The sequence below is a fragment of the Granulicoccus phenolivorans DSM 17626 = NBRC 107789 = JCM 15570 genome (assembly GCF_000423085.1).
GTDB classification, from domain to species: domain Bacteria; phylum Actinomycetota; class Actinomycetes; order Propionibacteriales; family Propionibacteriaceae; genus Granulicoccus; species Granulicoccus phenolivorans.
The window spans coordinates 1-55,375 of the sequence record NZ_AUHH01000021.1; the positions used below are offsets into that span (position 1 = coordinate 1).

The window sequence follows — 55,375 nt, forward strand, 5'->3', positions numbered from 1 at the left end:
GAGTTCGAGAACGCGTTCTATGCTGTCCCCAACGACCGCAACCTGCTGGTCGGAATCAAATAGCGCGAGTCTCCATCAGACCCAGGGCGCTTCACTTCCACGACACACGGCAGGCGTTGGGAGGATTCTTGGTGGAGGTCCGCAAGGCCGGCGCCCGGACGGCGGGCTCAGACGTCAACGTTGCCGATCGCTACACGCGCCCGGACGGGGCCAAGCCGTTCCCGGTCATCGGAGTCTCTCACTTCGGGGTGGTCATCAACGACCTGATGTCCACCTTGCCTGAGTACCACCGAATCCTGGGCTGCACCGACTTCCCGATCAGCCACTGGCAGGCGTGTCTGGGGAGCCTCGACGCGCCCTACTTTCGGGGTGAGAAGGTCGACCACGCGTACTTCACCGGGATGGGAACCTGCGGAGACTTCCAATTCGAGGTCATTCAGCCCACCCGCGGGCCCAGCGATTACAACGTGGGGTTTCGCGACCTGAAGGGGGGCCGGGCATCCACCACATGTTGCTGTTCGTCACCAATTCCGGATCAGACTGGGACGAGTCCGTCACGTCTATGACGAAGATGGGGCACCCTCAACACATGGGTTCGGACCTCCGCGGCGGGGTCGCCGAGTTCTGCTACTTCGATACCGCGAACGAGACAGGCTTCGTCGTGGAGAGCGTTGTCGCTCCCAAGTCGGACTTCATCGCCCCCGACCGGTTGCCTGTCGACCCCAGGGTCTTCGCGATTGATTTCACCCAACTCATCACGGTCGATTGAGAGTCGTTTCCGCTCAGTGAAATCCACTCGCGAAACGACGAGTTTCAGCACCGTAGCCTCAAGCATCAGAACACTACACCCTGGAGGAATTCCATGACCATCGCATCGGATGATATCCGACAACTGATCCGCCTGGACACCGGTGAGATCGATCGCCGAATCTTCGTGGACGAGGAAATTTTCGAACTCGAAATGCGCGAGATTTTCGGGCGGGCCTGGTTGTTCCTGTGCCACGAAACGCAGATCCCCAAGCCCGGCGACTTCTTTGAAGCCACGATGGGTCGCGACAACGTGCTGGTCGTGCGGCAGCGTGACCGATCCATCAAGGCGTTCCTCAACACCTGCACCCATCGCGGAAACGCGGTGTGCCGGGCCGAGGAGGGAAACACGCGCAATTTCATGTGCACCTACCACGGCTGGACCTTCGATCTGGCGGGCGACCTCGTCGGTGTCCCAGGAATGGAGACCTACTACGGAAATCGGCTGGACAAGTCGAAGCATGGCCTGAAGAAGGTGTCTCAGCTCGATTCCTACAAGGGCTTTGTGTTCGCGACGTTCGATCCTACGGCACCACCGCTGGAGGAGTTCTTGGGTGCCACGGGGCGCTTGAGCATCGACCTGCTGGCGGAGCGCGCCGACGAAATGGAGGTCATCCCAGGAGTCCAGAAGTTCATCGTTGACTGCAACTGGAAGCTGCCCACCGACAATATCCCTGACTGGTATCACCCGCAGATCACCCACATGTCGGCGGTGTCTTCTGACGTGCTGCCCGGCTTGCGAGTGCAGGAGGAGATCGTCGATGGGGGTGGCGCAAAGACCCCGGACGGGCAGCGGATCGAGCAGCTGCCCCAGGGGCGGTTCACCGTCACCGACTGTGTCACCGTCCTGGGCGAATACGGTCACTACATCGGGGGGCCTCGGAACGGCCCGCGAGACGAGGCGACGCCGCGGCCATGGCGCACTCGGCCGGGCTTCGTCGAAGCCGTTGGACCGGTCGGGATGGAGGCCAACGGCCACCCAAGCATCTTTCCTCACCTGTGGATCGTGACCTCATCGGGACAGGTCAGCGTGCGCATCCCGCGAGCCGCCAACAAGACAGAGATCTGGTGGTGGGGGTTCCGTCCCAAGAACGCCAGTGATGAGGAGAAGGCCATGCTCCTGGCCCATCAGACGCATGTGTTCGGGCCCGCAGGCATCTTGGAGCAAGAAGATGGTGAAAATTGGGCTCAGGGCACGATGCACTCCTACGGCGAGCACAGTTCCCAAATCCCCCATTTGCTCAAAATGAATATTGGCCACGGGCAGGTCATTCATGAGCACGGGCTGGCACGTATCGAGTCGGCCCTGAACGAACATCCGCAACTGTGGCAATACGCCTCGTGGCAGGCCTGGATTTCGGGCGCCAGTTGGGATGAGCTGCTGCGCCGAACCACCCCGGGCGACCGGATGTGAATCCCCTGAAAGACAAGGAGCAAAGCTATGACCATCACAGAGCGATCCGACATCAGAACCATCGAAACTCTTCTGTTGCAGCACGAGGTCGAGCAATTCTATTACGAGGAGGCGGCACTACTGGATGCTCACCAGTATGACCACTGGGTAGACCTGTTCACCGAAGACACCCACTATTTCATGCCGATTCGCCGCACGATGTCGCGGCGGCAGTTGGACAAGGAGTTCACCAAACCCGGCGAGATGGCGTTCTTCGACGACACGAAGGAGATTCTCAGAGGGCGGGCACGAAAGTTCAACTCGGGCACCGCCTGGGCAGAGGATCCGCCATCACGCACCCGACACCTGATTACCAATGTCCAGATCAAGCAGATCGAGGAGGATGAGTTGGAAGTCTCCTCGAATTTCCTCCTGTATCGCACCCGGCTCAAGTCTGAGGTGGATCAGTGGGTGGGCCGGCGTCAAGATCGCCTTCGCCAGACGGACGGAGGCTTGAGGATCGCACGACGGTACATCTTCCTCGATCAGACGGTTCTGTTGTCCCGGAACTTGAGCAACTTCTTTTGAGCGTCGCTCTCCTGACCTTCGGTTTCAGGGGGATCCCCTGTGCGGGGTGACGCCCTGAAACCGAAGGTGCCCGCTGGCGTTCCGCCAGGACTTGAATGCGAGCCCGGCCGCCGCACTTTCCCTGACATTGCTATACATAGGAGTCCACTGTGGCTGTGCAAAACATTGCAATCATCGGTGCCAGTGCCGCAGGCGTTGCCGCCGCGCTCGCGCTGCGTAAGGCTGACTTCCGCGGCACGATTACGCTCTATGACCGTGATCCGAATCTGCCGTACGAGCGCCCGCCTCTCTCGAAGGCCTTGGCCGATCGACCCGGTCTTCTGAAGCCGATCGCCGCCGCCGAGGTGTACTCCGATCTCGAGATCGACCTGTGTCTGGGAGCGGGAGTCAGGTCGTTGAGCACAGAGCGCGTCATCACCCTCGATGACGGTCAGCAGTCACGACATGATCAAGTACTTCTGACAACAGGAGTCTCGGCCCGGCGCCTTGACGTTCCAGGCCGAGACCTGGCGAACGTTGTGCACCTGCGGAATTCGGCCGACGCCTCGCGTCTGTCTTCCCGGCTCGAGGCTGGCGGGCCGCTGGTGATCGTCGGCGGTGGATTTATTGGGCTCGAATTGGCCGCCGTGGCGCGCAGCCTCGGACTCGACGTGACGGTGGTCGAACTGGCTCCGCTACCGCTCCAGGGAGTCGTTGGCCCCGCCGTCGCAAGACTGTTCACCTCGTTGCACCTCGATGCCGGAGTCAAATTCGTCACCGAGTCAAGTGTCTCTGCGTTCCTCGGCAGCGAGGAAGTCGAAGGGGTTGAGCTGATCGACGGGCGTCGCTTGCCGGCGGCCACCGTTGTCGTGGGGGTCGGGGTGGTCCCCAACACGCACCTCGCCCGAGGAGTCGGGCTGGAATGCCCCGGAGGAATCAGTGTGGACCCATTCGGGAGAACCTCCCTACCCTGGTTGTGGGCCGCTGGCGACGTCACAGTGCGCGATCAACGATTTGTTCGGCGTAGGGGTCGGATTGAGCATTGGGACTCTTCCCAGCGACACGGCGATGCGGTGGGTCGAAGCCTGGGCGGGATCCCGACCGAAGAGACTGCGGTGCCCTACGTCTGGTCCGACCAGTACAACCTGACCTACCAGGGATTCGGCCGCATTGAGCCCAGCGACCGGGTTGTATTCCGTAGGTCCGATGTCGCCTCGTTCCTGGTCTTCTTTTTGGACGAGACGTCGCGCGTACGTGCTGTGACCGGGATCGGCCATCCCCGCGAGGTGCGAGCCGGCAAGACTCTGATTGAAAAGGGCTCCATCGTCGACCCAGCTGCGCTTGCCGACCCCTGCACCGATATCAAACGTCTGGCGAAGGGCACATCTCCGAGTATGGCCAGTCCAGTGCGATGACGACGACAGACGAGAACTGCCCATCGCCGGGCCGAGCGACGAAGTCCGAGGCGAGCGCGCCACCGCGCACAGCTTCCCCACCAACAACCTCGTCGGAACGGGCCATTTTGGTCCTGGTCACGCTGAGTCTCGTCATGGTGTCCATGAGCGTCAACATCCTCTCCATTTCACTGCCGACGGTTGCCCGGGGTCTTGAACCCACACCACTGGAATCGACGTGGTTGCTGTTGATCTCCGTTCTGGTTTCGACCTGCCTGCTGGTGACCTTGGGGCGGGTAGCCGACATGGTGGGGCGTCGTGCCATGCTGCTCACCGGCTTGGCCCTGTTCACTGTCGGTGCCATTCTTGCGGGAGCCAGCGTTTCGGCCTCTATGCTGATCATCGTTCTCGCCTTCCAGGGTGTCGGTACTGCATGCGTGATGAGCAACACCGGCGCCATCATCGGGTCAGTCTTCGGAGGTAATCGACTGGCTTGGGCGATGGGCATCTATCTCGCCGGGATCTCGACGGCGCAGGTACTGGGACCCACCCTGGGCGGGCTGCTCTCGGCAACGATGGGATGGCGTTGGATCTTCTGGGCCCAGGTTCCACTGGGCGTGTTCTGCTGGTTCCTCGGGGCCCGTGCTCTCCGCGCATTGCCAACACGCCCAACGTCCTCGGCGCAGCGCCTGGATGTTCCGGGCGCGGTAATTGCGGCCTCAATGCTGGTGGCACTTCTCTGCGGAATCTCGTCTGTTCAGACGTACGGTCCCCTGAGTCTGCAGGTCGGTTTCGGGTTTGCCATGTTCATCGTGCTGGCACCCATCTTGGTGTTCATCGAACGGCGAACCGATCACCCCATTCTACGGCTGGACCTACTCCGTCGCCGCAGCTTCCTCATGGCCAATCTGAGTGGAGTTCTCAGCGTCCTCCCACGCTTTGCGACGATTGCGCTGATGGGTATGTACTTTCAGATCGTTCTCGGCGACAGTCCCTTGGTTGCGGGGTTGAAGGTTATTCCGATGCCGATCGGAGTCACGATTGGGTCCGTCCTGGCCAACCGCGTGATTATGCGGTTCGGACTGGTCGTCGCCGGTGCGGTGGGTAGTGTCGGGACGGCGATCGGTGCAGGATTTCTCGCCGTCTGTGTTGCCAGTGCCGCGCCCTTCTTCGCCATTGCCCTCACGTTGTTGCTGATTGGACTGGGTGGTGGACTCTTCGGGACCGCGAGCTCCACGCTGATCGTCCAGCACGCCGCGGAGGATGAGATCGGCGCGGTGAATGGGCTACGCATTACTCTGATGAACATCGGCGGCATGGTGGGCATAGCCGTGAGTCTTGCACTGGCCACCAGCCAACTCAGTCCCGCAGAGCGCAGCGCGTTTTATCGCGCCAGCACCGGTCCGGGCTTCAATCTTGCGGCCCTGCAACACGGCTTCCTGTTCGCGTTTCTGCTTCTCACTCTTGCCGCCTTGGGGAGCGCTATCGCACTCGTCGGCGCTCGCTCACATGAAGCTCGAAGGGAGCGGGTCCCGGGTTGATTGGGCATGAGGCGATATGTCCTCCGGCCCTCAGGACGCAGTCGGCTCGGAACGCCGGGCCAGGATCGCCGCGTGCGGGCGACTGCCCGGATCGGTGCGCGTTCGGCTCTCCACGATCTCGAAGCCGGCGCCTACCAGTTCGTGGGCCATCGCGTCGACCGGCCAGAAGTAGGCGGTGACCACCGCGTGGTCGAACGGTTCGCTGCGGGGCCCGGTGGCGAAGCCGAGCAGCAGGGTGCCACCCGGTCGCAGGCAGCGCGCGAACTCGCCGAGGATCCCCGGCACGCGCTCCGGCTCGGTGTGGATCACCGAGTACCAGCTCAGGATCCCGCCCAGTGCGTCGTCGGCGACCTCCAGGGCTTCCAGGTCCCCGACCCGGAACCGCAGGTGCGGAAAACGTGCGGTCGCGATCGCGACGAACTCCGGCACCAAGTCGACCCCGTCCACGGCCACGCCGTGCTCGGCGAGAAACGCCGTCCAGTGCCCCGGGCCGCACCCGGCATCGAGCGCCCGACCCCGAACGGTCGCCGCCCACGCAGTGATCAGCTGCCGGTCCTCGGCCGTCATCGCGTTGACCGAGCCCAGCAGCTCCGTGTACTCCGCTGCCCGTGCCCCGTAGCTGCGGCGCACTCGCTCGATCGCCATGGACTCCCCCGTGTTCGATGCGTCTCCGGCGGCGACCCTACGGCCCCACTCGTACGAGCCCCGCCCCGGGTCCGCCGACAAATCACTCTCCCTATCGCTTTCCCTATTGATAGACTATCGATAGACAGTCGATCGATCGGACGGGCGGGGACATGGCACAACGCAGCTGCACCGCGGACCGTGACCCGGTCGTGTCCGAGCAGGCTCCCGCAACCAGGTCCGCGCACCGGCCGGCGCGCATCTCCGCAGCCGCGGCTGCCGCGATCGCGATCCGCCCGATCCCCCGCGAGGCCGTCGAGGCCGGCTCCGCGGTCGCCGCCGCGATCGCCGCCCAGCGGGCCGGCATCATCACGCACCCCCTTCCGGTCCGGGCGGCGCAGGCACGCGCGGACCGCCACCGCGGGGACACCGCCTGAGCCGAGCCCGGGAGTTCCTGCGCCGGGCGCGGACCCCGGGTGCGGCACCGGTCACCACCGGCGAGCCCGGCCGGCCCTACGAGACCTCCTCGGTCGGCGGCTCCCCCTCGGTCGCCGTTCCCTCCTCGGACGGGTGCGGCCCGCTGACGCCGTGCTTGTTGCGGCGGTGGCTGGGCAGCCCGGGCAGCGGGAACTCCTCGCCGCACTCCGGGCAGGGCACCGGCTGCGGGTGCGCATAGTTCAGGTGGTGCCGCAGGTTGTTGTGGTAGCGGAAGGTGCGCGGTTCCTCGCACAGCGGACAGGTAAAGGCCCCGTTGGAGGGCCGCAGCGAATACCCCTCGCCGCAGCGCGGTTCCTGCTCGTCCCCGTCCCCCAGGAACCAGAAGCCGATCCGGTTCAGGTTGGTACCCTGCGAGCCGAACATGCCTTTCACCGCACCCCGTGGTCCGGGCAGGGGTCACAGGACCGCGGGGGCGGCTGCGTCTGCCTCGGCGCTCGGCATCTTGCCTCCGCTCGGAGCCGTGTCTCGTGGAGCGTGAACACTGCCATCCTGATGATGACGCGCCCCTATTCCCCACCCATCTGGAACTCGAAGGCCTGACGGACCAGTCCGAGGATGTAATTGAGGTCGGAGTCCTCATCCAGTCCGACCTCGGTCGGACCGTTGCCCCGATGGCCCTTGTCGCTGACATCCCACGCAAGTCGGCGTTCGTCGCGCAGCGCCTCAAGAGGGATGTTCAGGCTGAGTCGCAGGCTGGCCTTCTGCGGCACAACGTCGACAAAGTTCGTCTCGGCCTTGAAGGCGACGTAGACCTTGAGGAACTGACGGGTGATGCCTGGGTCAAGGGCCAGGACTTCTTCGCTGAACTTCTCGAACAGGGCTCGCCTGGGCTGGGTCAGGAGGTGGGGGTGGTCTTCGATGGTGAAGCCTGCGTTCCCCCGCTTCCCTTCGAACTCTGTCAGGGTCTCGGCCGGCAGGGTGGGGCGGATCCAGATTTTCAGGGCGTCTGCGGCCAAGCGCTCAGCACGGCCCAGAATCTCCTCGGCATTCCAGGTTTCCAGGTTTCCCAGCCCCCTGTTCAACCGAAGCGGGCTGTCTTTGAACCCACCCTCCATGTCCCGCTTCCTGGTGAACGCGGAGTCGGAGTACTCGGAGTTGTACCCGGTCAGGGTCAGATTGCCCAAGGTATGCAGGTACGTCGCCTGCACTTCCTGCCACTGGTTGCCGAGGGCCGTCCTCCAGGCCGGTGACAAGTTCTCGTTCTGCGGCATGATGTGCTCGATCGTGTAGTCCTCGATCGTGACATGCTCCTTACGGCCGTAGTTCTCCAGCATGCGGAAGAAGTACGAGCGACGGCGGAAATTGTAGAGGTCGGTGGTCTTGAGACCGGTCACGAACTCTGCATCGGTCGGGAATCTGCGGTAGCTCTTGAAGCTCAGAAATTTGGCCTCAACGCTTTCGACGTACCTGTCCTTGCGCACAGCTGCGCTGAACCCGGCGAAAGTCTTGTTCAACGAGTTGGTCGGGATCCGACAGACCGCGCGGCGCAAGATGTACGAGGTCACCAGCTGGACGATGTGGAGAACTTCCTCGCGGGTCAGGGTACCCAACTCGTAGTCGGTATAGACCTCGAGCAGAAAGGGGTACACGACGTCGGCCTTGACCTGGTCCAGGTCTGTGAAGGCCCGCCGCAGCCCGGGATCCGGCTCCTTGCCGAGGACCATCGCGCAGTACCGGCGTGCGTACTGCCGCAGTTCGACAACCAACGTCTCGATCGTCTCGTCCGCCTTGGTGAACGCTGCAGCGTAATCCTTGAACGCGTCGTAGATGTCATCGAGGCGCGGGATCTCTCCGGACCTGATGGTGAGGTAATGCCGGACGAATTCGTCGAACTGACTCTCCTGAGCACCGGCGAACTCAAGCTCCATCGGACGCCAGTAGGACCTATACAGCTTCTCCTGCTGCTTGGGAGGCAGGTCCATCAGCACGTAGTTGCGGATGAGGTCGGCCTGAGACAACTTCTTGCCGGTCGAGTTCATCGCCTCGAACACCAGCTGCGGATTGTCAACGCCGCGCTGCAGTTGAACGTCGACCACGACGAGCTTGTCGAGCCCCTTGCAGACGAGGGCAAGGTCGAGGTCTGGATCACTCAACTTCCGCACGAAGAACTCGTAGTTCTCGAGGACCCGAGTGCCAGCGTCTCGGGGCGGTTCAAGATCCGTGGGACGCTCCACGCGCTGAAGAATGTCGATCAGGGCGTCCTTGTCGCTCTGGGAGAGGATCAGCTTGAACTGGCGCTCCCCCTCCTCGTCGTCGTTGATCAGGAAGCGGTTTCGGATCTTCTTCGGCGAGAAGCCATCCAACGGCTCCCGCTGGCCGTCGGGGAGTGTCTCCAACCGGGCTGCCAGGGCCGCCAGGATGAGCGTCACTGTGGTCACCCGTTGCTGACCGTCGATGATCAGATCCGGCTCAGCCGAAGTTTTGGTCGATTGATCCTTAGCGACGTAGACGATGGAGCCCGTGAAATGGGAGCCGAGCTTCGAGGTCGCCCCTGCCCGAATGATGTCCGCCCACAGCTGGGCACACTCCGCCTCTCCCCAGGAGTACAACCGCTGGTAGATCGGCACAATGAACTGGTTACTGGCCCTCAAGAGTGTGAGCAGGTGCGCGTCAACAGCCTTCATCCCGTTCCTTCTCCCGTGCTCGTTGTCGACCCGCGGCCGCGGTGGCCCACCGCACCGAACCGAATGGCTCCGGACCACAGCCCGCACGAATCTTCAGGGATCCCAGCCCCTGTGCCCGAGACGGTACCGGAAGGGCAGTCACGGTCATGTCGGTTCGACCGTTCTCCAGCCATCCCGCTGGGGTGTGCTCGATGAGCGGCCACACGAGTCCCTGACCCCGAGTGCGTCGCGTCCTCGGGTTCAGGACGTCAGGGCGTCGGTGCGGGCGCAATCCGGCTGCGCCGTGGTAGCTCGAAGCTCGATATCCCCCACGACTCTCCACGATGCGCACGTGGGGGATTTTTCGGCAATCAGCCAATTATCGAGGCCCTACCCCCTGCTCGAAGGTCAGGTGACGTACGCGAGCTCGTTCTCCACGGCCGCCGCCCTGGTGGGGCAGAAGTACGCGACCGTCAGGCGAACGACGTCCGGACCGCCACCGGTGGCGGGCCCATCACGGCCGATACTCCGCACGGCAATGGCAAAGTCGATGCCGGTCTGCTGGCAGATGCCTTCTTTCAAATAGGACGTGTAGTACCCCATGTCGTCAGGGACGATTCCCAGTGCTTTGATGTCTGCTTCAAAGGAGCCGCTGGTCTTGACCGTCGAGGGTCTCGGCGTCGAGGAGGGGCTCTTCGCCGGCGTCGATGCTCGCGCGGGGGAAGGCGTCGGCGAAGCTGCCGACGCCTGGCGCATCGGGACCCTGTCTGCGGGCGGAGACGCGGCACAACCCGAAAGGGCCAGACCCAGAAGAATTCCTAGAGCCGACATCCGCTTGCAGCGCATCCCTCGGATGGCCTTGATGGAGTCGCGCAGCCGGTTCCGAGCCGACGACGCCCTTTCCGGCAGAGCGAAATCCTGTTGTCGGGACAGAGCAGGATGCAGCCCGGTGGGCGTGGGTGACGTGCTGGTCATGGGGGTTCTCTCTGAAGCTGGCGGCTGAATCAGTTGAAGCGGAAGTCGCGGTAGGACGACCGCACGTTGAAACGACGGCCGTCTTTACGGCGCTGCAGGAAACCCGCGATGGTGTCGACATCCTTGCCGCGCATCCCCAGCTCAAGGCACCTGGCTCGGACCTGCCCCACGGTGACCGACACCCAGCGACCGGGTCGGTTCATCATGTCGGCCTTGAGCTTGTCCTCCTCGTTCCACTTGAGGCCCGAGGAGTAGCCGGCCGCCATCGTTGCGACGTGCTTGAGGATGCCGTCGACGTCCTCAGGGAGCGGATCCACGGCAGAATGCTGCGCGGGCGACGGTGTGATGGTCTCCCCCGGGAAGAGCTGTACGGGGTTCAGGTGCGCGATCCATTCTGCGGTCACCTCGAGGTTCCACTCGATCACGGCGATCGCGTCGGCCTCGACATTCCACACATCATTCAGATGCGTGCGATCAGGCCACGCCTGAAGGACCCGCTGGCCGCCGTAGTGACCGCCGCGGTGTCCGCGCCAAGTGTGGTGCCGCACATCGGGTCGAGCGATCAGCTGGGCGATGCTCTCACTCCTCACGGACCGCCGTGGAGTCACGACGACCACGGGGCCTCCGGACTGAGCGAGCAGCCACGTAACTGCCCGCAGGTTCTGCGCTTCACGGGAGTCATCCTCACCGAGTCGCGAGATCGCGATGGGAATGTCGGGCACGGCTCTCCTCTTCCTGTTGCTGTCCTGATCACGCTAGGGAGAGGGTCTGACATTTCTGGCTGCCTGAGGTGACCGGGGTGACTGAGAGACCCGAAGCCGAGGCGCGAGGGCGGCATCGTGTCGTCCGCCCGCTGCCCCGGACAAGGATCCAAGAAAGCGCGTGAACAGCCTCTGACCATTCATTCGGTTGAGGACAGTCACCAGCGGTGAGCCGAGATCGGTCTGGTGCGCCCGGCCGCATCGGTGAGCCCCATCCTGAGTCGTACCTCCTTATGGCACGCCAGTCGATCCGTCCTATCCCTCGTCCTCGAGTCGGCGCTGTAGGCGTCGGACCTCGGCCTCAGCCTTCGCCAACTCCGCTGCAAGCTTCTCCCGCTGGGACAGCGGCGGGGCAACTGGCTTGGGCCGGGGTACGAGCCAGCCGATGCGTTGGTAGCCGATGACCTTCTTGGTGTGCGCGCAGGTCCAGCACTCCCGGGCCGGTTCGGGGCACGGGCACCGCAGGTCGAGCATCCGGCGCCGGTGGTCGCGCCGCGGACCCTCCGCCGGCCAAGCCGTGGGTCCCTCGCTCGCCCAGTACTCCTCGTACTCCTGACGCATCTCGTCCCGACGTTCGACCGAGACCAGTCGCGGTCCGTTCTCGCGAGTGAAGTCGACATCGGTTGGCACGTCGGTGACGTGTCCACACGCAAGTCTCACCTGCCAGGTGGCCCTGGAGTAGGGCTCGGTGTGTCTGATCATCGCCCAGATCTCCGCATTCATACCATCCAGCGGTTCCTCGGGATCGACGGGATACTCGCGGACCTCACGCTCGCCCCACTCCACGATGTCCCGGTAGGGCGGCTCGATCACATGCTCATGGCACCGGTACTCGCCGGCGGGCAACCGGCGCCGCGTGAATGGGTCGATGTCACTGTGTTGGTCCGGGTACGAGTCCTTGCCCGAGGTGAAGACCTCATGCACACAGCCGCACTCCAACTGCATGCGCCACCGGTACATCTTGGTGGCCTCCGGTACGAACAGCGGCCAGAATTCACGCCGGTAACGCTTCTTGAGGTCGGCGGTTGCCTCCTCGAACTCCTTGACCGCCTGAGCTCGCGGTCTCGCTCTACCCGGTATGCGGGTGAGCAGCGTGCCCTCTGCCGGACTGGGGGTGTCCATGGGCCTATTCTTTCAGGGCATGGCCAGAGCTGTCCTACCCGTGATCGACGATCCGGCGAACCCAGCCGGAACAAACATCAACGTAAAGCTGTCGCTTCCTTGACTCCGGTCAGCCCCCAAGGCTCTGGGCAAATTTCGATGTCCTCCGGAACGCGTGATCGGATGAACACCACCAAAGGCTCATCATCGTGAGAGGTAATCACCGCAGGCATGCGTCTGCCAGCCGCGAGCCCTGCCCCCACTGTGTCGGCATCTTGCAGGATGCCCCTGCGCATGACGAAGGTCAGTTCAGGCAGCCGGATACTGTGTTCCTCGAGGGGCAGCTCGATCTCCATCGTCGACATCAGCAGCACCTTCTCACCCGCGAGAAGCCGAGCCACGCCGGCATGCTCTGCATCGGAGGGCTGGAAGCTCGTCGTGAGCCGTTTTCGTTCGGGGCAGAAGCTCATCCTCCCCTGCAGCGCGAGTCGAAGGACTCGCAGCCAGATGCGGTCCATCGTCGCGAAGGTTTCCGGGATCGGGAAGTACGTGCTGGTTGCCTCTTGGACATGAGCAAGGTCCTCGACGACTTCCTCCCATTCCGGATTGTCGTCTGCGTGGCGGGCAATGCCCAGCTGGGACGGTTCAGTGAACTGTCCGCGCATGAACGGCTTTCCGTCGATCTGCAGCTCGATCGCCGCCGCCTGGGAGAGCTTGCGCGTCAGTTGTATGGCCTTCAGTAGTTCGCCAGCATCAACAGCTTTGTTCGAGTCGAACTCGATCCCGATACTGACAACCTCGGCCATGTCAGTCGGCAGACGCCAGGTCAACGTCAGTGCACCGTGCAGCTTCTGCTCCAAGGTCATGCCGCGGCTGCCGTGTGACATGCGGTTGTCTCTGCTGATGGTGGTGGCGAACTGGGCGTTGCCCTCGTCACGAAGCGCGAGAGCGATGGGCGTGGGTGGAATCCCTGTCGCTGGGTGGAGTTCGATTCTCTCGAGGGTGCGGTTCAGTTCCTCCCTCTCGACCAGCGGTGATCCGGTGATCTCGAGCTCGCTGACGAACTCACCCGGTAGTGCCACAGCGGTGAACGACCCGAAGTCGACCGCCTGTCTGAAAGCCGCAAGGTGTGGGTCATCGTCATCGCAGTGCACCATGGCCTTGAGGTGAATTGGATTGGTTTGCCCGGCGGCCGAGTGCTTGGGCCTCAACGTCTGGATGGTCGTGTCGCCCATGCGCGCAAAATCCCAGGTCCAGGCGGGGTCGATGTCGTCCACGACGCTGCCAAGCGCTTGCAGCCGCTCGCTCAGATCATTGGGGCCGGCGAGGACATCGCGTTCCCGGTTGGCGATCTGCATCTTGGCCAACATCTCGTCACGGGTCATCTGGGAGCGCACCACGTCCTGATGCCCGGCGCACCACTTCGGTCCGTCCAGTTGGGCCCGCCCGACGAACGTGATCTTGACCCGGTTCGCGTAAGTCCTTTTAAGCTCCTCGATCCATGCGCACCCGCTGACCGTCGGATTGCAGGGTGCAACCAAGATCCATTCGTCGGGCTGGTGCTCGAGGGCGCGCTCCAGTGAACCCCATTGGCTGGGGCTCTTCGCCGGGTTGGATATCTGTCTGCGCCGTTCCCTGTGCTTGCCGTCGAAGCCGTCGGGGAAGAACTTCAGTTGGTAGATGATCGTCCGCCCATCGACCTCGCGGACGATCGCGTCACGTCCTCCGTCTCCCCCGCGCCCATTGATGATTCGGACATCAGCGTCAGGGTGCTGCAGGGGTATGAGCGCTTCGACCAATCGCTCGAAGGCGTCCCGGTCGATCCTGTCCCAGACCACCAGTGGCCCGTGGTCTCGATGCAGCGGATTCTCCATGAGAAGAAGGCTAGAGGCCCGAACGTCTGATTTGAGGTCCGGCGCCTTGGTGAGGATGCCGACGCCTTGCCCTGCCATCAATGCGGCAGACGATTCACGCCCTCGGTTCGCGCACGTGCAAGGCTAAGTGCTCACGGCCGTGGAGCACCGTTCAGCGCACGACGGGTGATCGGCTCTCCGTCGTGAGCGTGGCTGAACCTGAGGACGTCGGACGGAGTCCAATCGTTGGTCAGGCGAGTCTGACACGGAGGGTTGGCGTGTGGGCAGTCGAACTGCTCCGTGCTAGTCTCGAAGCACTACATCCCCCACGCCTCTCCACGATGCGCACTTGGAGGATTTTCTACTCAGCCAGTCGGGGGGCGCCAATTTCTCGGCGTCCAGGTGACGTCCACGCGAGTCCGTTCTCACGGAAGCCAGCCCGCGATGAATCCGCCCACCAAGGGCCTCTCCTGCCACTGGGCCGACGACCGTTCTGGCATTTGACACGTTGGCTGAATCGCCCCAGTCAACGCCCCTCCGCGGGCGTGCCGAGCACGGTCAGCGGTCAGACTGGCGGCATGAATCGCAAGGTGAACGACGCGCAGCTCGCGGTGCTCAGATGGGTCTCCGAGGGGTCTGACACGGCGACCCCGGTGACGCCGACGTTCAAGACCACCGCCTCGGCGTTGAGCAACAGAAAGCTTGTGACCATCGATCGTCGCCGCGGGCGCTGGCACGCGTCGCTCACCGAGCTCGGCGCGTACTACCTCTAGTACGGTCGATACCCGGACGAGGTCGAGCCTGAGCCACAACGAAGGTCCACGGCCGCACGGCCATCCGCACCCGCCACGGTGCAGGAGTCGGTCCAGAAAATCGCTCCTCCGAAAACCGAGCCCACCGATGGCGCAGACGGCGCAGACGGCGCCGACGGCGCAGACGGCGCCGACGGCGCGGAAGGCCGGTCGAAGCCGCCGTCACGCGATGAGCGGATCCCGATTCCGTCCCAGATCCGCAAGCCCCATCGAGCCATCCGCGAGCTGGTCGACAACAAGGGCCGCCTCGAGGTGCCCGTAGATCAACGGCAGCGTGCGCTGCGGATGCTGCATGCCCTCGTGCAGGAGTCGCTCCGTCGGGGCTGGACTGTCACCCCTGTGCTGTCCGAACATCACAGCTCCTCCTGGGGACGCTCGAAGACACGCACCTGGCCGAGCCAAGACCTGTTCACCGTCGACGCCGGTCACCAGCCGGCTGCGATCCGGCTACGGATGAAGCAACGAAAAGTGCCCCATGTGCCGACGAAGGACGAGCTCGAGCAAGAACGGCGCTCCGGCTATCGCTGGTACCGGCGCACCGATCTTGTGGCGACAGATCGGATGAGACTCGAGGTCGGGGCCAACTCGTATGGCTCTCTGGTGCTCGAGGACACAGCGGTCACCCGGATCGAGGACAAGCTTGCGCGAGCGCTCGTCATGATCCAGACGATGACCGACGTGGTCATTGAGCAGGAGGAACAGCGGCGAGCGCGCGCCATCGAGCAGGCCGCAGCGCTCGAGCGCGAACAGACCCAGCTCCGGCGCGCTGCCCAGTACGGCGAGTGGGTCCAGACCCTCGACGCCCTCCACACCGAAGTCCGCCATCACCAGGAGTTGCGGGTCACCGTCGAGAGGCTGCGCGAATCGCTCGCCCGGTTTGAGAACAGCGATCGATTCGACGAACTCCGAACCTACGTGGAGTGGGCCGAACAGTGGCTCGACGAGTCCGAGCCCTTCCGCACCCTCACGCTCCCCAAGGGCGAGCGACCCGACATGAACTACACCGAGTGGCGCGCGTGGCAGGCACGCCACCAAACCTGGCGGCCATAAACCCCGCACACGTGGTGGGCACACCGACCAAACCGGCACACGAATCCGACACTCCGTCCCGACGACTACTGACCGCGTGTACCTACTCACCCTGGAGAGCGTCGCTTCTCACGCGCTGGGGATAGATCCAGAACGTGAGAGGCGATGCTCTCCGAGGTGCGGGGGCCGGTGGAGACCCGACACCTGGATGGTGACGCACGTGTCAGGTCCTCACCGGAACCGGATCTACCTCGGTGCGATGGTGGGAGTGGTCGTGACGTGCACGTACATTCCGACCGATCCGCCGAAAACGCCCGAGAACGTGAAGAGCCGATCAGCGCTCTCCAGGGGCAGCTTTTTCAGCGGGCGGAGGCCAGGGTCGGTCCACCCCTTGCCGGTGTCCAGATCACCCCAGAACCAGATCTTCGTCGGTCCGTCGACGCCCGACCCCCAGCCCAACTGGACACCGACCTGACCATAGGCCTGGACGGTGGCCTTGAAGGGGACGCCGGTCAGCTTGCCGACGGAGAGGAGTTCCTGGGCCTTGAGACTGGTGTGCGGGGGCACCGTGATCGTGTCTTCACCGGCGTAGGTGACGGTCTCGGTGTGACCTGATTTGTAGCCGCCCTCGAAGCTGACCTCGGCAGACGTCGACAACTCTCCCTCCCCGATGAGCGGCAGTCCGACAGTGACTTTCCCTCCGGCGGTCAGCTTCAGCCCGCTGCGAACGTCCCACTCGTAGGTGTCGGTGATCTGCTTGGAGTAACTGATCTGGTGCGTGATCGTCGCGTCCGCCGCATTGTCGAATTCTGCCTCGGACAAGACCGTCGGGGTCTTGGTCAAATGCCCGGCGAAATCGTCATAGTCAATTTCGATGAGGTGCAGGGCGACTTTCGAGGTGTCCCAGTCGTAGATCGTAGAGCCGTCGAGCGAGGGGTGCCCGTCTATTTTGCTGACCCAACGTTTAGCCAGAGCGGCTCGGAGTTGGGCGTTCACATCGATTGCGTCCATTTACTGGTCCTTTCGACCTCTGTGGCGGGCACCTAAAGCACGCACACGTGACGCTATCAGCAGGGTTTCTCCAATCTCCCTGCGCCCCCGATGATTAGCCGATCCCTCGCTCAACGGTCGGATCTCCGTGCGCCAAAAAGCACCTACCCGACGCTCGCCGCCGCCGCCGAGGTCTCAGCAAAAAAGCGTTCCTGGCATCTCAAAATCAGGGGAATCTATTGACTTTTCTCGAGAAATTTGCTTCCATTGCGCCGCAAATGGCCTGTGTGTGCCTCGCTCTTCCGCATCCTAGATGCCTTGCATCACATGTCGATGGCGGTTGAGGAGTAGACAGTAACGCCGCCGAAACTGACCAGTTTCAAGCGCCGTCGACATGCTCAACGCCCACAACGGCAAGGGGCAGCAGTTCGACTGGGTGTTCGTTGTGGCGAATTGGAGGAACGTCACGTCCCGGGCAGCCGCAGTGGACAAGGAGACGCATTGACGAAGGAGCAGCGCGTTCTGCTCGTCATGCTGTCGCGAGCCCGTCAGGGTCTCATCGTTAGTGGAACGCAGCTGGCGAAGGGCCGTACACGGCTACCCAGAGCCACCGGTGGGCAGGAATCGAGGCACCGTTCGCCCTGCTGGAGCGGTCGCCCGGCGAGTTCTCTCCGCCTAACCCTCGTCCTCGAGTTTGCGCCGGAGCCGCCGCACCTCGGCCTCCGCCTTCGCCAACTCCGCGGCGAGCTGCTCCCGCTGGGTCGGCGGCGCCGCGGTCTTGGTCCGGGGCACCAACCAGCCAATCCGCTGATAGCCCGTGACGTTCTTGGCGTAGGCGCACGCCCAGCACTCCCGATCGGGCTCGGGCAGGGGGAACCCGAGATCAAGCATTCGGCGCAGGTGATCACGCCGCGGCCCCTCCTCCGGCCAGGCACGCGGCCCTTCCGCCGCCCAATAGTCCTCCAACTCCTGACGCATCTCGTCACGGCGCACGGTCGAGACCAGGCGCGGTCCGCCCTCCGGAGTGAAGTCGAGATCCGTCGCGACTCTGCAGGCGTGTCCACAGGCGAGTTGCACCCGCCAGGAGGCCGACGAGTGCGGCTCGGAGTGCCGGATCACCGCCCAGATCTCGGGGCTCATGTCGTGCTGCGGTTCCTCGGGATCGGCCGGGAACTCGTGGATCTCGCGTTCGTACCATTCCACGATGTCCTGGTAGGGCCGCACCACCGGGTGTTGACTGCACCAGTATTCGCCAGCGGGTAGCCGCCGCTCGGTGAAGGGGTCGGTGTCGCCGTGCTGATCGGGGTAGGAGTCCTTGCCGCGGGTGAAGACTTCCCGCACGCAGCCACACTCCAGCTGAATCTGCCACCGGTAGATATCCTCCGCCTTCGGCACGAAGAGGGGCCAGAACTCGCGCCGATAGCGCTTCTTCAGTGCGGCGACTGCTTTCTCGAACTCCTTGACTGCCTGGGCACGCGGCTGCGCCCGACCCGGTACGCGGGTGAGCAGGGAGCCCACCGGCTCCGCCGTCGCGTCCATGAATCCCCGTCCCCCGTCGTAGAACAGCATCTGTGCCTGGCTGTTGAGCGGTGTCCGCCTCCGCCCCGGCCTCGTCGGTGGGCACGGCCCGCCGCCCCACTCAGCCTACGTCGGAGCGGTTCCGGCAGCGGCCGTCGCCGGGCAGGAGCGAAGTCGCGCTGAACCGAGCCACGCCCGGAAGCCGGCGTATTGAGGGCTCGTCGGTGATCGTGGGAAGATGAGAGTGACCGGCCCGGGTCGTTGGCTCGACCTAGTCGCGGCCATTCGGACCAGCACCGCCCCCGGCGTAACCGGGCTGTGCGCATGTGGAACGACTGGGCGAAACATGCCTAGGCAGTCTGTTAGCACCTGCCCAGCTAACACTCATCCTTGTTTGCAACGGTGTCTCCACTGACGGCGGTCAGGTGGGTCAATCCGGTGGTCCGGAAGTCCTCGGTGAGTTCGGGTTGCATCCGGGAGGTATCACCCAGCACGAGGGCAGGTAGGAGCGCCCGCGGCTCTTCGGCGGCTTCACTGACCGAGGCCCGCAGCCCGGAGCGCACGCGTTCCACCAGCCGCAGTCCCGCGTTCGGCTCGGCGAGCGTACGCACCGGGCCGTTCAAGGTCAGGATCGCAGCCTCGGGTACGCCCGGGTCCGGCACCCGGAGGCGGCCACGGACCTCCAGCGTGGTGCCGACGCGGGCGTCCAACACCCCGTCGAGGTAGTCGCCGGAGCCACGCACCACGACCTGCTGCCGGACCAGGTCCCGCATCCCGCGCCCGCTCACCTCGCGGGCCTCGCCGGTCAGCACCGCAGAATCGGCGAATCGGCCGGAGCGCCGCTGGGGATCGGTCAGCACCGTGAGTTCCAGGTTCACCACTGCCTGGTCCTCGGCGAGGTGGCGCAGCGAGGAGGAGGTGACCAGGTCGCTGCGCAGGCCGCCGATCGCTGCGCTCACCGCAAGGGTCAGCGCCACCGCCGCGAGCAGCCAACTGCGCCGCAGCCGGGCGAGCAGCAGGACCGGCAGTGCCGCCGCGCCGACCCCCAGCACAGCCCCCGGTACGCCGCTGGTCGCCACCCACATCCCGGCCCAGGCCGCGACGGCCAGCGGCACCAGGCGCAGATCCACGCGGCGGCGGGTTGAGTCCGACGCCCCGGCCGCATCGTCCGGGGATGTCCCGGCCGGGCGCTCAGGACCCGCGGGGTCAGACCGTGACATGCGGTGCGAGTTCGGCAAAGGTCTTGGCGCCGATTCCCGGCACCTCCTGAAGCTCCTCGATCCGGGTGAACCTGCCGTGTTCCTTGCGCCAGGCCAGGATCTTCTCCGCCGTCTTCGGCCCGATCCCGGGAAGCGACTCCAGTTGGGCCTGGGTCGCATTGTTCAGGTTGAGTTTCTGGCCCGGCCCGGGCGTACCGCTGCCACCCCCGCCCCCGCCGCTGCCGCCCCCACCGCTCCCGGCGCCGTCGCCCTCGGGCTGGCGTACCTGCCCACCCGGCGTGGCGGCCGAGCCGATCACGACCTGCTGCCCATCGCTGACCGGCTGGGCCAGGTTCAACTCCCCCGGGCGAGCATCGCCGGTCAATCCGCCGGCGGCCTCGATGGCATCGATGACCCGGGCCCCGGAAGTGAGCCGGACCACCCCGGGTTGTTTCACCGCGCCGACCACATGCACCGTGATCTGCTGCGGACTCGGTGTGGCGCTGGCACTCACCGCGGGAGCGGCCGACTCGGTCACCACGGCGGCGGCCGCCGGGACGGGAACCGGCTTCGCCCGCAGGACCAGATAGAGCGAAAGCACCAGGGCAATCGCGGCGATCACGCCCAGCACCATCAGATGCCGCCGCTCGAAGCCCCACCCGCGCAGCCGGTCTACGACCCCGCCGGCCCGGACCTGAGCCTGCGGTTCGCTACCCGAAGCCGGTTCCGGCCCCGCTGCGGCGCCCTCGGCCGCGGGATGCTCGGTGACCACCGTGTGTTCGGTGCTCAGCTGGTTCCGGCCGCCCGGCCGCTGGTGCGGGGGCACGATCCGGGTCGGGATATCGGCAGGATCCGGCAGCGACCGCTCGACGTCCGGCAAGGGGTCCGGACCCGACGGGGTCGCAATCAGCTCAAGCCGCTCGCGGACATAATCCGACAGCGGCCCGTGGGTGGCACGAGACATGCTCGAAGGATGGCCACGCGGCACGAAACCGTGCGGTCGGTCCAACTACCTGTGGACAACTCCTGCGACGACATCAGGTTGTGGACAAGGTCGCCGTCCGGGCTCAATCCCGCGGGAAGCTCACCCGGCAGCCATCGGCAACGAACGGCTCCAGCGCGACCTCTGTCCCGGTCTTGGCGCTCATCGCGCCACGATGAATGCCGCACACGATCTCCCGATCCGCGCGCGCCGCCCCGAGGACCGGGCACCGGGTCAGCAGCAGCGACCCGTCCTCGTTCTCCCGCGGGGCGAACCCCAACTGTGCCAACCACGGCAGCAGCGCACTCGAACCGGCCGAGCCCCACTCCGCCCCGGCCTCGAAGGCCGCCGCCGCCGGATCCGGCGCAGTCCGACGCAGATAGGCCGCCAGGATCGCGATCAACTGCCGATATTCGGCCAGCCCGGGAGCTCCGACCTCCCCCACCAACCGATAGCTCAGCGCCGGCCGCCCGCGGCCCTGCGGATCGGTCGGGGCAACCTCGACCAGCCCCTCGGCAACGAGTGCATCCAGATGCTCCCGCACGGTATTGGGGTGCTGTCCGCTCGCGGCGGCGATCTCCTTGACCTTCATCGCCGTCCCCTGCTCGGTCAGACAGGCCAGCACGCCGGCGCGGGCCGAGGACAGGCGTACGCTCGGGTCAGCAGCCGGGGACGGACCAAGAGTCATAGTCCGATTGTAGGTCGGCGGCGCGCCCCGGCCCGTGCCCGAAGGTTGCCTGTGGGCAACCTCTCGGCCCGGTCGGAGCCGCCCGCACACCAATTGGTCAACGAACCGGGAGGACGGCTGTCCCCCAACCCCGCGACCGCTGGGCGGGCCCCGGACCGTTGTGGCCGACCCGACCGGGCTCTAGATTTATGGGGCACAGCCGTTCACCGGTCCCCTCGCACACCAGGACCGCAAAGACCCGCCGGCCCCACTCCGGCGCCTCCCGAGCCCACCGCGACTCATTCGCCGCTGCCCATCGGCACGGCCCTCAACCACCCCGCCAGGGACTTGTCCCTGATTGGCTGCTGCCCGATCCCGGGCCGGCCGACCACGATGCATGGAGGAAATATGTCGAACTACCAGCCCGCCGAGCCCGGCGCGTACGATCAGCAGCCCTACGCCGGCCAGGCCTACGGCACCGGACAACTGCAGGAACACCCGCAGGCCCAGACCACCTTCATCCTGGGCATCGTCGGCATCTTCGTCGGCATCTGCGCGTTCATCGCCTGGTACCTGGGCGGCAAGGCCAAGAAGGAGATCGCCGCCGGGGCCCCCTACCAGTGGGGCGGCAACCTCAAGACCGGCTACCTGCTGGGCAAGATCTTCAGCATCATCTACATCATCGGCCTCGTGCTGTACATCATCATTCTCGTGGCCGCCGGAATCCTCGCCGCCTCCTCCGGCAGGTGAGCGAGCCCCGATCACTGATCCGGTGACCGGCCCCAGGGATCGGAGCCCTGCGGGCCGGAGAAGCCGTCCTGCGGACCCACGGGCGCGGAAGTCCCGTGCGGGGGTACTGCCCCCTGCGGCCGGGCGATTCCGGCCCGGCCACCATGGGGGACCGACGGCGGCGCCTGGCGATTCCGGTGGCGCCGCAGCACCAGCGCAGTGATCCCCACGCCCACGATGCCGACAAGGACCAGCAGGAGCAGGATCACCAGGATCTCTGCGGCACCTATCGGCATGGTTCCTCCTGGGTCGGGTCGGACGCCGCGGACTCTACCGGTACGGATCGGTGATTTCGCGCAGCGAGAGCATCGCCCGGCGCAGTTCGGCCATCAACGGCTCCCCCAGCTGCTCGGTCCACTCGGCTTCGATCGCGCGTTCGGTGGCCCGCGCCAGCGGGCCCGGGCCGAGCCACGCCTGAGCCGTCAGCCGGACCAGCCGGGCCCGCCCGTCGGTCGGGTCCGGCACCCGCTCCACCCACCCGGCCGTTTCCAGGCGGTCGATCAGCGCGGTCGCGGTCTGCTTGGTGATCTGGGCCGCCTCGGCCAGTTCCGACAGCCGCGTACCCTCGGGATTGATCCGGGCCATCACCCGAGCCTGGGCCAGCGTGATGTCATAGCCGGCGTCCTGGATCGCGGTCACGATCCGATTTTCGGCCGATCGCTGGGCGATGTACATCAGCACCAGGATGGACGGTTCACTCATGGGTGCCTCCCTCTTGCAGATAGTACCAAAAACGAACTAAAATGGTTCGCACATCGAACTACTTGCTCATGAGATCCGAGGTCGTCATGCCTGAGCCCACCCCGTCGATGTCCGGTCTGGCCCTGTCCCGACCCAGCGATGATGCAATCTGGAGCGCCGTCTCCGCACTTCGCCTGGCCACCGCCGATCTGCTCGAGACCCTCACCGAGGCCGAGCTGGCGACGCCCTCGCTGTGTGCCGGCTGGCGGGTACGCGATGTCGCCGCCCACGTCAGCCTGCAGGGGCTCGGCCTGCGCGACTTCCTGACCCTGGCGGTCAAGTACTACCGCGGCGGCGGGACCAACACCCTGATCCGGCGTTCGGCCCAGTTGAAGGCCGCGCAGGTTCCGTTGCCGCAGATCCTTGCCGAACTGCGCGCCCTCGCCGCGACACGGCGTCCGAACTTCGGGCTGTCCGCGATGGAAGCGTTGACCGACATCCTGGCCCACAGTCAGGACATCGCCCTCCCCCTGGGCCGTACGCTGGCCGTCGAGCCCCGCGTCGCGGCGTGGGCGGCCACCGGGTCGTGGCTGTTTCGTCGCCGGGACCGGTTCGGGGTCGTCGGCGCGCCCCCGCTGACCGGCGTCACCCTGACCGCGACCGATGTCGATTGGTCGATGGGTGACGGCCCGGTGGTCCGCGGACCGATGCTCGCGCTGTTCATGGTCGTGGTCGGGCGTACCGCGACTCTCGCCCAACTCGACGGCGTCCCGGTCCAGCCGGTCTGACCCGGATCAGGCCGGGACGATCGAGACCAGCTTCGGTGCCCGGACGATCACCTTGCGTACCTCGCGTCCCTCCAGGGCTCGCTGGACGCCGGGATCGGCCAGCGCCAACCGCTCCAGTTCCGCCTCGGAGGTGTCCGCGGCGACCTCCAGCTTGGCGCGGACCTTGCCCTGCACCTGCACCACGCAGGTGACGGTGTCCTGCACCAACAGCGACTCATCGACGCTCGGCCACGCGGCATTGGCCACCGACGGGGCATGCCCGAGGATCTCCCACATCTCCTCGGTCACATAGGGGGCCACCACACTGAGCAGGATGGTGAGCGCCTCGGCCGCTTCCCGGACCGCCGGGTCGGCCCCGCCGACCCCGGAGTCAATCGCCTTGCGGGTGGCGTTGACCAGCTCCATCAACCGGGCCACGACGACGTTGAACCGGTGGTCGTCCAACAGGGCGGCCACCTCGGCCACGGTCCGGTGGGTGACCTGGCGCAGCGCCCGGTCGCCCGTGCTCGGATCGGTGCCCGGGGCGCTGGTGACATCCCCGGCGATCCGGTACGCCCGCTGCAGGAACTTCTCCGTCGAGCTGGGGGACACATCGGCCCAGTCGATGTCGTCCTCCGGCGGACCGGCGAACACGATCGTGGTTCGCACCGCGTCCACCCCGAAGGCGTCGATCTGCTCGCCGAGGTCGACCCCGTTGCCCAGGGACTTCGACATCGCCTTGCCCTCGTTGATCACCTGGCCCTGGTTCAGCAGACGACGCATCGGCTCGACGAAGTCCACCATGCCCATGTCGTGCAGCACCTTGGTGAAAAAGCGCATGTAGAGCAGGTGCAGAATGGCATGCTCCACGCCGCCGACGTACTGGTCCACCGGCATCCAGCGCCGCACGTCCGCGGGATCGAACGGCCCCTGGGTGTAGCCGGGCGAGCAGTAGCGGAAGAAGTACCAGGACGAATCCACGAAGGTGTCCATCGTGTCGGTGTCCCGCTCGGCCTTCCCGCCGCACCGCGGACAGGCCACCTCGCGCCACTGCGTCGCGGCCGGGCCGGCCAGCGGAGAGGTGCCCTTCGGAGCCAGATCCTCGCCCCGCAGATCGGGCAGGACCACCGGCAGCTGATCCTCCGGCACCGGGACCTCGCCACAGGACGGACAGTGGATGATCGGGATCGGGCACCCCCAGAACCGCTGCCGGGACAGCAGCCAGTCCCGCAGCCGGAAGGTGATCGCCCGGGTGCCGCGCCCGGTGGCCTCCAGCCGGTCGATCATCGTGCTCACCCCGGTGGCCTTGTCGGTCAGCCCGTCCAGGATCCCGGAGTTCACATAGGTCCCGTCGCCCGGCGTGGCGACGAAGGTTTCGGCCGGGTCGGCCTCACCGGTCTCGACGACCTTGATCACCGGCAACCGGTACTTCTTGGCGAAATCGAGGTCGCGCTGGTCGTGGGCCGGGACGGCCATCACCGCGCCGGTGCCGTAGTCGGCGAGCACGTAGTCGGCGGCGTACACCGGCAGCTTGGCGCCATTGGCGGGGTTGATCGCGTGGACGCCCAGGAACACCCCGGTCTTCTCGCGGTCGGTGGACTGCCGCTCGATCTCGGTGGCTCGCTTGGTCTGCTCCAGGTAGGCCTCGAACTCGGCGCGGTGCTCGTCGGTGACGATCTCGGCGGCCAGGGCCGCCTCCGGAGCGACCACGAAGAAGGTGGCGCCGTAGAGGGTGTCGGGTCGGGTGGTGAACACCGTCACCGGCTCCTCCCGGCCTTCGATGGCGAATTGGACGTGGGCCCCCTCCGAGCGCCCGATCCAGTTGCGCTGCATCGCCAGGACGCGATCGGGCCAGCCGCCCTCCAGCTGCTCCATGTCGTCGAGCAGGCGCTGGGCGTAGTCGGTGATCCGGAAATACCACTGGTTCAGCTGCCGTTTGGTGACCGGGCTGCCGCAGCGCTCGCACATGCCCTGGACGACCTGCTCGTTGGCCAGCACCGTCTGGTCGGTCGGACACCAGTTGACGAAGGAGTCCTTGCGGTAGGCCAGGCCGCGCTCGTAGAACTTGAGGAACAGCCACTGGGTCCAGCGGTAGTACTCCGGGTCGGAGGTGTGCAGTCGGCGGGTCCAGTCGATGGCCAGGCCGTAGCGTTTGAAGGAGTTCGCCTGGGTCTCGATGTTGGCGTACGTCCACTCCCCGGGGTGGGCGTTGCGCTTGATCGCCGCGTTCTCGGCGGGCAGGCCGAAGGAGTCCCAGCCGATCGGATGCAGCACTTCGAAGCCACGCAGACGCCAGTAGCGGGCGACGATGTCACCCATCACGAACGCCTCGGCGTGGCCCATGTGCAGATCGCCGGAGGGGTAGGGGAACATGTCGAGCACGTAGCGGGTGGGCCGGGTGGTGGCATCGTCGGCGACGAATGTGCGATCCTCGGCCCAGAACGCCTGCCACCGCTGCTGGGCGGCGGCGGCGTCGTAGGTCTGGTGTACCTGCTCGGTCAAAATCTCTCCCTGTCCCGACGAACGCGGTGATCCTATCCCAACCCGACCCTGCGGCCCGGGTTCTGCCGAGGGGTGTACCGGTCGCCGGATCAGCGCCGGGAGGCGAAGGTGAACTCCTGCAGTTCGCGCCGGGTCGGACCCTGGGCCTCCGGCCGGCTCACCGCCACCGCACCGGCATTCACCCCCCGCTCCAGGATCGCCTGCCAGTCCAGGTCGGCCGCGATGCCGCACAGTACGCCGGCCATGAACGAATCCCCGGCCCCGATCGTGTCCACCACATCCACCGCCGGGGCAGTTGCCTGCCAGATGCCGCCCGGGGTGATCGCCACCGCGCCCTCGCCGCCCAGGGTGAGCAGGAACGCCGACAGCTCGAACTGGTTCAACCAGGTGCTGGCGATCGAGTAGGGCGTACCCACCGCACCCGCGCCGACGGCCAGGAAGGCGATGTCGTCGGCACTGGCCTTGACCACCCCGTGGCGCCGTCCGACCGCGCCCAGCCAGAGCCGGACGATCCGCCAGTACTCCGCCGGGTCGGGAATCACATCCGGGCGTACGTTCACGTCGTAGGACAGCCGGGCGTCGGTCTCCCAGGCCCAGTCGAGCAGGACGCCGGGCCCCGACCCGACCACGGTGGCCAGGGTCCCGACGTGCAACCAGTCCTGCTCGGTCAGCTCGGGCAGTTCCTCGGCCCGCCAGCCGAAGTTCGCGGTGTGGGCGAAATGGAAGGTGTAGCTGGCATTGCGTTGCGCGTCCAGGTCGACCACGGCCAGCGAGGTCGGCTCGGCACTGGTGACGCACAGATCCAGTCCGACCCGATTGCGCAGCAGATGCTCACGCAGTTGCTGACCGAAATGGTCGGTGGACAACCGGCCGAGGAACTGGGTCGGCTCCTCCAGTCGGGCCAGGCTGACCGCGGTGTTCATCGGTCCCCCGGCCGAGCGGGCCTGCCACCGCGACATGGCCGGATCGGGCCCCGGCTTCTCCGGAACCAGATCGATCAGCGCTTCCCCGCACACCACGAATCGCACCTGCTCAGGCTACTGAGCGATCCGGCCCCGGCGCAGCAAGATCGGCCCGCCAGTGTTCCCACATCTCGGGCGGGGCGGTCAGTCGGCGGATCGATCGCAGGATCGAGACCAGGCCCGCATGCGGATTGAGCCCCTCGGCCCGTTCCAGGCATGCGGATTGCAGCGCCCCGTTCCCGCTCAACCAGGCGGCGATGCCGAGCAGGCCCAGCACCGGCACGTCGAAGGGCTCGAGCGCGACGGCAACCACCTGACGCCACAGCGCCACCTGCTTGTCGGCGGTCTCCCGGTCGAAGCCGAGCAGCACCGCGTCGCGCACCGGCGCCTCGTAGACCAGCAGCGCGAGCAGGATGGCCTCCTCGGTGCTCAGCAGGGACCCGGACGCCAGGTGCGTACGCACGAGTTCCTGGACCAGATCAACCTTCGCCTCGATCCGGCCCAGGTCGTACCAGTCCTCCAGCACCGGGTCGTACGCCGCCCGCAGCGCCGCCCGGGTCGCCTCGTCGGGCCCGTCGGCCCACCCGACCAGTTCGTCCCGGCTGGACACCGTGGTCAACCCGGCCAGCACCGCCTGCGCGGCCCCACTGGTCTCGGCGACCGCGTACGGAGTCCCTTCGGGCGGGCAGCACTCCCCCTCACAGATCAGCGACCACCAGCGCCGGTCGTCGGTGTAGATCACGTCGGCGATCGCCACCAGCCCCTCCACCGCCTCGACGGTGTCCCACAGGGCCTGCTCCGCCTCCGGCCGGGACGCCGAGTAGCCGATCAGCACCGCCGTCTCGAGGTCGTGGCGGGCAATGACCTCCCGCAGCTGGGTCTGCGCCCCGGCGACCTCGGCCAGATCGACCCGCATGGTCAGGCGCAGGCGGCCGCCGCTCATCAGCACGACCACCAGGGATTCCCGGGGCGGAAAGTTCAGCAGGTAGGGCACCAGGCCCAGGATGTCGGTGGGACTGCCCACGCGTACGGTCTCGTTCATGCCCCGAAGTCTGTCCGCGGGCGGGCAAAAAGCGACGTCGCGGACTTCCCCACCTGTGGATAAGTCCGCGACGGCTTCAGCTGTGGAAAACCAGAGGTCAGGCGACCTTGCCGCGAGCCTTGCGCAGGGGCACGACGTTGTCGTTGATGACCTCGTTGTACAGCGCTTCGAACCGGGTCAGCGTCGAGTTGATCGCGTGCTTCTCGGTGAACTCCGAGCTGCGTCGCCCCATCCGCTCGCGCAGTTCCGGATCGCGCAGCAGCGTCTCCAGATAGCCGGCCAGTTCCTCGACATTGCCGGGTTCGAAGAGGAACCCGTTCTCACCGGGATGGACCAGGTGCGGCAGCGCCATCGCATTGGCCGCGATCACCGGCTTGCCGGCCGACATCGCCTCCAACGTGACCAGCGACTGCAGCTCGGCCACACCCGGCATCACGAACACGTCGCAGTGCCCGTACGCCTTCAGCAACTCATCGTCATCGATGAAGCCGCGGAAGGTGACGATCTCCTCGAGCCCGAGCTCGTGAGTGAGCTTCTTCCATTCCTCGCGATAGGATCCGTCGCCGACGATCTCGACGCGGAACTTCAGGTCCTTCGGCATCGCGGCGGCGGCCTTGATCAGCTCACCGACCCGCTTCTCCTGGTCCAGCCGACCGACGAACAGCACGGTCGGGACGGCGTCGTGCTGGGCGGTGCGCGAGGCGTTCTCGTAGGCGTCGCGGTCGATGCCGCAGGAGATCGCCAGGCCGGTCAGGTGGGCGCGCTGCTCCAGCAGCTCGATCGCCCGCGGGGTCGGCGCGGTGATGATCTTGGCGTTGCGGTAGACCCGGGAGAAATCCCACCAGGCGATGTCGGAGACCTTCTTCTGCGCCTTGCGCGGCATCGGCACCAGTTCCACCAGGTTCTCCGGCATGAAGTGGTTGGTCGCCACCAGCGGGATCCCCATCGCGGTCGCATGCTTGGCGGCGTACCGACCGATCAGGAAGTGCCCCTGGATATGGACGACGTCGGGGCGGACTTCGGTCAGGATCTGCTTGATCGCATGCGAGGCCGACCACGGCATGCAGATCATGAACTGGTCCACCAGCGGATAGCGGTGCGAGCGCAGCCGGTGCACGATCACGCCGTCGCGATCCTCCACCAGCGGGTGACCGCTGGTCGAGGGGGCGATCATATGCACCTCATGTCCGCGCGTGACCAAGCCGGTCGCCAACCGCTCGGTGAACCGGGCAGCCCCGTTGACATCGGGCGGGTACGTGTCGTGGGCAATCAGGATTTTCACTCCTGAGTTCCTTTCTTGATGGCGGCCTCAGCCACGCTGAGCTGCTCGCCGGCCTCGGACCGGTGTGCATCGGGATGATATTTGGACAACAGGAAGACACCAAAAGCGGCCAGCACCCCCATCGCGACCATGCCGGTGGCCGAGACCGCATCCAGGTGCGCCCCCTCCCCCAGCACCGCGATGCCGAACGTGACCGCGGTCAGCGGGTCGGCGACGGTCATCGCCCCCACCACGATCTCCGGGGCGCCGACCGCGTGCGCCTGCTGGATCAGCAACATCCCGACCAGGTAGCAGACCCCGATCCCCAGCAGGGTGATCCAGAAGTACGGATGGGCCCAACTGCCCGCATTGAACATGGTCCAGCCGACCTTCATCAGCGCGGTCGACAGGCCGTAGATGATCGAGCCGGCAGCCGCCCAGCACAGGGTGCGGAACTGCACGGGACCGTGGCGGGCCGGGATGATGCAGGCGAAGGCGATCCCCAGCGTGATCAGTGCACCGATCAGGATCCGCGGGGGATGGATCACGGTGTCGGGCAGCGGATCGCGGGTGGCGAACCAGGTGAACATCACCAGGCCGACCACGGCCAGCACAATGCCGATGACCATGCGCGCGTTGGGGGCGTGGCGCCGCAGCCGGGCGGTGATGATGACCGAGATCGGGACGGCCAGAATGCCGACCGGTTGCACCACCGACACCGGGGCCAGGTTCACCCCGATCAGGTGCAGCAGGGCTCCGACGGCCACGATCGCCGAGCCGCTCAGCCACCAGCGATCGTGCAGCATCGACTTGAACCGGCCGGGGGTGAGATCGGTGGACTGCGAATCCCCCGCCGAATTTCCGATGCCGTGATGCTGCAGGATCGCTCCGACCGCGAAGCAGAAAGAGGCGATCATGGCGAGGCCGATCGCGATGACTACCTGCTGTGTCATGGTCGTTTCCCCTGCCCGGATGGTTGCTGCACACTAAAAACTCTCTCACGATTCGCCCGGTTTGCCCTGCTGGACAAGCCCGGATCGGTCCCCCGGTCTGATCCCCGGATCGGCCGGGGGTCTCCCTGTCGGGGTAGCCCCCGTGAGACGGATCACACCCGGTCGTTCCGCTGCGCCGAACGCCGCCGGCCGGAGCAGCAGGCAAGGCGCCCACCCAGGGGGACGGTTCGGGTCGGCCGGCGGCGGTAGGGTCGGCGGCGTGCGTATCGCGACCTGGAATGTGAACTCGGCCAAACAACGCCTGCCGCGGTTGCTGCCCTGGCTGGAGCAGCGCCGCCCCGATGTGGTGTGCCTGCAGGAGACCAAGCTGAGCGAGGCCGCCTTCGCCGAGGCGGTGGGTGAGCCCTGTGCGGAGTTGGGCTACGCGTACGCGACCTCCGGACAGGAGCAGTGGAACGGGGTGGCGCTGCTGTCCCGGGTCGGGCTGGCCGACGTGGAGCGCGGTTTTGCCGGAATGCCGGGGTTCCCCGAGGCCGAGGCCCGCGCGATCAGTGCCACCTGCGCCGGGGTCCGGGTGCACAGTCTGTACGTGCCGAACGGGCGAGTGCCGGATTCGGACCACTACCACTACAAGCTGGACTGGCTGAAGGCCCTGCGCGAGGTGGTGGCCGCCGGGCCCGCCGAGGTCGCGCTGTGCGGGGACATCAACATCGCCCCGACCGATCAGGATGTGTTCGATCCCGAGGCGTACGCCGGGCACACCCACGTGACCGCCCCGGAGCGCGCCGCCCTGCAGGGATTGATCGACGTCGGCCTGGTCGATGTGGTCCGGGAGCACTGGCCGGACCAGGATCGAGTGTTCAGCTACTGGGACTACCGGGCCGGGATGTTCCACAAGGATCTGGGTATGCGGATCGACCTGATCCTGGCCGGCCGCCCGGTGGCCGAGCGGGTCCGGGCCGCGTGGGTGGACCGGGCGGCGCGCAAGGGCAAGGGGCCCAGCGACCATGCCCCGGTGATCGTCGATCTGGACGAGGCCCCCGACGGCGATATCGGCCCGGTCGTACCGCCGGCCTCGGCGCCGGCACCGGTCCGCGGCACGACCCGGCTGCCCCAGAGCAAGGACTGACCGGGCCGCGCCGCCGACCGGACTGCCGACTCAGCTGTAGACGATGACCTTGTCGCCCTCGCGGACCTGATCGAACAGCCACGTCACCCCGGCCTTGTCCCGCACGTTGACGCAGCCGTGCGATCCGCCGGTGTAGCCGCGCGCGGCGAAGTCCGGGGAGTAGTGCACGGCCTGTCCGCCGGAGAAGAACATCGCGTACGGCATCGGGGTGTGGTAGATCGTCGACACGTGGTCGCGGGACTTCCAGAACACGCTGAACGCCCCTTCCCGGGTGGGCATTTCATCGACCCCGAAGCGGACGTCCATGGTCTTCTGCACCTGTCCGTCGACCACCCAGCGCAGTGAGTTGTCCTTCTTGGAGATGCACAGCACCCGCCCGGACAGGCAGCGCGGATCCAGGCCGGCGGCGGCCGGCGGGGTCTGCGCGCTCTGTCCCGGCTGCGGGGTCTGTGCCCCGGTCGGCGTGGGGGTGGGCGTCGGCCGGCCGGTCAACTCCTCGGTGCTCGGCTGCCGGGTCATCGCGGTCAACTGGTCCAGCGTCGGCTGATCGACCACACCGGTGGTGGGCAGGCCGCGCTTGGCCTGGAAGCCGTTGACCGCCGTCCGGGTGGCTGACCCGTAGTAGCCGGTGACCGGATCGGTGAACCAGTCGAGTTGCTTGAGGCGGGCCTGCAGGTCCCGCACCCGGTCACCCTGGGCACCCTGATCCAGCACGGGTACGCCGCCGGTCGGCGCCGCGGCGGCGGACTTCGACGGGGTGCTGGTCGGCGTGGGCGTCGGTGCGGCGGGGGCGGTCGGCGCGGCACTGCTCGCGGACCCGGTCGGGGTCGGGACACTCCCCCGGGTGGGCGCGGGGCTCGGCGTACCGGTGGGCGCCGCGCTGCGGGCCGCGGTCGACCGGGTCGCCGACGACTGCGGGGCGAGCGAGGTGTCCGGGGCCGTCGAGGCCTGCGCGGTCGGCGCGGGCGAGGTCGGCGTCGGCTCGATGCTCGGCTGCGTCGTGGGGTCGGTCGTCGCCGCCGGGGTCTGGTCGACCGCGGGCTGGTCGACCGCGGGCTGGTCGGCCGCGGGCTGGGTCTGACCGGCCGGCACGGGCGCGGCGACCGGCGGAACGGCCGATTGCTTGGCGCACCCGCTCAGGCCGACCACCGACACAACGAGTCCGGTGGCCAGCACAGTGCGCGCGGTGCGCCGCAGGGACGCGGGGAAGGGAGGCATGGTGGTTCCTTGGGGCAGCTGTCGTCACCCGTATGATGCTCGCCTCATGAGCCACATGGATGGCGACGCGCCACATGAGTCACAACTGAAACATTACTCACGAGCGAGACCCTGATCACAGTTGAAACCCTGATCACCGAGTCAAGAGACGCGGTCGGGTTCCACCACCCAGGTGTTGCAGCGGGCGTACACGATCCACTCGTGGTTGAATCCGGCCCGCAGCCACGCCGCCCGCGCTCGGGTCGAGCCGTGGGTCGTCTGTCCCGCGACGGTGTCGCCGGCGAGGTACTCGGTCCAGGCTAGGTAGTCGCTGTCGGTGGCGGTCCAGGACGGCCAGGTCGCCGACAGGATCGCCGCGCTCAGGCAGATGGCCTGCAACTCGTTGCGGCGGGTCAGTTCGGCGACCTGGGCGGGTGGCGCGTCCTGCAACCGGGCCTGCAGATCGCCGGTCACCCCGGCCAGTCGCTGCAGGTGGTGGGCGAACTCGTGGGCCAGGATGGTGTGGTACGCCAGCCGCCCGCCCCGCAGCGTCGGGTCATCGGTGCGGTCCAGATAGATGGTTTCGTTGCGGGGGCAGTAGAACGCGTAGCTGGCCTGGGACCCGCAGGGCGAATCGGTGGTCCCGGCGAACAGCTGCAGTCGGGGGCCGATCAGCTCGAGCCCGGCCCGCTGGAAGGCGTTGGTGTGCATCGCCACCAGGCAGTCCAGGATGCCGGTCAGATACGACTCGAGATCGGCGTCGGGCACCGGCACCGGGCGGCGCGGCTGCTGGGTGCAGGCGACGGAATTGGCCCGGAAGGTGATGTTGTACAGCCGGGAGTCCCGCGCGTTGAGCTGGGTGAAACCGGTGCGCGGGCGCCCGTCCGCCGCGGTGTAGGTCGGGCTGGCCAGGTTGGTGTTCAACTGGGCGTCGGGCACGGTGACCGCGACCTGGGGCAGCGGCCCGGCCGCCGGTACCGGGGACGGCTCCGCCCGGGTCCCGACCCCGAGGACCACACCGACCGCGACGAGGGCGCCCAGCACGACCGAGACCAGCACCGACACCAGGACACTGCGACGTTGCTCCATGCGCCCCCCGCTCGATCCGGCGCTCAGGCCACCTCCGCCGGCGCGACGACCCAAGTATTGCACCGGCCATAGGTGTTCAGCCGGTGGTTGAAGCCCGCCCGGAACCAGCGCTGCATCGCCGCCGCGGAGCCGTGGGTTCCCTCCCCGTATTCGACGTCGTTGTTGTCGGCGAACCAGCCCATCAGGTCGGTGTAGTCGGCGTCGGTGACCCCCAGCTCCCGCCAGGTCGCGCCGAGGAAGACGCCCTGGAAGCAGGTGGCCTGCAGTTCGAGCCGCCGGGAGAGTTCCAGCTGCCCGGCCCGGTCCAGGCCGGCCTGCCGCTGCGCGTAATCGGCGGTGATCCCGGCCAGCAGCTGCAGATGGTGACCGAACTCGTGGCTGATCAGATTCACATAGCCGTTGCGCACGGTGGCGTAGAACTTCTTGCCCGGATCATCGGCCAGCGTGTCGACGTAGATCGACTGGTCGTCGGGACAGTAGAACGCGTTGCGCGACTGGGTGCCACAGGCGCTGGTCACCGTCGCCCGGAAAGTGACCACGGTGGGCGTGGACAGGGTGATCCCCTGGGCGGCCAGGGCCGGCCGGTTCACCGTGACCAGGCAGTTCACGATCTGCTGGAGATGGTCGGCGAGTTCGTCGTCCGGAATCGGTGGCGTCCGGATGGGCAGCTTCCCGGCCGCGGTCCGGCAGCTCTGCGAGTTCGCCGGGAACCCGGCGTTGTACAGCCGCGAGGAGGCGGCGGTCATCTGCTGGTGGTCGGCCGGCGGCGGCGCGTCGTCGGCCCGGTAGGTCGGGTCGCCGGGCGGCAGCTGCACATCGGGAACCATGGGTTGCCAGGACGGTTCGCTCGCCGACCCGGAGGCGCTGGGGGTCGGCGTGGTCTCCTCGGTCCGCGCCGCCGAGTGCGGGGTCGCGACGGTGACCAGCAGGATCACGATCGCGACCGCCACGACCAGGCTCAGTCCGACCGCGAGCCCACGGCCCGGGCGGGGCACCGGCGCAGTGGACATCGGACTCCTCGGCGGACGGCGACAGGTTCCCGGGCAGGCTAGCCGACCGCGGCGGCCAACTCGCTCAGGACATCCAGGTGCGCCAGCAATCGGGTCCGCAGCGGCCGGGCCCGTTCGGCGAATTCGCGTTGCGCGGCGGCGTACGCGGCTCGGCCCGCCGCGGTCTCCACCCGGACCGGCTCGATCCCCCGCTCGGTCAGGTCGTACGCACTGGCGGCCATGTCCAGCCGGCGGATGTCGCGGGCGAGCTCGAAGCAGTCCACGACCAGCTCCGACTCGATCAGCGGGGACAGCTTGTACGCCGCCCGGTAGAGATCCATGTTGACGTGCAGGCAGCCCGGCTGATCCAGCGCGAGCTGGGTGTCCCGGGTCGGGGCGTACGCATTGAGCGGTTTGGCCTCGCGGGTGAAGAAGCGGTACGCGTCGAAGTGACTGCAGACCACCGGGCGCTCCTCCAGGATCCGGGCCAGCCGTTCCGGGTCGAAGCGCAGCGGCAGTTGCGGGTGGCGGGTGCGCTCGGGGCGCAGCCGGTAGACCATCGCCCATTCGTGCATCCCGAAGCAGCCGTACGCCGGGGCGCGGTCGGCGGTGGCCCGCAGCAGGGCGGTCAACCGGGCGATCGTGCGGGACCGCTGGGCCACCACGGCGGCGGTGTCCACCCGATATCCATGATCGGTGCGGATGTAGTCGCGCACCTCGGCGTACTCCTCGGCGTCCGGCAGTACGCCGGTGTGCCCGGGGTGCCAGCGACGCAACTGGTAGGGCCGGTAGGTGTAGTACTCCCACAGAAAGTCCTCGACCGGATCCTTGATGCCCCGGTCGGTGCGCTCGCGATGGCCGACCAGCAGCGTGTCGACGCGTTGCTGATGGCTGTCCCGGCGCTGCCGCCACTCCCCGATCACCTGCACGTGCACCGGCCTAGCGTACGCGGGCACCGTTCCCCTCCCCGGTCCACCGGTTGGGAAATGCGGCGAATCCTTGGGACCATAGAGGACGAACCCCCACCCCACGCCGCGATCGCCGCCGGTCGCGCACGAGAGGATACTAGTGAACATCGTCGACTGGGCCGTGAAGATCATGGGCGACCTGGGCGGCATCGGCGTCGCGCTGCTGCTGTTCCTGGAGAACGTGTTCCCCCCGATCCCGTCGGAGGTGATCCTGCCGGTCGCGGGCGTGACCGCCGGCACCGGGGTCAACACCTACTGGGTGATCCTGCTCTGGTCGGTCGTGGGTTCGCTGGCCGGGGCGTACGTGCTGTATGGGCTCGGCCGGGCCTTCGGCGCCGAGCGGGTCCGCTGGCTGTGCGAGAAGATGCCGCTGCTGGAGGTCGAGGACTTCGACAAGTCGGTGGCCTGGTTCGACAAGCACGGTCGGCTCGGCATCTTCTTCGGCCGGATGGTGCCCGGGATCCGGTCGCTGATCTCGATCCCGGCCGGGGTCTACAAGATGCCGCTGGGCCAGTTCTCCCTGCTGACCGCGGCCGGGTCGGCGATCTGGAACACCATCTTCATCACCTTCGGCTACTTCCTGGGTGAGAACTGGCACATCATCGAGCCGTACACCGACACCATCTCCAACGTGATCTACGTGCTCATCATCGCCCTGGTGCTGTGGTGGATCATCGCCCGGATCCGGCGGAACGCGCGTCGCGCCCGGGCCGCACAGGACTCGGTCCAGAGCGGTTCGACCGACACCACCGACTGACCCGCCGCCGCGGCGCAGCCGGCGCCGCTCGCCCCGGCGCCGTGGCGAGGCGCGCCTCTCCCCGGCGGCGGCCGGTGTGGATCCTCCCTGGCCCCAACCCAACGCACAATCGGATACTTCATATCCGCATCGTGTATCATGGAGTCATAACCGGATATTTCATATCCGACCATGCTCCGACATCAGGGAGGGCCCACCATGAGCACGATCAATCCGCTACTCACACTCAACAACGGCGTCCAGCTCCCCGCCCTGGGCTACGGCGTCTTCCAGACCCCGCCCGAGCAGACCCGCGCCGTTGTCGAGGAGGCCCTGCGGGTGGGCTACCGCCACATCGACACCGCCGCGGCGTACGGCAACGAGCGCGAGGTGGGCGAGGCGGTACGCCGCAGTGGCCTCGACCGCAGCGAGGTGTTCCTGGAGACCAAGATCTGGGTGACCGACTACGGCTATGACCAGACGCTGCACGCCTTCGACAAGTCCGCGGCCAAGCTCGGGGTCGACACGATCGACCTGCTCCTGTTGCATCAGCCGATGCCGCCGCAGTTCGACCTGACCCTGGCGGCGTACCGGGCGCTGGAAACCCTGCTGGAGCAGGGCCGGGTCCGCGCCATCGGAGTCAGCAACACCATGCCCGAGGTGCTGGACCGCCTGCTCGCCGAGACCACCGTGGTGCCTGCGGTGAACCAGATCGAGGTCCACCCCTACTTTCAACAGCGCGCCCTGCAGCAGGTCCATGCCCGGCACGGGATCCTGACCCAGGCCTGGTCTCCGATCGGTGGCATCACCGTGTACGGCGGTGGCGAGCGCAGTGCGTTCGAGGATCCGACCCTGACCGAGATCGCGGCCCGGCACGACGCGACCCCGGCCCAGGTGATGCTCGCCTGGCACCGCCAACAGGGGCGCTCCGCGATCCCCAAGTCGGTCACCCCGGCCCGGATCGCGGAGAACTTTGCCTCCCTGGCGGTGACGCTCAGCGACGAGGAACTCACGCGGATCGACGCCCTGGAGACCGGCCATCGCGGCGGCCCCGATCCCGCCTCGATCACCCAGACCACCTTCGACATCCAGATCCCGGAAGCCTGAGCGGACGCCGGATGCGGCACGACCCACTCGACGTCCTGGTGGTCGGCGGCTCGCTGGCCGGGCTGATGGCCGCCATCGCCCTCGTCCGCCAGGGTCACCGGGTGACGGTGCTGGAGCGCGCGCCCCGGCACCGGCCCTCCGGCGCCTCGTTGGTGGTGCGTGAGGCCGACCTGCGAACGATTCTGGGGGCCGAACACGCCCGCGCTGCGGTCCGGTCAGCGGGTCCGCGGGACACCCGTCGCGGCACCGACGTGCCCGCGACCTGGGCCGGACTGTACGAGGGGCTGTGCCGCGCGGCGGAAGCGGAGCCCCGGCTGACCCTGCGGCACGACACCCGGGTCGGCGCGGTCGGCCAGGACGCGAACTCGGTGTGGGTGCAGGCCGGCCGGGAACGACTCGCCGGAGACCTGCTGATCGGCGCCGACGGGCACCGCAGCCTGGTCCGCCGCAGCGTCGCCCCGGAACATCCGGATGCCGGCTTTGCCGGATATGTGCTGTGGCTCGGGGTGGCCGCGGAGCGGGACCTGGCGTACGCGGGCCCCTGGCCGGGCGGACTCGACATCCGTGACTCCGGCGCGCATCTGCTCCTCGGCTACCCCCTCGCGGGCCCGGACGGCTCGACCGCCCCGGGGCGGCGGCGCCTGGGCTGGGCCTGGTACGACCGCACCCGCAACGAGGTGTTCCGGGAATTGGGGGCAGTGCGCGGCGGGGTCGGGCACCACTCGCTGCGGGCGCCCGACCTGCCGCCGGAGGTGATCGACGGGCTGGCCGGCGAGGCCGGCCAGTGGCCGCAGCCGTGGCGATCGGCGATCACCGACTCCTTCGGCCGGGTCGACTTCGTCGGAACCCCGATCACCGAATACCTGCCCGAGCGTCTGGTTCGCGGGCGGATGGTCCTGGTCGGTGATGCCGCGCACGTGCCGACCCCGATGACCGGTCGAGGTTTTGCCACCTCGCTGGACGATGCTGCGGCCCTGGCCGGGTCCTGACCGGCGTCGGTCCGCCCCGGCCCGGAACGGCGGGCCGGCACCGGTGCGGCGCTACCTGCCGGATCTGAACCGACTGATCTGGGACCGCACGATCAACCCGGGCCGAGTGTTCGACCTGTCGCTGCCGTTGGAGCAGGCCACCGAGGGCCGAAGTGCCGTTTCGATGTTCTCGTTGCGCCGCAGCACACTCGAAATGCCCGCTGACTGGACGCCGTCACCGGTGAGTGCATCGAAACGGTCACCGCGCCCGGTAACCCCTCGCTCTTCGAGGGATTTCAGCTCCGGCCTCCCATCAACTGAACGACCAGGGTCTCGGCCAGCCAGGACTCCACCTGCGCCGGGGTCCACCCCGCATCGAGCACCAGTGCGGCATACACCCCCTGGGCGGCATAGGCGCGGAAGACCGCCTGCGCGTGCTCGAGCGGGACCACGAGCTGGTCGGCGACTGAAGCCATGAGCCGGTCCATCACCATGTTCCGACCGCGGAGCTTTCCCTGCAGCAGCCTGCGGGTCTCGGCGTCGCCATCCATCGCCGCATCGAGGATCCGGACCACATCGAAGTCGGCTGAGTAGAGCGTGATCAGCCAGTGCGCCGCGCCGCGCAGCCGATCCAGCGGATCCGACTGCCCCAGCACCTCATCGGCCAGTTCCCGGGCCCGCGCGCGTTCCAGCCAGCGCTCGCAGATCAGATTCAGGATCTCCCGCTTGGCCCCGAAAGCGGCATACACGGTGCGGGTGCCGACGCCGGCCCGGCGCGCGATCGCCTCGATGCTGGTCGGACCGTACCCCGCGGTGGCGAACAGCTCCTGCGCAGCATCGGCGACCCGCAGTCTGGTCGCCTCGGCCTGCTGCTGCCGATACGTCGATCCCTTGACCTCATCCACCACACAGGAATAGTATCGATGCATTCATTGCAGTACTACTGCACTAACTGCAGAGATGCTGCGAGTCAAGGAGGACTCGTCATGAAAACCTCAGTGGGCGCGCAGGTCGTCGAACGGATCCTGCACGAGGGATTTGCCGGTGGGGACGCCGACATCGTGGATGAACTGTGTGCCCCCGACATCGTGGAGCACCAATTCGGCCTGGCCGGCACCGGCGCCGAGGCGATCGCGAAGATCAAGCAGGGCATTCGGGAGGTGCACACCGCGTTCCCGGATCTGACCTTCACCGTCGAGGACGTCGCAACCGCCGGCGACACGGTCTGGGTTCGCGCGGTGGGCCACGGCACCAACACCGGCCCCTTCTTCGGTCCACCGACCGGGCGACCGATCCAACTCACCGTGATCGATGTGGCCCGGGTGGTCGACGGCCGGATCGTCGAACACTGGGGCGTACCCGACCGCTTCGAGATCCTCGTTCGGCTCGGCAAACTGAGCACACCGCCACGCACCTGAGCGGCGCAACACCGGCCAAGAAGACCTTGAATCCGATACCCAGGTACAGGTTTACCGTGGAGGCATGACCCACCACACCCCCTCCGCGGCAGCCCCGACCTGGGTACCGGAATCCTGCACCCTCCCCACCGTGGAGCAGCCGCTGCGCGTGCGGGAGTTCGACGACCTGTTCACCGGCTCCCTGCGCACCATCGAGCGCCCCGGCCCGACCACGGCCCGATTGACCCTGGCGACAGCCGAACCCGCGCAGGTCCGCGACCTCGTCGATCGCGAAGTCGGCTGCTGCAGCTTCTTCACCTTCACCCTCACCCCCGAACCGGACGGGCTCAGCCTGGGGATCGATGTCCCGGCGACCCGGGTGCCGGTCCTCGACGCCCTGGTCGGGCGCGCCGCCACCCTCGCCGGACTCCCCCGATGAGCACGTACGCCGGGTTGCGCCCGGGCCAGGTCGCCGCGGCGGCCGGGGTCAACCTGCAGACCCTGCGCTACTACGAGAACCGCGGCCTGCTCGAGCGGCCCGACCGCAGCCTGGGCGGCCACCGCCTCTACCGCGCGGACACGGTCACCGTGCTGCGGGTGATCAAGACCGCCCAGCGACTCGGCTTCACCCTCACCGAGATCGCCGAACTGCTCGACACCGCCCGGCACCGGCACGGCCCGGGCGCGGGGCACCGGTTTCAGGAACGCGCCCGGCAGCGCCTCACCGATGTCGAGGCCCGGATCGCGGAACTGGAACTGATCGCGCAGACCCTGCGCGAGGCGATCGCCGTCGGGTGTGACGACCTGATCGAGTGCGCCGCCGTGCCCGGGTGCCCGCTCCCGTTCGCCCGCCTGGCCGACTCCGCCGAGCCCGCGCCGGCCGACCGCCCCCGGGGCTGAGGACGACCGCCACCCAGGGGACTCACCCGACCAGCGTGACCCCGGCGTACGCGATGCTCGCGACCAGCACGGTGGCCAGCCCCGCGAGCAGGAAGGGGCGTCCGCCGACCCGGATCAGCCGGCGCACCCGCACTCCGCATCCCAGCCCGAACATCGCGGCGGTCAGCAGCAGGGTCTGCAGCGCCGCCCCGCCCGCGATGACGACCTCGGGCAGGGGGGCGTACGAGCGCAGCAGCACCATGACCAGAAAGCCGAGCACGAACGGCGGCACGATCGGCGGCAGCGTCGCCCGCCCCCGTACGTCGCGGTCCCCGGTCGCCGCCCGGCGGCGGGCCTGAACGCTGAGTACCGCGACCACCGGGGCCAGCATCAGCACCCGGGCGAGCTTCACCAGGACGGCAACGGTCAGCGCCGCCGGCCCGAGCAGGCCGCCGGCCGCGACCACCTGGGCGACCTCGTGGATCGATCCGCCGGCCCACCGTCCCGCGGTTCGGGGGTCCAGGCCCAGCACCGGCGCCAGCAGCGGCACCACGGCGATCATCAGCGTGCCGAAGATCACCACCAGCGCCACCGCGGTGACGGTGTCCTCCTCGTCCTCCCCGTCGGGATCGGTCACCCCGGCCACCCCGGCCACCGCGGCGGCACCGCAGATCGAGAAGCCGCAGGCGATCAGCAGGCGCAGGCCCGGGCGTACCCCGAGCAGGCGACCGAGCAGCAGGGTCCCGCCGATCCCGCCGACCACGATGGCCACCACCACCAGCAACATCGGGGCACCCAGGGCCAGTACCTCCCCCAGGACCACGTGCAGGCCGAGGAACACGATCCCGGCCCGCAACAGCTTCTTGGCCGCGAAGTCGATCCCCGGCGCCAGACGGTCGGGCAGCCACCCCAGATTGGCGAGCACGACGCCGACCACGATCGCCACCAGCATCGGCGACACCCCGGGTGCGATCAGCCCGATGCCGTACGCGACCCCGGCGACCGCCAGGGCAACCGCGGTCCCGGGCGCGAGCGTACGCAGCACATCGGGAACACGCGGACCGGCCGGCGCCGGGAGATGGAGCTTCATGGTGCCCATCGTGTCCGGACCGCGCACCTCGCAGTAGGGGCAGTTCTCACCCGGGTCACAAGCTAATCTTGTGACACATGATCGAGAGGTGGGAATGGACACAAGCCGGGAACCGGACCTGGAGGCACTCCGCGCGCTGGCGCTCACCGCGGAGTCGGGCAGCATCTCCGCCGCTGGCGCCCGGTTGGGGGTGAGTCAGCAGGCGGTCTCGCTGCGGATCCGGGCCCTGGAGCGCGACCTGCGGGTACGCCTGCTGGTCCGCTCCCCCCGCGGCTCCCACCTGACCCCGGCCGGCCAACTCCTGGTGGGCTGGGCCGCCCCGCTGCTCACCGCCGCCGACGAGTTCACCGCGGCCGCCCGCACCTTGCACGACTCCGGAACCGACACCCTGCGGATTGCGGCCAGCCTGACCATCGCCGAGCACCTGATCCCCGAGTGGATCGCCCGCTGGCGGGTTCACCTCGGCACCGCCGGCCCGGCCGTGCAACTCAGCGCCGCGAACAGCAGCGTCGTGGCCGAAGCCGTCCGGGAGGGAACCGCCGACCTCGGCTTCATCGAGACCCCCGCGATCCCGGCCGATCTGACCTCGCGACCGATCGGGGCCGACACCATCGAGGTCGTGGTCGCCGGTACCCATCGCTGGGCGGTCACCCGCGCCGTGTCGATCCCCGAGCTCGCCCGGACCCCGCTGGTCCTGCGCGAACCGGGGTCAGGGACCCGGCAGACCTTCGACGACGCGCTGCGGACCGCGGGCCACCCGCGGACCGCCGAGCCGGCCGAGGTCGCCCGGACCACTCTCGCCCTGCGCAGCGCGGTGATGGCCGGCACCGCCCCGGGGGCGCTCAGCTCGCTTGCGGTCGCCGACGACCTGCAGGCCGGCCGGCTGGTTCGGGTCCGCATCCGCAATCTCCGCATCCAGCGGCCGCTGACCGCGATCTGGGCCGGTCGCGCCGGGCCGGGCGTACGCGACTTCCTCGCGCTCGCGCCCGGGACCTGACCGACGCGGACGGCTTGGGTGCGCCGCTGAGCCCGGGGCGTGGCTACAGTGCAGCCATGCAGCAGGACATCGTGATCTTCCCCGCCCCCGGGCGCCGCACCAAGCAGCGCAGCGGAGCGATCGTGCTGTTCCTGCTCCTGGGCGCCCTGCTGGTCGGGGCGGTCGCGATGTTCCTGGCCGAGGGAGGGGTGATGCCGGTCGTCGCGATGGTGCTGCTGGCGGTCGCGCTGTACGGCCTGGTCCGCTCCACCCTGCCGTCCTTCCGCGCCGACCCCGAAGGCGGCTACGGGCCGGTCCTGGTGGTCAACCAGGACGGCATCGGCGACGGGCGGCTGTTCCTCCCCTGGTCCCGGGTCACCGATGTCCGGGTCGCCGAGATCCGCTCCACCCGCCGCGCGCGTACGCTCGGGGCCCGGCTGAACGATGCCATCGCCGCCGACACCGGCGTGCTGGACGGGGAGTTCGAACTGCACATACACACCACGACCCCCGTGCCGCCGCAGGCGCTGGTCCCGGGTCGGCACAGCCAGCCGCACCCGCAGTTGATCATCTACAACCTGCAGCGCGATATCCCCTCCGCGCACTGGACGCCGTTGGCCGACGCGATCCGCGCGTACGCCCGGCAGCAGGGCATCACCACCGACTGACCCCCGGGCACGGCGGCCACGCCGCAGATCAGGCCGGGCCCGCCGCCCGCGCCTCCTGCACCGCGACCAGCGCACGCCGTAGTTCGGCGATCCAGTCGCTCTCGTGCTGACCGACCAACCGGACCGACCAGGCCAGTGCCTCGGACCGGGAGCGAGCCACCCCGGCCTCCACCAACGTGTCCAGGACCTGCCGTTCGGGTTGCCGCAACCGGGTCATCACCGGGACCGACAAGGTGGTGAACAACTGCCGGGTCTCCCCGCAGCGCGCCCCCCAGGCAACCTTGCGCCCGAACCGGGCCTCGGCCTCATCGGCGATCTGCATCCGCTTGTGCCGGGTTTCCTCCCGGAACCGGTTGATCCGGCCGGCCTCGGCCGCCCGCTGCGCGGCGTCACCCTCGGCTTCGGGCGGTTGCAGCCCGCCGACCACGAGGATCTCGTCGCGATCCACTTCCACCTCGGGTTCCCCGATGAACCACTCCTCGGGAAGCCGCCCTACGAACCATGCTCTGATTTCACCCATACACGATTACACAATTACATTGCTACAACGTCAAGGATCTCGGCTCGAACTCGTACGCCAGCACCAGGCTCCCCAGCGCGGTGGTGTCCGAGCCCACCAGGCGCAGCGGGCGCGGCGCGGGGAGATCACCGAACAGCCGCTTGCCCGAGCCGAGCAGGAGCGGATGCACGAACAGCCGCAGCCCGTCGATCAGCTCGTCGTGCAGGAGCCGGCGCACCAGCATGCCGCTGCCCAGGATGACGATGTCGCCGATACCGGCTTCCTTGAGCGCCGCGATGTTCCCGGAGAGATCCCCCGTCAGCACCCGGGTCGGCGCCCAGCCCGGATCGGTCAGCGTGGCACTGACGACGTACTTGGGGGTGGCGTTCAGGTGCGCGGCCATCGGGTTGTCAGCGGACACCGTCGGCCAGTAGGCGGCCATCTTCTCGTAGGTACGCCGCCCGAACAGATAGCCGGTGGTGTTGCCCAGGGCGCCCGCGGCGGCCGTGGTGTGGATGGCCTCGGCGTACGGGGCACCCCAGCCACCGTGTTCGAACCCGCCGTCGCGGTCCTCGTCGGGGGACCCCAGCCCTTGCATCACCCCGTCGACGGAGAGAAACTCAATGGCGATCAGCTTGCTCATGATGTGCTCCTTTCTCCGCCATGGTGCGGCCGCGGAGCGCTCGGCGGCTTGAAGAAAACTGATCGGAGGGACGCCCATGCTCGATCCCGCCGCGCCGGCGCCGGGCCCGATCCTGATCCGGCACCCGGTCCCGCCCGAACTCGCCGGCCTCGTCGCCGGCATCGTGGGCTTTGCCCAGCACAGCGCGCACCCGGTGGCCCGGCGTCAGCCGGCGGGCAGCCTGATTCCGCTGATCCTGTCGTTCGGCCCGACGCTCGATGTGGTCAGCCTGTCCAACGGGGTCGGGGTGGGCCGGCACCGGTCGTTCATCGCCGGATTCATGCCCGGCTATGCGAGCACCCGGTTCGAGGCCGAACAGCACTGCCTGCAGATCTACCTCACCCCGCTCGGGGTCACCCGGCTGCTCGGGGTGCCCGGCCGGGAACTGGCCGGCCGCGTGCTCGACGCGGATGCGGTGGCGCCCTGGCTCGGCGCCGGGTTCCGCGATCAGCTCCGGGGTGCGGGTACCTGGGCGGACCGTTTCGCGCTGGTCGATCGCGCGCTGCGGCACCGGCTCACGACCGCAAGCCTGCGTCCGGAGCCGTTCGTGGCCTGGATGTGGGAGCAGATTCGGCGCACCTCGGGCCGCGCTCGGATCGGCGAGTTGATCGCGCAGACCGGCTGGAGCCAGCGCCACGCGATCGCGCGCTTCACCGAGCAGATCGGCGTCTCGCCGAAGACCGCGGCCCGGGTGGTTCGGTTCGAGCACGCCCTGACCGCACTCCCCGACCGGCCGGCCGCCGAGGTGGCCGCTCGCCTGGGGTTCGCCGATCAGAGTCATCTGATCCGGGAGGTACGCCGCTTCTCCGGCTGGACCCCCTCCGAACTGACCCCCGAGCGGACCCCCACCGCCCGGGCCGCGATCGGCGGAGCCCCGGAGCTCCTACCGCCCGGTCGGCGCTGAGCGTCCGCGCGGGTCAGCGCAGCGGGTCGAGGAGCAGATAACCGTCGACCCGGCGTACCGCATCACTGGCGGGATCCGCGGGGAGCTGATGACCGAGGTTCTGCGACCGGACCTCGGCGATCCACTGATCGTGCTGGTATTCGTGATTGATGATCGCGGTCAGCAGGTAGCCGGCGACGGCGGTGAGTTGCTCCGGTGCCCCGACCCGGCCGGCGGCGATCGCACCGACTCGGTCGTGGACCCGTTCGGCGACGGTGCTGCGGAAGCGCCGCAGCCGGTCGGTCGTGGGCAGTTCGCCGCGCAACGGCTCGGGGTTGGCCGAATCCATGATTCGGTCGAGTTCGGGGTCGGGGCTGGGCTCGGCCGCGGTGAGGTTGCGGATCATGAAGTGCGCGACATGGGCCTGGTGGCCGAGGTGCCAGCCGATCGCCGAGAAGTTCTCGTGCGGTCGCCACACCACTTCCTCCGGAGTCAGGTCACGCCACAGTTCCTCGGTGTAGGCGCAGGCGCGGTCGTACTCCTCCAGCAGGGCGGGCAGCGGCATCAGTTGGTCGGACATGGCGTGCTCCTTGGATCGGTTTCCGGGATGGCCGAGCAGGTGGTCCGGACGGCCTCGGCGGCCCGGAGCCCGGAGCGGAGAGCTCCTTCGAGGTGCCCGGCAAAGGCCGGCGCGGTCTCGGTCGACGCCCAGTGGAGCCGGCCGTGCACGGGCCGAGCGTACGCCGGGTCGCCGAAGGTACTCATGTCCTCTCCCCCGTGCACCGGCTGGGTGTAGCGCTCCGCGCTCCAGTTCCGGACATGGATCGCCCGCGGCGGCGGGGTGTCCGGACCGAACAGCCGGGCCAGTTGGTCGCCGAAGACCTGGGCGATCGCCCGGTCCGACGCGCCGGCCAGGGCCTCGGCCGGCGCGAAGCCGAAGAGGGCGGCCGGCGCCCCCTGCGGTCCGCTGTGGTCGTGGAATTCGCGGAAGGGTCCGCGGTGACTCATCGCCGAGCCGGCCAGGCCCCGCGCGCGCCAGAAGGGGGTGTCGAACACCGCGACAGCTTTGATCATCGATCCCATCCAGACCGCGGTCCGCGCCGCGACCCGGCGTACCTCGGGCGGCAGGTCCGGGGCGAAGGCGATCGACTCGGCCGCCAGCGCCGGGGGCAGGGCCAGGATCGCGTGTGCGGCAGCGATCTCGCCCGCCGGGATGCGGATCCGGACGCCGGCCGGGTCGACCGCGATCGCCTCAACCGGCTGGGCCAGCCGCAGGGTGCCGGCGGGGAGGACCGCTGCCAGCGCGTCGAGCAGGTGCTGCGCTCCACCGGTGAAGCGAGCGGCGGGAGTGTCGATGGGGCTCCCCTGCAGGCGCTGCACCGTCCCGGCCTCGAACAGCGCGTCGCCGTCGAGGTGCTGGGCGAAGGTCGGTACGCCGAGTCGGTCGGCCAGGGAGTGGATCACCGGCTCGTTCCCCCAGAACCAGGTGGCTCCGAGGTCGATCGTCCCGCCCTCGACCGGCACCGAGTGGGCACGCCCGCCGACCCGGTCCCGGGCCTCCAGCACGATGACGTCCAGCCCGGCCCCGACCAGGACGTACGCAGCCACCAGCCCCGCCGCCCCGGCGCCGACCACGACCACATCGGCCCGGCCGGGAACCGCCGGCGGCGTCCCGGTGCTCATGCCGCGTCCTGGGGCAGGAACGACCGCGGGCTGCGTACCAGGACCAGCACCGCGAGCGGAACGAGGACGACGATCGCCAGCAGCGAAAGCACCGGGAAGGAACTGGCGGCCAGCAGCGGCCCAGCAGCGAACGCCGCGGTGGCCCCGAACAGATTCGACACGGCATCCACGCCACCCTGGGCGGCCGCCTTGGTGTCAGCGGACACGACCGAGCTGAACAGGGCCGAGCCGGACACGTTCACGAAGGACCACCCGAGGCCGAGCAGGATGAGCGAGGTGATGATCCAGCCGAATTTCTCGGGCTGCAGGGCACCGATGACGAGGGAGGCGACGAAGATCACGATCCCGATGCTGATCGTGGCCCGGTGTCCCAGCCGGTCGGTGAGCTGACCGACGACCGGCGACAGGGCGTACATGCCGAGGATGTGCAGGCTGATGGTCACTCCGACGATCTCCACCGACCCGCCTTGGTGGGTCAGGTGCACCGGGGTCATCGTCATGATCGAGACCATCACGACCTGGGCGGAGACGATCGCGAGCACGGCGTACCGGGCTCCGGGGTTGATCCGCAGTTCGGCGAACATCCGGGCGATCGCGCCGCGGCGGGGACCGGTCTTGGCTTCTGCGGCGTCCCGCTGGGCCACCCGGAGTGGGTCGGGACGCAGCAGCGCGAAGACGACCGCGCCGGCCACGGCCATGCAGACCGCGGCGATGAGGAACGCGCTGGCATAGAGGGTGAGCCCGGTGGCCCCGGTGATCAGTCGGCCCGGCACTGCCAGGTTCGGGCCCAGGACCGACCCGATCGTGCCCACCCAGACGATCAGCGACAGGGACCGACCGTGGTGGCGCGGCTCGGCCAGATCGGTGGCGGCGAAGCGGGCCTGCAGACTGACGGCCAGGCCGGCGCCCATCAGGAACAGGCCGATGAACAGGAGCACCACCAGGCTGCGCTGGGCGGCGAGGACCAGCAGCACGCTGCCGACCGCGGCGGTCCACCAGCCCGACGTCAGGGCGACCCGGCGTCCGTAGCGGGCGGCCAGGGTGCCCAGGGGTACGCCCATCAAGGCCGCGCCAAGTGTGCTCGCGGTCCGGGCCAGTCCCGCCCAGGCCTCATTCTGGGTGATCTCCCCGGCCAGCAGGATCCCGATCGAGGGCGCCACGCCGACGCCGACCGTGCCGACGATCTGGGTGATGACCAGCACGATGAGGGTGCGTCGCTGCAGCCGCGAACGGGCCGCGCCGGGGGCGATGGTCACTGTGGTCATGGATTCTCCTCTGCGTACGGGTGGGTGGTCAGCCGCGGGCGGCATCGCCCGGCGCCACGGTCGCGTCGAGCACGAGGCGGAATCGCGCCCGGCCGTCCCGGAGGTCGGCCAGCGCGGTCGGGGCATCGACGAGCGGGTAGATCTGCGTGACGGGTCGCACCCCGTTGCCGACCGCGAACTCCATTGCCTGTTCGGTGTCGGTGGGGCTGCCGGTGATGTGGCCGGTGACGGTCAGCGCGTGACTCACCATCGACCCGACGGGCAGTTGCAGGGCGCCGGCGTCGACGCCGATCAGGACGAGCCGCCCGTGCGGCCGGAGGCCGGCGATGAGTTCGGCGACCGGCTCGGTGGACGAAGCGGTGGCGATGATCGCGTCCGCGCCACCGAGGGCGCGCAGGGCTCGGCCGGGCGGCGTCGCGGTGCTGTCCAGGTAGTGGTCGGCGCCCAGCTGGTGGGCGATCTCGGAGCGCTCCGGTCCGCGCGCGATCGCGACGACCTCGTACCCCATCGCCGCGGCGAACTGCACCGCGAGGTGGCCCAGGCCGCCGATCCCGAAGATCGCGACCCGCCCGCCGGCGGGCACGTCCGCGGTGCGCAGGGCGTTGAAGGTCGTTACCCCGGCGCAGCCCATCGGTGCGGCATCGACGAAGTCGAGCCCGTCGGGGATCCGCGCCAGCGCGGCGGCCGGGGCCAGGAATCGGCTGGTCCAGCCGCCGGGGTAGCTCACGCCGGGGATCCGGCGCTCCGGGCAGTGCACCACGTCGCCGGTTCGGCAGGCGCGGCAGTGTCCACAGCTGCCGCCGAACCAGCCGACGGCAACGCGGTCGCCGACCTGCCAGCCGGAGATCCCCTCCCCCAGCTCGGAGATGGTCCCGGCCACCTCATGGCCCGGCGTCACCGGGAGGTCCGCACCCTCGGCGGCGGCCGTGCCGAGGTCGGCGCGGCACACGCCGCTGGCCACGACGTCGAGGGCCACCCAGCCGGGCGGGGGCGTACCGACCTCGACCCGGTCGGCGACCAGTTCGCCGCCGGGTGTGTGCACGCGCATCATGGTTGCCAGGTCTGCCACGGGGTTCCTCCGGTCGGTGGGTGCTGCCGGAGCAGGATACGAGGGACCGGGCGTCCGGGGTAGCCGATAACTGGGAATACGGCGATAACATGCCTGTATGGCTGAACGGACCGACCGGATGAGTACCGAGGGCATGCGCTATGCGCGGGCGGTGGCCGAGACGGGCTCGTTCAGCGCCGCGGCGAGAGCCTATGGGGTCACCCAACCGGCCCTGTCGAACGGCATCGCCAAGCTCGAGGCTACCCTCGGGGCGAAGCTGTTCGACCGTTCCCCGCGCGGGGTGACCCCGACCGGGTTCGGCGCGGCCATGTTGCCGCGGATCGAGCGGGCCCTGACTGCCCTCGACGACGTGCGCGCCGAAGCTACCCGATTGATCGCGCCGAAGCCGGAGACCGTACGCGTCGGGGTCTCGCCGCTGATCGACCCGACGCTGGTCGCCAGCGCCTATCGGGCCGTGCGCGACCTGCCCGGGCCGGACGCGCGGCGTCAACTGGTGCTGAGTGAGGCGAACATGCGGGAGTTGCGCGAGGCCCTGGTCGACGGTGATCTGGACATCATCGTGGTTCCCTCGGTCGAGCCGATGCCCCGCTACGAGCACCGGGTGATCGATTCCGAACCCGTCGTTCTGGTCGAGCCGCTCCCCGGCGAAGGCCCCGTACGCCTGGCCGACCTCACCGGTCGGGAACTGATCCTGCTGCCCGACACGTGCGGCCTGACCACCTTCACCAACAGCCTGATCGAAGAGCATCACCTGGCCGTGCGGGCATACCCGGGCGAGGCGGGCAGTTACCGCGTGCTCGAGGAGTGGTCCCACCTCGGACTCGGCTCGGCGATGCTGCCCAAATCCAAGCTCGCCGACCCGGCGGGCCCGTACCGCGAGGTGCTCGACGCCGAGGGGAACCTGCTGGAGATCTTCTACGAGGCCGTCTGGGACCCGAACTCGCCGATCGCCGACGACCTCGCCGCGCTGACCGATCGGCTCGGCCAGCTCAGTCACTGACGAACGGGGACATTCACGGCTGTTATGCCCCTGGTCGACCGGGCTTGTGAGGTTATGCCGACCAGCCGGTGACCGCTTCGACGCGCAGGACGAGCAGGTGATCGAAGGGCCGGTCGGCATAGTGCGGGACGGTGCGGGCCAGCTGGTCCGCCAGGGCTGACACTAGTGCGGGCGGCGGGCTCGGCAGGTGCCGCAGTTCGGCGCGGACCCACCACAGCCCAGACCAGTCCTCGGGATCCCAGTGCTCCACGAGTAACGAGCCGCGCGGGTCGGCCTCGAGGTTGCGTTCGCGCTGGAGTCGGGTCCCCGATTTGGGCTTGACCAGGTCGACCGGGATGCCGACGTGGTCCGGACCGGCGCCATGGTCCGGACCGGCGAGGGCGTACATGACGGGGACGGGTTGGGGCCCCCTGGTCGGGTGGACCGTGCACAGGACGCCATGGGTCCGGTGCCCCAGTCGCGCGCGGGCCGCAGCATCGGTCAGTCGCATGTGATCGACCCTAGGCCCGGCGCTCCTCATCCAGCGGTCCCGGGTGGGGGCTCCGGAGTCAGCGCTGGTACCGCGTACCGGTGTCGACCCGCTCCTCGGCCGGAGCTCCACTCCAGCCCAGGGTTACCGGGTCGCCCTCCCGGAGGTCGTCGGGACGCAGGGCGAGGAAGCGGTAGTGGGTGTCATCGTCCACGACGACCTCGGTCACCGGGGTCTCGCCCACGTAGATGACCGGTGCGAGCGCCCGGACCGGGATCGGCGCTTCGGTCTCGACGAGGAACTCGACCGTCGACTCCAGCGCGGGCAGCCTGGAATCGAAGTTGCGTCGTTTCGGTGGGTCGAACCGGGCCGGGCGCTGCTGCACCGACACGACGCGGGGCAGGGCATGGTGGGGCTTTCGACGGCGCTCCCGGGCTCCGGGGTCACTGGTCATTTTCGAACCTCCTCAGCGAGTGGATCACACCGGCACCAGTTGCAGGTCGTCGAACGCGAATGGACGCGCATCGCCGGTGGTCGGGCGCAGGTGGATGGCCACGATCTCCCGCAGGTCCAACTCGGCCCGGCGGCCGATGCAGTGGGGATTGAACCGCAGGGTCGACAGCATCGTCTTGGACTGCCCGGGCCGCGCGAACGGGCGCGGGACCCCGCCCACGGCAGCGGAGCCGATCCAGCCGATCCGGCCCGCGGCGTCCTCGAGACCCAGGTCGAAGCTGACCCCCGTGCCCGCGATCGTGGTGTCGACCACTTCGGCCACGCGCAGCCACACCTCTTGGTGGCGCAGGTCGACGCTGCCGGTCTCCGAGCGGAAGTCACCGGCACCCTTCTCCCGGGCGAAGAGCACCATGCCGACCGTGAGCCCGAAGAAGCTGTGGTTGAACGCGCCCGAGACCTGGTCGAACGGGAACTCATCGGCGAACAGCCCGCCACTGGTCGTGGTGGGTCGCCCCAGGGAATTGACCGCGATCGTGTTGTTGTCGTCGTGGTTGTCGACCGTCTCGGCCTTCTCGATCCGGTACGCCAGATCGATGGCCGGCGTCGGCACCCCGGCCGGTTTCACCGTTCCGAGCAGGTAGTCCGCCGACCCGTCCCCCAGCAGGGTGCCGCGGAACAGGGCACACCCGTAGACTTCGAGGATCCGTTCGTGGGTGCCGCGGGCGAACACCGGCGTGACCCCGTCGTTGGCCAGCCACTGTCGGTTGAAGAAGTTGTGGTTCGCGCTGTGCACGTAGATCTGCGAGGTGAATGGTCCCGGCACGGACTGATCGAAGAACTGCGCACCGTTGTTGTCGCGGACGTCACCGTCGGCGGCCGGCAGGATGGTCGCGAACACGTAACCTTTCGGCGCGATCGTCGACTGGCCCGCCCAATAGCGGAAGTTGGTCGGCGCGAGCGCCAGCACCGACCGGATCGTGACGCCGATCGACCCCATCACCTCGGGCACGGTGACCACCGCGTCCCCGCCGCGGGAGTGCCCCATCAGTCCGACCCGGCCGAAATCGAGCCGGCCCTCGAACAGCGAGCCCGGGGTGGCATCCAGTGCCTGGAAGTGCCTGATCGAGTCGATGATCAGGTCGGCGCGCGCCTCAATGTTGCCCACGCCGGCACCGGAGCCGTTCAACGCGTTGCAGTCGACCGATACCGCAACGATGCCCATCTTGGCCAGGGCGGTCTGAAAGTAGTCGTAGCCCCGGTAGCTCGGGTCCGCCGGGGAATGGTTGCCGTGCGCCAGCACCACCAGCGGAACCCGTCCGAGCGCGGCCAGCCGCTGGTTGAAGGCCATGTCCTTGCCGTCGTCGACGGCCGGGTAATACACGCTGCCGCGGACCGGGCCGGCGGCGTACTCGGTGAAGCCGACCGGGAACAGGTCGAGGGCCGACGGGTCCCCGCTCACCGGCGGGTCGACACAGGCGACGGTGAGCTGCCGAGCAACCGACGCCGGACAGCTGGTGAGCGACTGGGTCACATGGACGGTGTCGCCGGCCACCAGGGCGTGGGTCAGGAACACGATCGGTGCGGTGCCGGTCCCCACCTGCGCGAAGTTGCGCCAGACCCGGATCATGGCGCCGGGCACCGCCGCTGTGATGGTGATCGAGGTGTCCCCGGCCTGCACCGGCCCCACGGCCGGCGCCGGCAGGGCCGCGCACGGCTGCACGCTGCCGGTCCCGGGTGGGCTGGATGGATCGCTCGCGCACAGTTCCTGGGTCGCGCTGAAACTCTCCCCCGTGCTGACCGGCGACACCCCGAGCAGCAGCGCCCCGCCCCAGCACCGGAACGTGCCCAGCGCGGACCCGCCCCGGGCCACCGTGACCCGGGCCCCGTTGGCGATCTGGCTGATCCGGATCTGCTCCTGGCCATCGAACATGGCGTCGAACACCGGTGCCGGCAACGGGTTCGGACCGGGCGCGACGGTGTACTGGACCGACGGGGGCGCCTCGTCCCGGCACAGGTCGGTGTGCGCACGGACCTGCTGCCCGAGGCTGTAGAACGGGGTGACGTTCACCCCCTGCTGCTGACTGCACCCGTTGACCCGGCCGACCTCGGCCCCGTCGGCGGTGATCCACACATTCGCGCCGCCGAGCAGGTTGCCGACCCCGGTGCGCGACCCGCAGGTCCACACTGGCGCCGGGTTGATCTGCGGCCGCGGCGGTCCGGCCGGATAGTCGACCGTGTGGTCACGCACCTCGAGGACGGCCGACCAAGCACTGGTCAGCCCACCCCGGTGCTGCCGGGCGCGCACCTGCTGGCCGGCGACCAGCGGGGCCGGGAGCGGGACTCGCTGCCCCACCGGTTCGGGAAATCCCGCGGTCACGCTGGCGACGACCGCGCCGTCCACCTCGACCTCGAGACTCGCGTGCGGCACGAAGCCCCACACCGTGACCGCAGTCGCGCACTGATACAACGGACCCGCGATCCATGGGGGCGACAGCAACTCGCGATCAGGCTTCAGACCCAACTCGTCGGTCCGGACAACGGTGTCGTCCACGACTGCCTCCTTCGCCCAAGGGTCGCGCAGAACTCGTGGCCGCTTTTACGCTAACCCCGGCGCTCCCCGGCCGACAGTCCCGTGCTTCACCGACACACGAAGACCGGAACGAGCCCGGGACCGGCATCACGATCGCCGTCACGCCGGACGCAAGCCTGTCCCGATCCTGCCTCCAGTCCCCCGGATTCGGCCCGCTGGCGCCCTCCGACGTCGACTGGCGTCAGGATCGGACCACGATCGTGCGATGACCCCTGCCGTTGCCGCCCCTCGTGCACCGGGGGTTCCTCAGTACGATTTGGGCAGGCCCAGCGTGTGCTCGCTCACGTAGTTCAGCACCATCTCCCGGCTGATCGGCACGTTCTTGAACAGTCGCGCCAGCGTGAGCATGTCCCCCAGGCCGATCTCCCGGGTAAAGGCGCTGCCGCCGTGCACCTCCATGGCCTGGTCCAGGCATTCGATGCCCGCGTCGGCGGCCAGGAACTTCGCCATGTTGGACGCCTCGCCGGCGTCCTGACCGGCGTCGTAGCGGGCGGCCGCGGTCCGGATCATCAGCCGCGCTGCCTCGAGATGAATGGCCGCCTCGGCCAGCGGGTGCGCGAGACCCTGATGGGCCCCGATCGGTACGCCCCACACCTCACGCTCCTTGGCGTAGGCGACCCCCTTCTCCATCGCGTAGCGGGCCATGCCGGTGCAGGTGGCGGCGATGATGACGCGCTCCGGGTTGAGTCCGTCGAACACCGCACGCAGGCCCTTGCCCTCGGTCCCCACCAGTCGGTCGGCCGGCACGACGACGTTGTCGAAGTACACCGTGAACTGCGAGTCCGGGGTCTCCAGCACCATCGGCATCTTCTGCATGGTCAGGCCCGGGGCGTCGGCGTCCACAATGAACAGCGAGAGTTGCGCTCGCCCGGTGTCGGCGTTGGTGCCGGTCCGCGCCACCACGAGGACGGCTTCGGCCTCATCGAGGCAGGAGATGAACACCTTCTGCCCGTTCAGGATGTAGTTGTCGCCCTCCCGGCGAGCATTCGTGGCGATGTTGTGCGAGTTCAGCCCGGCGTCGGGTTCGGTGATCGCGAAGGACAGCTTGCCCGCGCCGGTGCCGATCTGGGTCAGCCACTGGTTCTTCTGCTCGTCGGTGCCGTGCCGCGCGAGGACGCTGCCCACGATGGCCGGCGAAATGATCAGCATGATCAGGGGGCAACCGGCGGCGGCGATCTCCTCGGTGATCACCGCCAGGGCGGACAGCCCCAGCCCGGCGCCGCCGTACTCCTCCGGGATATTGGCGCCGACAAACCCACCCTCGGCCAGCGCGTTCCACAGCTCGGTCGCGGGCTGGTCGGCCAGCGCCGTGCGGGTG

57 protein-coding genes (1 of these 57 cut by a window edge) are annotated in these 55,375 nt (G+C 68.2%); 22 read left to right on the forward strand and 35 right to left on the reverse strand.

The features are described from left to right. Window positions 1-131 precede the first annotated feature (131 nt). The 6 genes from G531_RS0109770 (at window position 132) to G531_RS0109795 (ending at window position 5,702) form a co-directional block, all read left to right on the forward strand. The gene (locus G531_RS0109770) at window positions 132-566 is read left to right on the forward strand and encodes a hypothetical protein (protein ID WP_026927116.1); all 435 of its coding nucleotides are present in this window, start codon (window positions 132-134) and stop codon (window positions 564-566) included. A gap of 23 nt (window positions 567-589) precedes the next feature. Beyond that, window positions 590-769 carry a hypothetical protein gene (locus tag G531_RS0109775; RefSeq protein ID WP_145978784.1) on the forward strand — a complete coding sequence of 60 codons (180 nt, stop codon included), beginning with the start codon at window positions 590-592 and terminating at the stop codon, window positions 767-769. 93 nt (window positions 770-862) lie between these two features. Continuing rightward, window positions 863-2,221, forward strand: coding sequence for an aromatic ring-hydroxylating oxygenase subunit alpha (locus tag G531_RS21700; RefSeq protein WP_051215317.1), 1,359 nt, complete (start codon window positions 863-865; stop codon window positions 2,219-2,221). 27 nt (window positions 2,222-2,248) lie between these two features. Beyond that, complete coding sequence (locus tag G531_RS0109785; RefSeq protein WP_035758482.1) at window positions 2,249-2,788, forward strand: 3-phenylpropionate/cinnamic acid dioxygenase subunit beta; 540 nt, start codon at window positions 2,249-2,251, stop codon at window positions 2,786-2,788. Window positions 2,789-2,937: 149 nt separating this feature from the next. After that, entirely contained in the window at window positions 2,938-4,182 is a 1,245-nt protein-coding gene (locus tag G531_RS21705) for an NAD(P)/FAD-dependent oxidoreductase (RefSeq protein ID WP_035758483.1), read from the forward strand. Continuing rightward, window positions 4,179-5,702 (forward strand): MFS transporter, encoded by a 1,524-nt coding sequence (locus G531_RS0109795; RefSeq protein WP_081684008.1) that lies wholly within the window; start codon window positions 4,179-4,181, stop codon window positions 5,700-5,702. Before G531_RS21705 ends, G531_RS0109795 begins: the two co-directional genes overlap by 4 nt. Before the next feature lie 30 nt (window positions 5,703-5,732). Here G531_RS0109795 and G531_RS0109800 read toward each other — a convergent pair whose 3' ends face one another. Next, window positions 5,733-6,347 carry a class I SAM-dependent methyltransferase gene (locus tag G531_RS0109800; RefSeq protein WP_026927120.1) on the reverse strand — a complete coding sequence of 205 codons (615 nt, stop codon included), beginning with the start codon at window positions 6,345-6,347 and terminating at the stop codon, window positions 5,733-5,735. Between the two features lie 152 nt (window positions 6,348-6,499). Between G531_RS0109800 and G531_RS0109805 the strand changes: the two genes are divergently transcribed. Beyond that, complete coding sequence (locus G531_RS0109805; RefSeq protein WP_026927121.1) at window positions 6,500-6,763, forward strand: hypothetical protein; 264 nt, start codon at window positions 6,500-6,502, stop codon at window positions 6,761-6,763. Window positions 6,764-6,839: 76 nt separating this feature from the next. On the opposite strand, the gene G531_RS0109810 is transcribed toward G531_RS0109805, so the two are convergent. The 6 genes from G531_RS0109810 to G531_RS0109840 all read right to left on the reverse strand — a co-directional run bounded on the left by G531_RS0109810 (window position 6,840) and on the right by G531_RS0109840 (window position 14,138). Continuing rightward, window positions 6,840-7,187, reverse strand: a complete 348-nt coding sequence (locus G531_RS0109810) for a hypothetical protein (protein ID WP_026927122.1) — start codon at window positions 7,185-7,187, stop codon at window positions 6,840-6,842. Between the two features lie 143 nt (window positions 7,188-7,330). Continuing rightward, window positions 7,331-9,448, reverse strand: a complete 2,118-nt coding sequence (locus tag G531_RS0109815) for a DUF262 and DUF1524 domain-containing protein (RefSeq protein WP_026927123.1) — start codon at window positions 9,446-9,448, stop codon at window positions 7,331-7,333. Between the two features lie 387 nt (window positions 9,449-9,835). Beyond that, window positions 9,836-10,402, reverse strand: coding sequence for an RAD23 family protein (locus G531_RS25665; RefSeq protein ID WP_145978783.1), 567 nt, complete (start codon window positions 10,400-10,402; stop codon window positions 9,836-9,838). A gap of 29 nt (window positions 10,403-10,431) precedes the next feature. Next, window positions 10,432-11,124 carry a hypothetical protein gene (locus tag G531_RS0109830; RefSeq protein ID WP_026927125.1) on the reverse strand — a complete coding sequence of 231 codons (693 nt, stop codon included), beginning with the start codon at window positions 11,122-11,124 and terminating at the stop codon, window positions 10,432-10,434. A 294-nt stretch (window positions 11,125-11,418) separates the two neighbouring features. Further along, entirely contained in the window at window positions 11,419-12,285 is an 867-nt protein-coding gene (locus G531_RS0109835; protein ID WP_026927126.1) for a hypothetical protein, read from the reverse strand. A 77-nt stretch (window positions 12,286-12,362) separates the two neighbouring features. After that, the gene (locus tag G531_RS0109840; RefSeq protein ID WP_145978782.1) at window positions 12,363-14,138 is read right to left on the reverse strand and encodes a hypothetical protein; all 1,776 of its coding nucleotides are present in this window, start codon (window positions 14,136-14,138) and stop codon (window positions 12,363-12,365) included. 557 nt (window positions 14,139-14,695) lie between these two features. Between G531_RS0109840 and G531_RS0109845 the strand changes: the two genes are divergently transcribed. Both G531_RS0109845 and G531_RS25670 read left to right on the forward strand, forming a co-directional pair. Then, complete coding sequence (locus G531_RS0109845; protein ID WP_145978781.1) at window positions 14,696-14,890, forward strand: hypothetical protein; 195 nt, start codon at window positions 14,696-14,698, stop codon at window positions 14,888-14,890. A 78-nt stretch (window positions 14,891-14,968) separates the two neighbouring features. Further along, a complete protein-coding gene (locus tag G531_RS25670) occupies window positions 14,969-15,979 on the forward strand; it encodes a hypothetical protein (RefSeq protein ID WP_145978780.1) in 1,011 nt (336 codons plus the stop codon). Window positions 15,980-16,204: 225 nt separating this feature from the next. Here G531_RS25670 and G531_RS0109860 read toward each other — a convergent pair whose 3' ends face one another. The 5 genes from G531_RS0109860 to G531_RS21710 form a co-directional block, all read right to left on the reverse strand. Continuing rightward, window positions 16,205-16,969 (reverse strand): ETX/MTX2 family pore-forming toxin, encoded by a 765-nt coding sequence (locus tag G531_RS0109860; RefSeq protein WP_026927131.1) that lies wholly within the window; start codon window positions 16,967-16,969, stop codon window positions 16,205-16,207. 654 nt (window positions 16,970-17,623) lie between these two features. Continuing rightward, on the reverse strand, window positions 17,624-18,517 hold the full coding sequence (locus G531_RS0109865) for a hypothetical protein (RefSeq protein WP_026927132.1): 894 nt from the start codon (window positions 18,515-18,517) through the stop codon (window positions 17,624-17,626). 326 nt (window positions 18,518-18,843) lie between these two features. Further along, on the reverse strand, window positions 18,844-19,596 hold the full coding sequence (locus G531_RS0109870; RefSeq protein ID WP_026927133.1) for a ComEC/Rec2 family competence protein: 753 nt from the start codon (window positions 19,594-19,596) through the stop codon (window positions 18,844-18,846). 76 nt (window positions 19,597-19,672) lie between these two features. Then, window positions 19,673-20,629 (reverse strand): helix-hairpin-helix domain-containing protein, encoded by a 957-nt coding sequence (locus tag G531_RS24555; RefSeq protein ID WP_051215318.1) that lies wholly within the window; start codon window positions 20,627-20,629, stop codon window positions 19,673-19,675. A gap of 103 nt (window positions 20,630-20,732) precedes the next feature. Beyond that, window positions 20,733-21,335: a helix-turn-helix transcriptional regulator gene (locus G531_RS21710; protein ID WP_081684010.1), complete on the reverse strand. Its 603-nt coding sequence runs from the start codon at window positions 21,333-21,335 to the stop codon at window positions 20,733-20,735. Between the two features lie 387 nt (window positions 21,336-21,722). Between G531_RS21710 and G531_RS21715 the strand changes: the two genes are divergently transcribed. Continuing rightward, window positions 21,723-22,064, forward strand: a complete 342-nt coding sequence (locus tag G531_RS21715) for a hypothetical protein (RefSeq protein ID WP_051215320.1) — start codon at window positions 21,723-21,725, stop codon at window positions 22,062-22,064. 11 nt (window positions 22,065-22,075) lie between these two features. Here G531_RS21715 and G531_RS25675 read toward each other — a convergent pair whose 3' ends face one another. Both G531_RS25675 and G531_RS0109895 read right to left on the reverse strand, forming a co-directional pair. Continuing rightward, entirely contained in the window at window positions 22,076-22,339 is a 264-nt protein-coding gene (locus G531_RS25675) for a hypothetical protein (RefSeq protein ID WP_145978779.1), read from the reverse strand. A 34-nt stretch (window positions 22,340-22,373) separates the two neighbouring features. Continuing rightward, a complete protein-coding gene (locus G531_RS0109895; protein ID WP_026927136.1) occupies window positions 22,374-22,805 on the reverse strand; it encodes a MarR family winged helix-turn-helix transcriptional regulator in 432 nt (143 codons plus the stop codon). A gap of 86 nt (window positions 22,806-22,891) precedes the next feature. Here G531_RS0109895 and G531_RS0109900 point away from each other — a divergent pair, with 86 nt between their 5' ends. Next, a complete protein-coding gene (locus G531_RS0109900) occupies window positions 22,892-23,572 on the forward strand; it encodes a maleylpyruvate isomerase family mycothiol-dependent enzyme (RefSeq protein WP_211221816.1) in 681 nt (226 codons plus the stop codon). 6 nt (window positions 23,573-23,578) lie between these two features. Here the strand turns inward: G531_RS0109900 and leuS are convergent, their stop codons facing one another. From leuS to G531_RS0109925, 5 genes are all read right to left on the reverse strand, one after another. Next, window positions 23,579-26,053, reverse strand: coding sequence for a leucine--tRNA ligase (leuS, locus tag G531_RS0109905; RefSeq protein WP_026927138.1), 2,475 nt, complete (start codon window positions 26,051-26,053; stop codon window positions 23,579-23,581). A gap of 89 nt (window positions 26,054-26,142) precedes the next feature. Then, complete coding sequence (locus tag G531_RS0109910; protein WP_026927139.1) at window positions 26,143-27,081, reverse strand: PfkB family carbohydrate kinase; 939 nt, start codon at window positions 27,079-27,081, stop codon at window positions 26,143-26,145. 4 nt (window positions 27,082-27,085) lie between these two features. Next, window positions 27,086-28,057 carry a DUF4192 domain-containing protein gene (locus tag G531_RS0109915; RefSeq protein WP_026927140.1) on the reverse strand — a complete coding sequence of 324 codons (972 nt, stop codon included), beginning with the start codon at window positions 28,055-28,057 and terminating at the stop codon, window positions 27,086-27,088. Window positions 28,058-28,154: 97 nt separating this feature from the next. Beyond that, window positions 28,155-29,339, reverse strand: coding sequence for a glycosyltransferase (locus tag G531_RS0109920; RefSeq protein WP_026927141.1), 1,185 nt, complete (start codon window positions 29,337-29,339; stop codon window positions 28,155-28,157). Next, window positions 29,336-30,271 (reverse strand): DMT family transporter, encoded by a 936-nt coding sequence (locus tag G531_RS0109925; protein WP_026927142.1) that lies wholly within the window; start codon window positions 30,269-30,271, stop codon window positions 29,336-29,338. The genes G531_RS0109920 and G531_RS0109925 overlap by 4 nt, the downstream gene beginning before the upstream one ends. Window positions 30,272-30,530: 259 nt before the next feature. Here G531_RS0109925 and G531_RS0109930 point away from each other — a divergent pair, with 259 nt between their 5' ends. Continuing rightward, window positions 30,531-31,400: an exodeoxyribonuclease III gene (locus tag G531_RS0109930; RefSeq protein ID WP_026927143.1), complete on the forward strand. Its 870-nt coding sequence runs from the start codon at window positions 30,531-30,533 to the stop codon at window positions 31,398-31,400. A 30-nt stretch (window positions 31,401-31,430) separates the two neighbouring features. Here the strand turns inward: G531_RS0109930 and G531_RS0109935 are convergent, their stop codons facing one another. The 4 genes from G531_RS0109935 to G531_RS0109950 form a co-directional block, all read right to left on the reverse strand. Beyond that, the gene (locus G531_RS0109935; RefSeq protein ID WP_081684011.1) at window positions 31,431-32,618 is read right to left on the reverse strand and encodes a L,D-transpeptidase family protein; all 1,188 of its coding nucleotides are present in this window, start codon (window positions 32,616-32,618) and stop codon (window positions 31,431-31,433) included. Window positions 32,619-32,759: 141 nt separating this feature from the next. Beyond that, window positions 32,760-33,686 (reverse strand): neutral zinc metallopeptidase, encoded by a 927-nt coding sequence (locus G531_RS0109940; RefSeq protein ID WP_026927145.1) that lies wholly within the window; start codon window positions 33,684-33,686, stop codon window positions 32,760-32,762. A gap of 23 nt (window positions 33,687-33,709) precedes the next feature. Then, window positions 33,710-34,696 (reverse strand): neutral zinc metallopeptidase, encoded by a 987-nt coding sequence (locus tag G531_RS0109945; protein ID WP_026927146.1) that lies wholly within the window; start codon window positions 34,694-34,696, stop codon window positions 33,710-33,712. Between the two features lie 38 nt (window positions 34,697-34,734). Beyond that, window positions 34,735-35,610 carry a hypothetical protein gene (locus G531_RS0109950; RefSeq protein ID WP_026927147.1) on the reverse strand — a complete coding sequence of 292 codons (876 nt, stop codon included), beginning with the start codon at window positions 35,608-35,610 and terminating at the stop codon, window positions 34,735-34,737. Window positions 35,611-35,743: 133 nt separating this feature from the next. Between G531_RS0109950 and G531_RS21720 the strand changes: the two genes are divergently transcribed. The 3 genes from G531_RS21720 to G531_RS21725 all read left to right on the forward strand — a co-directional run bounded on the left by G531_RS21720 (window position 35,744) and on the right by G531_RS21725 (window position 38,475). After that, complete coding sequence (locus G531_RS21720) at window positions 35,744-36,400, forward strand: DedA family protein (RefSeq protein WP_051215321.1); 657 nt, start codon at window positions 35,744-35,746, stop codon at window positions 36,398-36,400. A 198-nt stretch (window positions 36,401-36,598) separates the two neighbouring features. Then, the gene (locus G531_RS0109960) at window positions 36,599-37,486 is read left to right on the forward strand and encodes an aldo/keto reductase (RefSeq protein ID WP_035758486.1); all 888 of its coding nucleotides are present in this window, start codon (window positions 36,599-36,601) and stop codon (window positions 37,484-37,486) included. Between the two features lie 11 nt (window positions 37,487-37,497). Next, on the forward strand, window positions 37,498-38,475 hold the full coding sequence (locus G531_RS21725) for an FAD-dependent monooxygenase (RefSeq protein WP_051215322.1): 978 nt from the start codon (window positions 37,498-37,500) through the stop codon (window positions 38,473-38,475). Window positions 38,476-38,750: 275 nt separating this feature from the next. Here the strand turns inward: G531_RS21725 and G531_RS0109970 are convergent, their stop codons facing one another. Next, a complete protein-coding gene (locus G531_RS0109970; RefSeq protein ID WP_051215323.1) occupies window positions 38,751-39,383 on the reverse strand; it encodes a TetR/AcrR family transcriptional regulator in 633 nt (210 codons plus the stop codon). A 57-nt stretch (window positions 39,384-39,440) separates the two neighbouring features. Here G531_RS0109970 and G531_RS0109975 point away from each other — a divergent pair, with 57 nt between their 5' ends. From G531_RS0109975 to G531_RS0109985, 3 genes are all read left to right on the forward strand, one after another. Then, window positions 39,441-39,872 carry an ester cyclase gene (locus G531_RS0109975; RefSeq protein ID WP_026927150.1) on the forward strand — a complete coding sequence of 144 codons (432 nt, stop codon included), beginning with the start codon at window positions 39,441-39,443 and terminating at the stop codon, window positions 39,870-39,872. A gap of 64 nt (window positions 39,873-39,936) precedes the next feature. Continuing rightward, on the forward strand, window positions 39,937-40,290 hold the full coding sequence (locus G531_RS0109980) for a hypothetical protein (protein WP_026927151.1): 354 nt from the start codon (window positions 39,937-39,939) through the stop codon (window positions 40,288-40,290). Beyond that, window positions 40,287-40,751 carry a MerR family transcriptional regulator gene (locus G531_RS0109985; protein ID WP_026927152.1) on the forward strand — a complete coding sequence of 155 codons (465 nt, stop codon included), beginning with the start codon at window positions 40,287-40,289 and terminating at the stop codon, window positions 40,749-40,751. Before G531_RS0109980 ends, G531_RS0109985 begins: the two co-directional genes overlap by 4 nt. 22 nt (window positions 40,752-40,773) lie before the next feature. Here G531_RS0109985 and G531_RS0109990 read toward each other — a convergent pair whose 3' ends face one another. Continuing rightward, the gene (locus G531_RS0109990; RefSeq protein WP_145978778.1) at window positions 40,774-41,820 is read right to left on the reverse strand and encodes a YeiH family protein; all 1,047 of its coding nucleotides are present in this window, start codon (window positions 41,818-41,820) and stop codon (window positions 40,774-40,776) included. Window positions 41,821-41,914: 94 nt separating this feature from the next. Between G531_RS0109990 and G531_RS0109995 the strand changes: the two genes are divergently transcribed. Together G531_RS0109995 and G531_RS0110000 are read left to right on the forward strand one after the other, a co-directional pair. Then, entirely contained in the window at window positions 41,915-42,817 is a 903-nt protein-coding gene (locus G531_RS0109995; RefSeq protein WP_035758487.1) for a LysR family transcriptional regulator, read from the forward strand. A 56-nt stretch (window positions 42,818-42,873) separates the two neighbouring features. Beyond that, window positions 42,874-43,464, forward strand: a complete 591-nt coding sequence (locus G531_RS0110000) for a hypothetical protein (protein ID WP_026927155.1) — start codon at window positions 42,874-42,876, stop codon at window positions 43,462-43,464. A 28-nt stretch (window positions 43,465-43,492) separates the two neighbouring features. Here the strand turns inward: G531_RS0110000 and G531_RS0110005 are convergent, their stop codons facing one another. Next, a complete protein-coding gene (locus tag G531_RS0110005; protein WP_145978777.1) occupies window positions 43,493-43,918 on the reverse strand; it encodes a hypothetical protein in 426 nt (141 codons plus the stop codon). A gap of 88 nt (window positions 43,919-44,006) precedes the next feature. Next, on the reverse strand, window positions 44,007-44,606 hold the full coding sequence (locus G531_RS0110010; protein WP_026927157.1) for a dihydrofolate reductase family protein: 600 nt from the start codon (window positions 44,604-44,606) through the stop codon (window positions 44,007-44,009). A gap of 76 nt (window positions 44,607-44,682) precedes the next feature. Here G531_RS0110010 and G531_RS24560 point away from each other — a divergent pair, with 76 nt between their 5' ends. Beyond that, entirely contained in the window at window positions 44,683-45,549 is an 867-nt protein-coding gene (locus G531_RS24560; RefSeq protein WP_051215325.1) for a helix-turn-helix domain-containing protein, read from the forward strand. 13 nt (window positions 45,550-45,562) lie between these two features. Here the strand turns inward: G531_RS24560 and G531_RS0110020 are convergent, their stop codons facing one another. Genes G531_RS0110020 through G531_RS0110035 form a run of 4 tightly spaced genes read right to left on the reverse strand, consistent with a single transcriptional unit; the run spans window position 45,563 to window position 49,545 of the window. Next, window positions 45,563-46,108: a DinB family protein gene (locus G531_RS0110020; RefSeq protein ID WP_211221817.1), complete on the reverse strand. Its 546-nt coding sequence runs from the start codon at window positions 46,106-46,108 to the stop codon at window positions 45,563-45,565. After that, window positions 46,093-47,211: a flavin monoamine oxidase family protein gene (locus tag G531_RS0110025; protein WP_035758488.1), complete on the reverse strand. Its 1,119-nt coding sequence runs from the start codon at window positions 47,209-47,211 to the stop codon at window positions 46,093-46,095. The genes G531_RS0110020 and G531_RS0110025 overlap by 16 nt, the downstream gene beginning before the upstream one ends. Further along, window positions 47,208-48,476, reverse strand: a complete 1,269-nt coding sequence (locus G531_RS0110030; protein ID WP_026927160.1) for an MFS transporter — start codon at window positions 48,474-48,476, stop codon at window positions 47,208-47,210. The genes G531_RS0110025 and G531_RS0110030 overlap by 4 nt, the downstream gene beginning before the upstream one ends. 28 nt (window positions 48,477-48,504) lie before the next feature. After that, window positions 48,505-49,545 (reverse strand): alcohol dehydrogenase catalytic domain-containing protein, encoded by a 1,041-nt coding sequence (locus tag G531_RS0110035; RefSeq protein ID WP_211221818.1) that lies wholly within the window; start codon window positions 49,543-49,545, stop codon window positions 48,505-48,507. A gap of 97 nt (window positions 49,546-49,642) precedes the next feature. Here G531_RS0110035 and G531_RS0110040 point away from each other — a divergent pair, with 97 nt between their 5' ends. Further along, entirely contained in the window at window positions 49,643-50,545 is a 903-nt protein-coding gene (locus G531_RS0110040; RefSeq protein WP_026927162.1) for a LysR family transcriptional regulator, read from the forward strand. Window positions 50,546-50,597: 52 nt separating this feature from the next. Here the strand turns inward: G531_RS0110040 and G531_RS0110045 are convergent, their stop codons facing one another. From G531_RS0110045 to G531_RS0110060, 4 genes are all read right to left on the reverse strand, one after another. After that, a complete protein-coding gene (locus G531_RS0110045) occupies window positions 50,598-51,035 on the reverse strand; it encodes a PNPOx family protein (protein WP_026927163.1) in 438 nt (145 codons plus the stop codon). 58 nt (window positions 51,036-51,093) lie between these two features. Further along, on the reverse strand, window positions 51,094-51,468 hold the full coding sequence (locus tag G531_RS0110050) for a hypothetical protein (RefSeq protein WP_026927164.1): 375 nt from the start codon (window positions 51,466-51,468) through the stop codon (window positions 51,094-51,096). 24 nt (window positions 51,469-51,492) lie between these two features. Continuing rightward, window positions 51,493-54,018, reverse strand: a complete 2,526-nt coding sequence (locus tag G531_RS0110055) for an alpha/beta hydrolase (protein ID WP_026927165.1) — start codon at window positions 54,016-54,018, stop codon at window positions 51,493-51,495. A 285-nt stretch (window positions 54,019-54,303) separates the two neighbouring features. After that, window positions 54,304-55,375, reverse strand: the 3' portion of a protein-coding gene (locus G531_RS0110060; protein ID WP_035758489.1) for an acyl-CoA dehydrogenase family protein. The gene runs 104 nt beyond the window's last position; the window shows 1,072 of its 1,176 coding nt (coding positions 105-1,176); its start codon lies beyond the right edge, outside the window; its stop codon occupies window positions 54,304-54,306.

What these genes read in the sequence shown, in the direction of transcription:
- G531_RS0109775 (WP_145978784.1), top strand. Translation starts at nt 590, where the DNA reads ATGGGTTCGGACCTCCGCGGCGGGGTCGCCGAGTTCTGCTACTTCGAT.
- G531_RS21700 (WP_051215317.1), top strand. Translation starts at nt 863, where the DNA reads ATGACCATCGCATCGGATGATATCCGACAACTGATCCGCCTGGACACC.
- G531_RS0109785 (WP_035758482.1), top strand. Translation starts at nt 2,249, where the DNA reads ATGACCATCACAGAGCGATCCGACATCAGAACCATCGAAACTCTTCTG.
- G531_RS0109795 (WP_081684008.1), top strand. Translation starts at nt 4,179, where the DNA reads ATGACGACGACAGACGAGAACTGCCCATCGCCGGGCCGAGCGACGAAG.
- G531_RS0109800 (WP_026927120.1), bottom strand. Translation starts at nt 6,347, where the DNA reads ATGGCGATCGAGCGAGTGCGCCGCAGCTACGGGGCACGGGCAGCGGAG.
- G531_RS0109805 (WP_026927121.1), top strand. Translation starts at nt 6,500, where the DNA reads ATGGCACAACGCAGCTGCACCGCGGACCGTGACCCGGTCGTGTCCGAG.
- G531_RS0109810 (WP_026927122.1), bottom strand. Translation starts at nt 7,187, where the DNA reads ATGTTCGGCTCGCAGGGTACCAACCTGAACCGGATCGGCTTCTGGTTC.
- G531_RS0109815 (WP_026927123.1), bottom strand. Translation starts at nt 9,448, where the DNA reads ATGAAGGCTGTTGACGCGCACCTGCTCACACTCTTGAGGGCCAGTAAC.
- G531_RS25665 (WP_145978783.1), bottom strand. Translation starts at nt 10,402, where the DNA reads ATGACCAGCACGTCACCCACGCCCACCGGGCTGCATCCTGCTCTGTCC.
- G531_RS0109835 (WP_026927126.1), bottom strand. Translation starts at nt 12,285, where the DNA reads ATGGACACCCCCAGTCCGGCAGAGGGCACGCTGCTCACCCGCATACCG.
- G531_RS0109840 (WP_145978782.1), bottom strand. Translation starts at nt 14,138, where the DNA reads ATGGAGAATCCGCTGCATCGAGACCACGGGCCACTGGTGGTCTGGGAC.
- G531_RS0109845 (WP_145978781.1), top strand. Translation starts at nt 14,696, where the DNA reads ATGAATCGCAAGGTGAACGACGCGCAGCTCGCGGTGCTCAGATGGGTC.
- G531_RS0109860 (WP_026927131.1), bottom strand. Translation starts at nt 16,969, where the DNA reads ATGGACGCAATCGATGTGAACGCCCAACTCCGAGCCGCTCTGGCTAAA.
- G531_RS0109865 (WP_026927132.1), bottom strand. Translation starts at nt 18,517, where the DNA reads ATGCTGTTCTACGACGGGGGACGGGGATTCATGGACGCGACGGCGGAG.
- G531_RS24555 (WP_051215318.1), bottom strand. Translation starts at nt 20,629, where the DNA reads ATGTCTCGTGCCACCCACGGGCCGCTGTCGGATTATGTCCGCGAGCGG.
- G531_RS21710 (WP_081684010.1), bottom strand. Translation starts at nt 21,335, where the DNA reads ATGACTCTTGGTCCGTCCCCGGCTGCTGACCCGAGCGTACGCCTGTCC.
- G531_RS21715 (WP_051215320.1), top strand. Translation starts at nt 21,723, where the DNA reads ATGTCGAACTACCAGCCCGCCGAGCCCGGCGCGTACGATCAGCAGCCC.
- G531_RS25675 (WP_145978779.1), bottom strand. Translation starts at nt 22,339, where the DNA reads ATGCCGATAGGTGCCGCAGAGATCCTGGTGATCCTGCTCCTGCTGGTC.
- G531_RS0109895 (WP_026927136.1), bottom strand. Translation starts at nt 22,805, where the DNA reads ATGAGTGAACCGTCCATCCTGGTGCTGATGTACATCGCCCAGCGATCG.
- G531_RS0109900 (WP_211221816.1), top strand. Translation starts at nt 22,892, where the DNA reads ATGCCTGAGCCCACCCCGTCGATGTCCGGTCTGGCCCTGTCCCGACCC.
- G531_RS0109915 (WP_026927140.1), bottom strand. Translation starts at nt 28,057, where the DNA reads ATGAACGAGACCGTACGCGTGGGCAGTCCCACCGACATCCTGGGCCTG.
- G531_RS0109925 (WP_026927142.1), bottom strand. Translation starts at nt 30,271, where the DNA reads ATGACACAGCAGGTAGTCATCGCGATCGGCCTCGCCATGATCGCCTCT.
- G531_RS0109935 (WP_081684011.1), bottom strand. Translation starts at nt 32,618, where the DNA reads ATGCCTCCCTTCCCCGCGTCCCTGCGGCGCACCGCGCGCACTGTGCTG.
- G531_RS0109940 (WP_026927145.1), bottom strand. Translation starts at nt 33,686, where the DNA reads ATGGAGCAACGTCGCAGTGTCCTGGTGTCGGTGCTGGTCTCGGTCGTG.
- G531_RS0109945 (WP_026927146.1), bottom strand. Translation starts at nt 34,696, where the DNA reads ATGTCCACTGCGCCGGTGCCCCGCCCGGGCCGTGGGCTCGCGGTCGGA.
- G531_RS0109960 (WP_035758486.1), top strand. Translation starts at nt 36,599, where the DNA reads ATGAGCACGATCAATCCGCTACTCACACTCAACAACGGCGTCCAGCTC.
- G531_RS21725 (WP_051215322.1), top strand. Translation starts at nt 37,498, where the DNA reads ATGCGGCACGACCCACTCGACGTCCTGGTGGTCGGCGGCTCGCTGGCC.
- G531_RS0109970 (WP_051215323.1), bottom strand. Translation starts at nt 39,383, where the DNA reads ATGCATCGATACTATTCCTGTGTGGTGGATGAGGTCAAGGGATCGACG.
- G531_RS0109975 (WP_026927150.1), top strand. Translation starts at nt 39,441, where the DNA reads ATGAAAACCTCAGTGGGCGCGCAGGTCGTCGAACGGATCCTGCACGAG.
- G531_RS0109980 (WP_026927151.1), top strand. Translation starts at nt 39,937, where the DNA reads ATGACCCACCACACCCCCTCCGCGGCAGCCCCGACCTGGGTACCGGAA.
- G531_RS0109985 (WP_026927152.1), top strand. Translation starts at nt 40,287, where the DNA reads ATGAGCACGTACGCCGGGTTGCGCCCGGGCCAGGTCGCCGCGGCGGCC.
- G531_RS0109990 (WP_145978778.1), bottom strand. Translation starts at nt 41,820, where the DNA reads ATGAAGCTCCATCTCCCGGCGCCGGCCGGTCCGCGTGTTCCCGATGTG.
- G531_RS0109995 (WP_035758487.1), top strand. Translation starts at nt 41,915, where the DNA reads ATGGACACAAGCCGGGAACCGGACCTGGAGGCACTCCGCGCGCTGGCG.
- G531_RS0110000 (WP_026927155.1), top strand. Translation starts at nt 42,874, where the DNA reads ATGCAGCAGGACATCGTGATCTTCCCCGCCCCCGGGCGCCGCACCAAG.
- G531_RS0110010 (WP_026927157.1), bottom strand. Translation starts at nt 44,606, where the DNA reads ATGAGCAAGCTGATCGCCATTGAGTTTCTCTCCGTCGACGGGGTGATG.
- G531_RS24560 (WP_051215325.1), top strand. Translation starts at nt 44,683, where the DNA reads ATGCTCGATCCCGCCGCGCCGGCGCCGGGCCCGATCCTGATCCGGCAC.
- G531_RS0110020 (WP_211221817.1), bottom strand. Translation starts at nt 46,108, where the DNA reads ATGTCCGACCAACTGATGCCGCTGCCCGCCCTGCTGGAGGAGTACGAC.
- G531_RS0110025 (WP_035758488.1), bottom strand. Translation starts at nt 47,211, where the DNA reads ATGAGCACCGGGACGCCGCCGGCGGTTCCCGGCCGGGCCGATGTGGTC.
- G531_RS0110030 (WP_026927160.1), bottom strand. Translation starts at nt 48,476, where the DNA reads ATGACCACAGTGACCATCGCCCCCGGCGCGGCCCGTTCGCGGCTGCAG.
- G531_RS0110040 (WP_026927162.1), top strand. Translation starts at nt 49,643, where the DNA reads ATGGCTGAACGGACCGACCGGATGAGTACCGAGGGCATGCGCTATGCG.
- G531_RS0110045 (WP_026927163.1), bottom strand. Translation starts at nt 51,035, where the DNA reads ATGCGACTGACCGATGCTGCGGCCCGCGCGCGACTGGGGCACCGGACC.
- G531_RS0110050 (WP_026927164.1), bottom strand. Translation starts at nt 51,468, where the DNA reads ATGACCAGTGACCCCGGAGCCCGGGAGCGCCGTCGAAAGCCCCACCAT.